At 70.8% G+C, this 56145-nt stretch carries 53 protein-coding genes, 1 tRNA gene, 1 pseudogene and 1 riboswitch (2 of these 56 running past the window's edge); of the genes and pseudogenes, 25 read left to right on the top strand and 30 right to left on the bottom strand.

The annotated features are described in order from the left end of the window. On the bottom strand, positions 1-165 hold the 5' end (the start) of the coding sequence (locus R2E43_RS23865) for a helix-turn-helix transcriptional regulator (protein WP_093456232.1). The gene continues 1983 nt to the left of window position 1, outside the view; 165 of the gene's 2148 nt are visible here — the first part of the coding sequence; it begins with the start codon at positions 163-165; the stop codon falls past the left edge of the window. A gap of 486 nt (positions 166-651) precedes the next feature. Between R2E43_RS23865 and R2E43_RS23860 the strand changes: the two genes are divergently transcribed. The 5 genes from R2E43_RS23860 to drmB all read left to right on the top strand — a co-directional run bounded on the left by R2E43_RS23860 (position 652) and on the right by drmB (position 12791). Beyond that, on the top strand, positions 652-858 hold the full coding sequence (locus tag R2E43_RS23860; protein WP_128146053.1) for a hypothetical protein: 207 nt from the start codon (positions 652-654) through the stop codon (positions 856-858). A gap of 155 nt (positions 859-1013) precedes the next feature. Further along, a complete protein-coding gene (locus R2E43_RS23850) occupies positions 1014-5780 on the top strand; it encodes a DEAD/DEAH box helicase (protein ID WP_093456234.1) in 4767 nt (1588 codons plus the stop codon). Next, a complete protein-coding gene (locus R2E43_RS23845; RefSeq protein WP_173668730.1) occupies positions 5777-7681 on the top strand; it encodes a UvrD-helicase domain-containing protein in 1905 nt (634 codons plus the stop codon). The genes R2E43_RS23850 and R2E43_RS23845 overlap by 4 nt, the downstream gene beginning before the upstream one ends. Then, positions 7678-10923 (top strand): helicase-related protein, encoded by a 3246-nt coding sequence (locus R2E43_RS23840; protein ID WP_093456236.1) that lies wholly within the window; start codon positions 7678-7680, stop codon positions 10921-10923. Before R2E43_RS23845 ends, R2E43_RS23840 begins: the two co-directional genes overlap by 4 nt. Then, positions 10920-12791, top strand: a complete 1872-nt coding sequence (drmB, locus tag R2E43_RS23835) for a DUF1998 domain-containing protein (protein ID WP_193484895.1) — start codon at positions 10920-10922, stop codon at positions 12789-12791. Before R2E43_RS23840 ends, drmB begins: the two co-directional genes overlap by 4 nt. A gap of 16 nt (positions 12792-12807) precedes the next feature. Here the strand turns inward: drmB and R2E43_RS23830 are convergent, their stop codons facing one another. The 3 genes and pseudogenes from R2E43_RS23830 to R2E43_RS23820 all read right to left on the bottom strand — a co-directional run bounded on the left by R2E43_RS23830 (position 12808) and on the right by R2E43_RS23820 (position 14485). Beyond that, complete coding sequence (locus tag R2E43_RS23830) at positions 12808-13149, bottom strand: hypothetical protein (protein ID WP_162495056.1); 342 nt, start codon at positions 13147-13149, stop codon at positions 12808-12810. 2 nt (positions 13150-13151) lie between these two features. Continuing rightward, a pseudogene (locus tag R2E43_RS23825) lies at positions 13152-13298 on the bottom strand (GNAT family N-acetyltransferase); the annotation flags it as partial. A gap of 215 nt (positions 13299-13513) precedes the next feature. Further along, positions 13514-14485 (bottom strand): SDR family NAD(P)-dependent oxidoreductase, encoded by a 972-nt coding sequence (locus tag R2E43_RS23820; RefSeq protein ID WP_106518403.1) that lies wholly within the window; start codon positions 14483-14485, stop codon positions 13514-13516. A 55-nt stretch (positions 14486-14540) separates the two neighbouring features. Here R2E43_RS23820 and R2E43_RS23815 point away from each other — a divergent pair, with 55 nt between their 5' ends. The 10 genes from R2E43_RS23815 (at position 14541) to R2E43_RS23770 (ending at position 25147) form a co-directional block, all read left to right on the top strand. Then, complete coding sequence (locus R2E43_RS23815) at positions 14541-14972, top strand: MerR family transcriptional regulator (RefSeq protein WP_016326330.1); 432 nt, start codon at positions 14541-14543, stop codon at positions 14970-14972. 88 nt (positions 14973-15060) lie between these two features. Beyond that, on the top strand, positions 15061-15651 hold the full coding sequence (locus R2E43_RS23810; protein ID WP_332056546.1) for a GNAT family N-acetyltransferase: 591 nt from the start codon (positions 15061-15063) through the stop codon (positions 15649-15651). 93 nt (positions 15652-15744) lie between these two features. Continuing rightward, positions 15745-16131 carry a DUF3592 domain-containing protein gene (locus R2E43_RS23805; RefSeq protein WP_332056545.1) on the top strand — a complete coding sequence of 129 codons (387 nt, stop codon included), beginning with the start codon at positions 15745-15747 and terminating at the stop codon, positions 16129-16131. 144 nt (positions 16132-16275) lie between these two features. After that, positions 16276-18870: a hypothetical protein gene (locus tag R2E43_RS23800; protein ID WP_332056544.1), complete on the top strand. Its 2595-nt coding sequence runs from the start codon at positions 16276-16278 to the stop codon at positions 18868-18870. A 718-nt stretch (positions 18871-19588) separates the two neighbouring features. After that, on the top strand, positions 19589-21244 hold the full coding sequence (locus R2E43_RS23795; protein WP_011028643.1) for an ATP-binding protein: 1656 nt from the start codon (positions 19589-19591) through the stop codon (positions 21242-21244). Between the two features lie 2 nt (positions 21245-21246). Continuing rightward, positions 21247-21669: a roadblock/LC7 domain-containing protein gene (locus R2E43_RS23790; protein WP_011028644.1), complete on the top strand. Its 423-nt coding sequence runs from the start codon at positions 21247-21249 to the stop codon at positions 21667-21669. Further along, complete coding sequence (locus tag R2E43_RS23785) at positions 21666-22019, top strand: DUF742 domain-containing protein (RefSeq protein ID WP_003975928.1); 354 nt, start codon at positions 21666-21668, stop codon at positions 22017-22019. The genes R2E43_RS23790 and R2E43_RS23785 overlap by 4 nt, the downstream gene beginning before the upstream one ends. A 112-nt stretch (positions 22020-22131) precedes the next feature. After that, positions 22132-22680: a GTP-binding protein gene (locus tag R2E43_RS23780; RefSeq protein ID WP_003975927.1), complete on the top strand. Its 549-nt coding sequence runs from the start codon at positions 22132-22134 to the stop codon at positions 22678-22680. After that, the gene (locus tag R2E43_RS23775) at positions 22677-23909 is read left to right on the top strand and encodes a cytochrome P450 (protein WP_003975926.1); all 1233 of its coding nucleotides are present in this window, start codon (positions 22677-22679) and stop codon (positions 23907-23909) included. The genes R2E43_RS23780 and R2E43_RS23775 overlap by 4 nt, the downstream gene beginning before the upstream one ends. 11 nt (positions 23910-23920) lie before the next feature. Further along, complete coding sequence (locus R2E43_RS23770; protein ID WP_003975925.1) at positions 23921-25147, top strand: cytochrome P450 family protein; 1227 nt, start codon at positions 23921-23923, stop codon at positions 25145-25147. Positions 25148-25213: 66 nt separating this feature from the next. Here the strand turns inward: R2E43_RS23770 and R2E43_RS23765 are convergent, their stop codons facing one another. Both R2E43_RS23765 and R2E43_RS23760 read right to left on the bottom strand, forming a co-directional pair. After that, positions 25214-25687 carry a carboxymuconolactone decarboxylase family protein gene (locus tag R2E43_RS23765; protein ID WP_003975924.1) on the bottom strand — a complete coding sequence of 158 codons (474 nt, stop codon included), beginning with the start codon at positions 25685-25687 and terminating at the stop codon, positions 25214-25216. A 102-nt stretch (positions 25688-25789) separates the two neighbouring features. Beyond that, a complete protein-coding gene (locus R2E43_RS23760; RefSeq protein ID WP_332056543.1) occupies positions 25790-26674 on the bottom strand; it encodes an alpha/beta fold hydrolase in 885 nt (294 codons plus the stop codon). A 160-nt stretch (positions 26675-26834) separates the two neighbouring features. Between R2E43_RS23760 and R2E43_RS23755 the strand changes: the two genes are divergently transcribed. Further along, positions 26835-27137 carry a hypothetical protein gene (locus R2E43_RS23755; protein ID WP_011028647.1) on the top strand — a complete coding sequence of 101 codons (303 nt, stop codon included), beginning with the start codon at positions 26835-26837 and terminating at the stop codon, positions 27135-27137. Between the two features lie 15 nt (positions 27138-27152). Here R2E43_RS23755 and R2E43_RS23750 read toward each other — a convergent pair whose 3' ends face one another. The 3 genes from R2E43_RS23750 to R2E43_RS23740 form a co-directional block, all read right to left on the bottom strand. Next, on the bottom strand, positions 27153-27512 hold the full coding sequence (locus R2E43_RS23750) for a VOC family protein (protein ID WP_003975921.1): 360 nt from the start codon (positions 27510-27512) through the stop codon (positions 27153-27155). A gap of 45 nt (positions 27513-27557) precedes the next feature. Then, a complete protein-coding gene (locus R2E43_RS23745) occupies positions 27558-29072 on the bottom strand; it encodes an MFS transporter (RefSeq protein ID WP_332056542.1) in 1515 nt (504 codons plus the stop codon). A gap of 83 nt (positions 29073-29155) precedes the next feature. Further along, positions 29156-30565, bottom strand: a complete 1410-nt coding sequence (locus R2E43_RS23740) for a DUF445 domain-containing protein (protein ID WP_003975919.1) — start codon at positions 30563-30565, stop codon at positions 29156-29158. 198 nt (positions 30566-30763) lie between these two features. Here R2E43_RS23740 and R2E43_RS23735 point away from each other — a divergent pair, with 198 nt between their 5' ends. Further along, complete coding sequence (locus tag R2E43_RS23735) at positions 30764-32128, top strand: SGNH/GDSL hydrolase family protein (RefSeq protein WP_011028649.1); 1365 nt, start codon at positions 30764-30766, stop codon at positions 32126-32128. A gap of 27 nt (positions 32129-32155) precedes the next feature. Here the strand turns inward: R2E43_RS23735 and R2E43_RS23730 are convergent, their stop codons facing one another. Genes R2E43_RS23730 through R2E43_RS23715 form a run of 4 tightly spaced genes read right to left on the bottom strand, consistent with a single transcriptional unit; the run spans position 32156 to position 35773 of the window. Further along, positions 32156-32989, bottom strand: coding sequence for a DUF1707 SHOCT-like domain-containing protein (locus R2E43_RS23730; RefSeq protein WP_332056541.1), 834 nt, complete (start codon positions 32987-32989; stop codon positions 32156-32158). A gap of 33 nt (positions 32990-33022) precedes the next feature. Then, positions 33023-34072, bottom strand: a complete 1050-nt coding sequence (locus tag R2E43_RS23725; RefSeq protein WP_332056540.1) for an ABC transporter ATP-binding protein — start codon at positions 34070-34072, stop codon at positions 33023-33025. 23 nt (positions 34073-34095) lie between these two features. Continuing rightward, positions 34096-34974 (bottom strand): ABC transporter permease, encoded by an 879-nt coding sequence (locus tag R2E43_RS23720; protein WP_381771581.1) that lies wholly within the window; start codon positions 34972-34974, stop codon positions 34096-34098. Then, entirely contained in the window at positions 34967-35773 is an 807-nt protein-coding gene (locus tag R2E43_RS23715) for an ABC transporter permease (RefSeq protein ID WP_003975914.1), read from the bottom strand. The genes R2E43_RS23720 and R2E43_RS23715 overlap by 8 nt, the downstream gene beginning before the upstream one ends. A gap of 193 nt (positions 35774-35966) precedes the next feature. On the opposite strand from R2E43_RS23715, the gene R2E43_RS23710 reads away from it, so the two are divergent. Continuing rightward, entirely contained in the window at positions 35967-38423 is a 2457-nt protein-coding gene (locus R2E43_RS23710) for a transglycosylase domain-containing protein (protein WP_173943963.1), read from the top strand. Here R2E43_RS23710 and R2E43_RS23705 read toward each other — a convergent pair. From R2E43_RS23705 to R2E43_RS23695, 3 genes are all read right to left on the bottom strand, one after another. Then, complete coding sequence (locus R2E43_RS23705; protein WP_003975912.1) at positions 38417-38737, bottom strand: DMT family transporter; 321 nt, start codon at positions 38735-38737, stop codon at positions 38417-38419. The two genes, R2E43_RS23710 and R2E43_RS23705, sit on opposite strands and share 7 nt — an antisense overlap. Before the next feature lie 31 nt (positions 38738-38768). Next, positions 38769-38836: riboswitch (guanidine-III (ykkC-III) riboswitch) on the bottom strand. 61 nt (positions 38837-38897) lie between these two features. Beyond that, positions 38898-39254, bottom strand: a complete 357-nt coding sequence (locus R2E43_RS23700) for a GroES family chaperonin (protein WP_003975911.1) — start codon at positions 39252-39254, stop codon at positions 38898-38900. A 23-nt stretch (positions 39255-39277) separates the two neighbouring features. Further along, positions 39278-39610 carry a DUF3618 domain-containing protein gene (locus tag R2E43_RS23695; protein ID WP_003975910.1) on the bottom strand — a complete coding sequence of 111 codons (333 nt, stop codon included), beginning with the start codon at positions 39608-39610 and terminating at the stop codon, positions 39278-39280. Between the two features lie 94 nt (positions 39611-39704). Between R2E43_RS23695 and bcp the strand changes: the two genes are divergently transcribed. Both bcp and R2E43_RS23685 read left to right on the top strand, forming a co-directional pair. After that, positions 39705-40172, top strand: coding sequence for a thioredoxin-dependent thiol peroxidase (bcp, locus tag R2E43_RS23690; RefSeq protein WP_003975909.1), 468 nt, complete (start codon positions 39705-39707; stop codon positions 40170-40172). A gap of 42 nt (positions 40173-40214) precedes the next feature. Beyond that, positions 40215-40301 (top strand) — tRNA-Leu (locus R2E43_RS23685). A 16-nt stretch (positions 40302-40317) separates the two neighbouring features. Here R2E43_RS23685 and rdgB read toward each other — a convergent pair. From rdgB to R2E43_RS23665, 4 genes are all read right to left on the bottom strand, one after another. Next, positions 40318-40920, bottom strand: coding sequence for an RdgB/HAM1 family non-canonical purine NTP pyrophosphatase (gene rdgB / locus R2E43_RS23680; protein WP_332056539.1), 603 nt, complete (start codon positions 40918-40920; stop codon positions 40318-40320). Positions 40921-40966: 46 nt separating this feature from the next. Continuing rightward, positions 40967-41371: a hypothetical protein gene (locus R2E43_RS23675; protein ID WP_003975907.1), complete on the bottom strand. Its 405-nt coding sequence runs from the start codon at positions 41369-41371 to the stop codon at positions 40967-40969. 157 nt (positions 41372-41528) lie between these two features. After that, positions 41529-42266, bottom strand: a complete 738-nt coding sequence (gene rph, locus R2E43_RS23670; protein ID WP_332056538.1) for a ribonuclease PH — start codon at positions 42264-42266, stop codon at positions 41529-41531. 76 nt (positions 42267-42342) lie between these two features. Next, the gene (locus R2E43_RS23665) at positions 42343-42576 is read right to left on the bottom strand and encodes a glucose PTS transporter subunit EIIB (RefSeq protein ID WP_003975905.1); all 234 of its coding nucleotides are present in this window, start codon (positions 42574-42576) and stop codon (positions 42343-42345) included. A gap of 158 nt (positions 42577-42734) precedes the next feature. Between R2E43_RS23665 and R2E43_RS23660 the strand changes: the two genes are divergently transcribed. After that, complete coding sequence (locus R2E43_RS23660) at positions 42735-44030, top strand: PTS transporter subunit EIIC (RefSeq protein ID WP_011028656.1); 1296 nt, start codon at positions 42735-42737, stop codon at positions 44028-44030. Positions 44031-44256: 226 nt separating this feature from the next. Then, on the top strand, positions 44257-45507 hold the full coding sequence (locus R2E43_RS23655) for a PTS transporter subunit EIIC (RefSeq protein WP_011028657.1): 1251 nt from the start codon (positions 44257-44259) through the stop codon (positions 45505-45507). A gap of 94 nt (positions 45508-45601) precedes the next feature. Here the strand turns inward: R2E43_RS23655 and R2E43_RS23650 are convergent, their stop codons facing one another. Beyond that, positions 45602-46354, bottom strand: a complete 753-nt coding sequence (locus R2E43_RS23650) for an MBL fold metallo-hydrolase (RefSeq protein WP_003975902.1) — start codon at positions 46352-46354, stop codon at positions 45602-45604. Between the two features lie 204 nt (positions 46355-46558). On the opposite strand from R2E43_RS23650, the gene R2E43_RS23645 reads away from it, so the two are divergent. Further along, positions 46559-46726 carry a hypothetical protein gene (locus R2E43_RS23645; protein ID WP_011028658.1) on the top strand — a complete coding sequence of 56 codons (168 nt, stop codon included), beginning with the start codon at positions 46559-46561 and terminating at the stop codon, positions 46724-46726. A 48-nt stretch (positions 46727-46774) separates the two neighbouring features. Here the strand turns inward: R2E43_RS23645 and R2E43_RS23640 are convergent, their stop codons facing one another. The 7 genes from R2E43_RS23640 to clpS all read right to left on the bottom strand — a co-directional run bounded on the left by R2E43_RS23640 (position 46775) and on the right by clpS (position 51633). Further along, entirely contained in the window at positions 46775-47725 is a 951-nt protein-coding gene (locus tag R2E43_RS23640) for a PLP-dependent cysteine synthase family protein (RefSeq protein WP_003975900.1), read from the bottom strand. 6 nt (positions 47726-47731) lie between these two features. Next, entirely contained in the window at positions 47732-48010 is a 279-nt protein-coding gene (locus R2E43_RS23635; protein WP_003975899.1) for a MoaD/ThiS family protein, read from the bottom strand. Positions 48011-48109: 99 nt separating this feature from the next. After that, complete coding sequence (locus tag R2E43_RS23630) at positions 48110-48205, bottom strand: putative leader peptide (RefSeq protein WP_309546867.1); 96 nt, start codon at positions 48203-48205, stop codon at positions 48110-48112. A gap of 79 nt (positions 48206-48284) precedes the next feature. Further along, a complete protein-coding gene (locus tag R2E43_RS23625) occupies positions 48285-48707 on the bottom strand; it encodes a Mov34/MPN/PAD-1 family protein (RefSeq protein ID WP_003975898.1) in 423 nt (140 codons plus the stop codon). Positions 48708-48874: 167 nt separating this feature from the next. Next, positions 48875-50302, bottom strand: coding sequence for an amino acid permease (locus R2E43_RS23620; RefSeq protein ID WP_011028661.1), 1428 nt, complete (start codon positions 50300-50302; stop codon positions 48875-48877). A 351-nt stretch (positions 50303-50653) separates the two neighbouring features. Continuing rightward, positions 50654-51262, bottom strand: coding sequence for a DUF2017 domain-containing protein (locus tag R2E43_RS23615; RefSeq protein WP_003975896.1), 609 nt, complete (start codon positions 51260-51262; stop codon positions 50654-50656). A gap of 53 nt (positions 51263-51315) precedes the next feature. Continuing rightward, positions 51316-51633, bottom strand: a complete 318-nt coding sequence (clpS, locus tag R2E43_RS23610) for an ATP-dependent Clp protease adapter ClpS (RefSeq protein ID WP_003975895.1) — start codon at positions 51631-51633, stop codon at positions 51316-51318. Between the two features lie 190 nt (positions 51634-51823). Here clpS and R2E43_RS23605 point away from each other — a divergent pair, with 190 nt between their 5' ends. Together R2E43_RS23605 and R2E43_RS23600 are read left to right on the top strand one after the other, a co-directional pair. Further along, a complete protein-coding gene (locus tag R2E43_RS23605) occupies positions 51824-53170 on the top strand; it encodes a nicotinate phosphoribosyltransferase (RefSeq protein WP_011028662.1) in 1347 nt (448 codons plus the stop codon). A 105-nt stretch (positions 53171-53275) separates the two neighbouring features. Further along, on the top strand, positions 53276-53863 hold the full coding sequence (locus tag R2E43_RS23600) for a nicotinamidase (RefSeq protein ID WP_003975893.1): 588 nt from the start codon (positions 53276-53278) through the stop codon (positions 53861-53863). A gap of 12 nt (positions 53864-53875) precedes the next feature. Here the strand turns inward: R2E43_RS23600 and R2E43_RS23595 are convergent, their stop codons facing one another. Further along, positions 53876-54220 carry a hypothetical protein gene (locus R2E43_RS23595; protein WP_003975892.1) on the bottom strand — a complete coding sequence of 115 codons (345 nt, stop codon included), beginning with the start codon at positions 54218-54220 and terminating at the stop codon, positions 53876-53878. A gap of 146 nt (positions 54221-54366) precedes the next feature. Continuing rightward, positions 54367-56145 carry the 3' portion of an immune inhibitor A domain-containing protein gene (locus tag R2E43_RS23590; RefSeq protein WP_030865437.1) on the bottom strand. Its footprint extends 567 nt past the window's final position, so the window shows 1779 of its 2346 coding nt (coding positions 568-2346); the start codon falls outside the window, past its right edge; the stop codon is at positions 54367-54369.

The following is a 56145-nucleotide window of genomic DNA, read 5'->3' as shown; positions in this document are numbered from 1 at the left end:
GGCGATCTCCGTCATGACGGTCGGGCGAGGGGTCGACCGCCCGGCGATCCAGGCGGAGACGGCGGCTCGGGTCAACCCGAGTTCCTTGGCCAGTTCGGCCTGTGTCTTCCCCGCCAGCTTGAGCTGCCGGGCCAGCCACGGCCCGAACTCCTCACCTGTTTCCACGCGCCACCTGCTCTTCCTCGGGTCGTAGGGAGGAGGCTAATTTGACGATCGCGATCACGTCAACCAACAGTTAACCGGTCAGGGAGGGCTCGATGACTTCGCACCCCTGTCCGATTGATCCGTTTCACCACCGATGACACCATCTGCCCCTTGCCGTGAGAGGGGAGTCTCGAACTCCGCTCGTGAACACGGAAGTTGGGTTGCCAACGCCGTAAAACCCGGCTATGTTCGCCACGTTGGAATAGCCAACTCGCTCGGGAACCAGAAGTCGGGGGGACCGTGCGGCCGGGGAGGAAGTGCGTCCGTAAAAGGCGGACACGCGCACGGAGAAACGTTCTCGGAAAAGGCTGGCCGCCCACAAGATCCAGCCGATAGCGTGACCAGCGGGAGAAAGTCCCGTAGCAGGAACCTTTCACTTCATGGGGCGTGGCTCGATGACACCCCTTTAACGGTTGCAAAGCAATGAATCGACAGGGGTGGGACTCTTTGAACGAGGACGACTGTATTCCCTTGCTGCTCTCCCTGCGGGAGTGCAGCGAGATCGACGCGCACATTCGGACTGCGGCGAGCAAGGCTGAAGTGGCCGACATTTTGAACCGGCACGACCTGTCCGAAGACGATTTCCTCGCGGGATTCCCCGACCTGGCGAAGGCCGTCCAGGAGTTGCCGGGCGAAAGCCGCCCCACAACCTGACGACCTGCCACGTCGCCCGCCTGAACCCGGTGCTCCCGAACCTCCGTCGGACGCACCGAACAGCAGCGCACGCCGAACCACGGGCAGCTCGACACAGCCGGCGAGCCGGCCCGTAGCTCAGACTCTCGCCCACTTCGACACCAGGAGTAGAAATCGTGTCGTCCTCGTCCTCAGCAGTGATCGATACCGTTCTCGAACAGTCCTCCCGCGTCTTGCAGACGTATGCCGTGGACCCCGGTCTCGTGGCCGAACACGCCAATGGCGAGCGTCGTATCACGCAGGGCGGATACGGTGACCGCCAGCTTTTCGAGCTCGTACAGAACGCGGCCGACGAAATCGCGAACGAGCCCGGCGGACGGGTCCATGTGGTCCTCACGGAGACCCACCTGTACTGCGCCAACGAGGGAAGTCCGGTGACCGCGGAAGGCGCGGAGACCATCCTTCGGATGAGTATGTCGAAGAAGCGCGGCGGGCAGATCGGACGGTTCGGGGTCGGGGTGAAGTCGGTCCTCGTGGTGACCGACGCTCCGGAATTCTTCAGCCGCACCGGGAGTTTCGGCTTCGACCGCGCCTGGTCGTACGAGGAGATCAAGTCCGTGCCCGGTGTGACGGAGCGCTACGGGCCTGGGTTCGACGCCCCCGTCCTGCGGATGGCCCGTCCGCTCGACATGCGGTCCGAACGCGCCTCCGACTCCGTACTGGACAAGCTGTTGACCTGGGCGACGACGGTCGTCCGGCTCCCTCTGCTCCCGAAGGCCGACGACCGGCTGGGCAAGGACATGCACGGCAACCGCGGCAAGGACCACGGTGAGCCCCGCGAGGAGTTCCCGGTCGGGTTCCAGCTCTTCTCGCCGCACGTCGCCAAGGTCGTACTGGAGGACCACCGCCCCCGCCCCATGGCCCGCCGGACGCTGACCGCCGAGCAGTCCGGCGACCTGCACACCGTGACCGAGGAGCGCACCGGGAAGGCGCTCTCCACGGAGCGGTGGCGCGTGTTCACCACCACGCACGAGCCGGGCCCCGTGGCCCGCGCGGACGCCGGAGAGCTGCACGACCGGGTCGCGCTCGACCTGTCGTGGGCCGTCCCCGCTCTGGAACGGGACGCCGAGAGCGGGCTGTACGTCAGCCCTCGATCGCGCGGTCGGGGCAAGTTCTGGTCCTTCTTTCCCACCAAGTACGAGACGTCGCTGAGCGGCATCCTCAACGGGGCGTGGAAGACCAACGAGGACCGACAGAATCTGCTCGACTCCTCCCCGTTCAACCAGGAGATGATCAAGGTGTCGGCGCAGTTGGTCGTCGACTCGCTCCCCGGGCTGACCCCGGCCGAGGACCCTGCCGCCTATCTCCCCCTGCTGCCCGGCCGTGTCAAGGAGTCGATCAGCTGGGCGGACGAGTTCCTGACCCGCGAGATCTGGGCCCGCACCGCCACGAGCCCTTCGCTGCCGGACCAGGACGGCGTCCTGCGTGCCCCGAAGCAACTCCGGGTACACCCCAGGCTGGACAGGGATCTGAAGCAACTGACGCGATGGCTTCGGATGTGGCACGAGTGCCCCGGGCGCCCCTCGAACTGGCTGCACCCGAGCGTCGAGGCCGATGTCCTGCGCTCCGGCAAGGTCGAGCACATCCTCACCGCCGCCTCACACGAGCGGGCCGGGGTCCGCGACTGGCTGGAGGCCCTCGTCGCGACCGGCACCGCCGAGGCGTCGGCGGTGGCCGTCCGCATCCTGGCCGACATGATCGAGAAGCGTTCCTCCTTCGCCGACGAGGCCCGCAAGGCCCGCGTCGTACTGACCGAGGAGCACGGTCTCGTCGCTCCGGTCCACGGCAAGGTGTTCCGTCGGGCCGAGCACCAGGACGGGCTGCGCGAGTCCACGGTGTACGTCGTCGACGAGCTCGCCCAAGACCCGTCGCTGGCGCACGCGCTCAACGTCCTCGGCATCCGCGAGGCCGACGTCGAGGGGCGGTTCGCCAGCGTCCTCGATCAGGGCTTCGACCACTACGGAGAGTCGGACTGGGAGCGTTTCTGGGAACTGTTCCGTCAGGCCGGCATCCGTCGGCTTGCCCACAAGGTCCTGGAGCGCGTGCCCGACCCGCGCACGACGCTTCGGGTACGGACCGCCGACAAGCACTTCCGGTCGGTCGCGGACTGCATGCTGCCGGGTGTCGTTGTCGACGCCGAGCGCGACCCGAGTGTCGCGGTCGACATGACGTTCCACTCCGACGACACGTCCTTCTTCTCCCAGATCGGCCTGCGGGAGCGTCCGGCCGGCGGTGTGCAACCGCGGCCCGACGAGCCCTGGTTCGAGGAGTACCGGGCAGCAGTCCACGCCTCCTACCTGCGCTCCCTGGACAGCCGTGCCCCTCGCCCCGCGCTGAACCGGATGAAGGTCGAGGGCGCCGCGATCGGTGGTCCCCTGCATCTCTTCCGTGCCTTGTCCGAGGAGTCCCGCGCCGCCTTCCTCAAGGCGCTCCCCGACGACGCCGTGGTGGACAACTGGACGCGTCAGTTCGGCGCCCAGGCCGGCACTCGACAAGCGGTGATGTCCCCGATCCGCTGGATGCTGCGCAAGTACGGGAGGGTCGCCACCTCCCAGGGGTTCAAGCCGCTGACTGAGGCCGTCGGCCCCCAGCTCGCCGCCTATCGCGATGTGCTGCCGGTCGCCGACATCTCTCCGGAGAAGGCCCGCAAGCTGCGGTTGCCGATCACCGTCGACGAGGTTCCCGCCGACCGCTGGGTCGCGCTCCTCGACGAGGTGTCCCGCAGTGAGGACGACTCCTTCGTCGGCGCCACCTACGTGATGCTGACCAGGTTCGGGGCGGACTTTCCCGAGGACTCCCTCACCCGCTGCCGGATCGGGGACACCTGGGGCGGCCGCCCCGACAACGAGATCACCCTCGCCGTGGGCGCCGCCGAGTACCGGGCCCTGCGTGCCGAGCAGTTGCCCGCCCTGCTCGTGCCGACCGCCGAGGACGCCGAGCTGATGGTCGAGAAGTGGGGCATGCTCCGCTACGCCGACGTGATCAGTCGGGAGACCCGCGAGGTGCCCGAGGGCGATCCCGTTCCCCTCGTCGAGCTCTTCCCCGCCCTGCGGCAGCGCCTGGGCGCCGGCAACCGGAACAGCATGGTGCAGCGGTGCGCCGAACTGGAGGAGGTCACGCGCACGCCCAACGGTACGCACGCCTCTCCCCTGGACGCCGTGCGTCAGGGCAGCACGGTCAAGATCCGTGTGCCGCGGGAGGCCGAGTCCATGCTGCGGCTGATCGACCGCGAGCTCGGGCTCGGCCTGGGCGCGGCCGGCTGCCGCGCGGTGCTGGAGCACCAGGACCGCATGGCCAAGGACAGTGCCCTGAAGGCGGCGCAGAAGGCCGTGCGCGACGCCGAGGACGTCGTGATCAAACTCGAGCTGCTGATCGGGGCCGACGCTCTCAGGGCGGGCCTGCCCGAAGGGCTGATGGACGCCGAGCTGCAGGCGACCGGCGGAGCGGAGCCGTCCGGGCGCCGTATCGCCCAGATGGCGTTCAACGCGCACGGCGACGGGGTGCTCCAGCAGCACGCCCGGGACATCCAGGCGCGCTTCCCCAACGCGCCGGTGGGATACGGAGGTTCGTCCGCCGCCATCTCATTCGTCTCCGACCTGCGTCTGCCCGTGACGTTCGCCGGTTCCAGGACTCCGTCGCCACCTTCCTCCGAAACGATCGAAGGGCCCCGGGACTTCCCCAGGCTCCACGACTACCAGGAGGATCTGGTCAGGAACATCTCCACCCTGCTCGACCGGCTCGCCCCGCAGCGCGGCATGCTGTCGCTGCCGACGGGCGCCGGCAAGACACGGGTCACCGCCGAGGCAGTGATCCGTTGGGTGAAGCGGGTCGGCGATCTCAAGGGCCCTCTGCTGTGGATCGCGCAGACCGAGGAACTGTGCGAGCAAGCGGTACAGAGCTGGAAGTTCGTCTGGGGCAAGGTCGGCGCCGAGCGACCGCTGACCATCAGTCGCTTGTGGAGCACCAACGAGGTCGGCAACGTCGTCGACCGCCCCCACCTGGTGGTCGCCACGGACGCGAAGCTGGAGCGGTGCCTGGGCACCGATCAGTACGCGTGGCTGCGTGAGCCCGCCCTGGTGATCGTGGACGAGGCACACACCGCGATCTCCAAGCGGTACACGGAAATCCTCGGCCTGATGGGCCTGACCCAGTACGAGACGCATCGGCACCTGCTCGGCCTGACGGCCACCCCGTTCCGCAACACCAACGAGGACGAGACCCGCCGGCTGATCACTCGCTTCGGCAACCGCCGCCTCGACGAAGGCGTGTTCCCCTCCGGCAACCCGTACCGCGACCTGCAGGAATGGGGCATGCTCGCCCAGGTCGAACACCGCACCCTGGAGGGTGGTCGGATCGTGCTCAACCAGGACGAGAAGACGCACGCCGAACGCATGGCGGTGCTGTCCCGTGCCGCCGAGCAGCGACTCGCCGACGACCACGAGCGGAGCATGCGCATCGTCGACTCGGTGGCCGACCTGCCGTCGGACTGGCCGACGCTGCTCTTCGCCACCTCCGTCGACCACGCCAAGTACCTGGCGGCCATGCTCAACGACCGAGATGTTCCGGCCGCCGCCGTGGACTCGACGACCAGTAGGCAGGACCGTCGGACGCGGATCGAGAACTTCAGGAACGGCCGCATCCGTGTGCTCACCAACTACGGTGTTCTGACCCAGGGATTCGACGCCCCCGCGACCCGGGTCGTGGTGGTGGCGCGGCCGGTCTACAGCACCAACGTGTACCAGCAGATGATCGGCCGCGGCCTGCGCGGTCCGAAGAACGGCGGCAAGGACACCTGCCTGATCCTCAACGTGGACGACAACATCGCCAACTTCGACACCGCGCTGGCCTTCACCCAGTTCGAGCACCTCTGGAGCCGTCCGTGACCGACGTCTACCTCGACAGTCCGCAGCTCACCACCGAGCAGCGGGCCGTCGTCAAGCAGCTCTGGGACGCGCGGGTCCTGGTCACCGCCGGGGCCGGCGCGGGGAAGACGCACACGCTGGTGCGTCGGCTCGACGCACTGTGCGGTCACGAGGACCCGGAGGAGGCGCTGGAGGCCGCCGACATCCTGGTGCTCACCTTCTCGCGGGCGGCCGCCCGTGAGCTGCGCGAGCGCATCACCCGGCACGGGGACCGGGCCCGCCGGGTGCGCGCCCAGACCTTCGACGCCTGGGCGTACGGGGTGCTCCTCCAGGCGCACCCGGACCGGGACTGGACCGTGACCACCTTCGACGAGCGAATCAGGGCCGCGGCCGAGGCCGTCGAGGAGGGCGCGCTGGAGGCCGGGGACTCGGTCCCGCCCTCCCACGTGGTGATCGACGAGGTGCAGGACCTGCTGGGCGACCGCCGGGAACTGGTGGAGGCCCTGCTCGACCGCTACCAGGAGACCTGCGGTTTCACCGTGGTCGGTGACGCCGCCCAGTCGGTGTACGGCTTCCAGATCGAGGACCCGGTCGAGCGCAACGCCGAGACCGGCCGGTTCTTCGAGTGGCTGCGCCGCTCGTTCCTCGACGACCTGGTGGAGCTGCGCCTCACCGAGAACTTCCGGGCCGTCACCCCGGAGGCACGCGTCGCGCTGCAGCACGGCCCGCGGCTCCAGCGGGTCCGGGACGAGGAGGAGGCCGCCACGCTCTACGAGGAACTGCGCGACCTCCTTCTGGATCCGATGAACTCACTGGGCGACCTCACCGACGAGTACACGCTCCAGGGGCTGCGGGACCTCGACGAAACCTGCGCGATCCTCACCCGCGACAACCGGCAGGCCCTGGTGGTTTCCCGACTGCTCCACGAGAACGGCATCGGACATCGACTGCGCCGCCCCCTCGAGGAGCGGCCGGTGCCCTACTGGGTGGCCGAGATGCTGCGCCGTACCGAGGCGACCGGCCTGTCCGAGGAACGGTTCCGCTCGCTGCTGGAACAGATTCCGCTCCCCCACACACCGAACGCGAACGCCCTGTGGGCAGTGCTGCGCCGCGCGACCCGCTCACCCGGGCGGACCGCGCTCGATCTGGACCGGCTGCGGCGCCTGGTAGCCGACGGCCGTTTCCCCGACGAAGCGGCCGACCCGGAGACCGCGCGGATCGTCGTCTCCACCGTGCACCGGGCCAAGGGGCTGGAGTTCGACCGGGTGATCGTCCTGACCCCACCGACCGTCGCGGAACTCCGCAAGCAGTACGGCACCGAGGCTGACCTCCCGGCGGAGGCCCGCGCCCTGTACGTGGCGATGACTCGCGCCCGACACGACATCTACCATGTCCGCTCCCCCGAGTTGCCGATCATCAAGAGGGCCGGGAACCGCACGACCGGTCGGCGGTTCGTCGGCGGGTGGCGGTCGTACGACAGGTTCGGGGTGGTGGCCGAGGCCGGCGACGTGTGCCGGGACAACCCGCCCGGTCACGCGACCGACGCCGTGGCGACCCAGACCTACCTCCTGCACGAGGTCGGCCCCGGCTCCGAGGTGCTGTTGCGCAAGCGTCACGATCTGCCGGTGGGCGAGGCCCAGAGCCCGCCGTACGCCCTGCTGCACCGGGGACGGGAGATAGGCGAGGCCTCGGAGCGGTTCCGGCAGGAACTGTTCCGGGTGCAGAAGGTGAACCGGACCTGGGACCCGTGGTGGCCCGACGAGATCCGCGGCCTGCGGATCGACACCTTGGAGACGGTGACGGGCAGCGTCGCTGCCGGTGCCAACGCCGGCCTGGGCGACCGAGGCGTGTGGACCGTGCCGCGGATCACCGGCATCGGCATGTTTCGACGGGCTGACAACGTAGAGGAGCAGGGCGCATGACGCACGTGGCAGGTCGGCACTCCGAGCACTATCGGGTGCGGGACGAGGAACTCCTCGTGGGACTGCGCAGGGAACTCTTCGGCCCCGCCGAGGACGCGGCACCGGAGGACCGGAACGAGGTCCTCGCCCAGGACGCGCCCATCGACCGCTACCTGACCGGCGTGCTGTATCCGCGTGCCTCGCGGGAGCGAAGGGCCGAGAACGCCGCCGAGCAGGACGGCCTGGACGCGACGCCCGTTCCGGCCCGGGAGGACACCGAGGAGTCCGGTGCCGCGCAGGAAGCCGGTGTCTCGGGCGACAGGCGCCCCTCCTCCATGGGCCTGACCTTCGCGGTCGACCCGGGCAGAGGCAGCACGATCGTGGTCTCGACGCGCGCGGCCGTCTACGAGCCCACCGACGCGGACGGCAACCCGGTCCCCGCCCGCCGCGCCGAGGCCCGGACCGTCGCAGAGCAGCGTGAGTGGTGGCGGCGCAAGGAGCTCGAACTCCCCGAGAGGAGCATCGACGTGACCGCCCCCACCCCGGGCGAGGTGATCGACCTCGTGCCGGACAAGGTCGCGCTGCACGTCATCGTCCGCCGCCGCGATCCGGTCAGCGACACGGTCACTGTCACGGTCACACTGATCAACCTGCAAAAGGTCGGTGAGCGGGACCTTCAGGACGCCTTCGCCCTGTTCCAGTGCGGCCTGGTTGTCTGGGCCGCCGACGGCTCCAGCGCCTTCGTCGAACGCCCCGCCCCGGACGCGGCCCCCGACCCGGAGATCGCCACCAGTCGGCTGCTGCACCGCCATGCCCCGACCTTCGCCATCGGCCACGGCTGCGCCGCCGGCTGGGACTGGGTTCCGTCGCCGATCGGCATGACCGACACCCGCAAGGCCGCCGTTCCCGAGGTACGCAGCGAATTCGTACCCAGCGTCGAGGTGCTGCTGACCGACTCCAATCCGGAGATCGACAGCTCGTCGTTGTCGATGCTTGGACTGGCCGAGAAGCCCGACACCGACGTTCTGGCCGCGCTGGAGGCCCTGGCCACGGGGTACGAGGATTGGATCGCCCGCAAGTCGGCGGAAGCCGTCGCTCTGGCGGGCAGTCCCCACGAACAGCCCGCCCGGGACCAGGTGGACGTCTGTCGCGAGGCGCTCGGCCGGATCCGCGAGGGCATCGAGCTGCTGCGAGCCAAGCCCGACCTGATGCGGGCGTTCCGGCTCGCCAACCGTGCCATGGCCGACCAGCGGGCCCGCAGCGCCTGGGTGAAGGGCGGACGCGTCGGCAGCCCTGACCCGTCCTCCGGCCGCTGGCGCCCCTTCCAGATCGCCTTCCTGCTGCTCTGCATGGCAGGCATCGACGACCCCGAGCACGACGATCGGAAGATCTCCGACCTGCTCTGGTTCCCCACCGGTGGTGGCAAGACCGAGGCCTACCTCGGACTGATCGCCCTGACGTCCTTCCTGCGTCGTATCCGCAAGGGCGCGAACGGCGGCGGTGTCACCGTCCTCATGCGCTACACGCTGCGGCTGCTCACTCTGCAGCAGTTCGAACGAGCGGCGATCCTGCTGTGCGCCATGGAACACATGAGGCGCCACACGCCCGAGCTGGGCGACGAGCCGTTCTCCGTCGGCATGTGGGTGGGACGCTCGGCCACCCCGAACACGCTGGCCGAAGCCGCCGGGAGGCTCGACGAGCTGCGCGCCGACCTCGACAAGCGTCTCGCCACCGAGAACCCGGTTCAGTTGCACGCCTGTCCTTGGTGCGGGACGCGGCTCGACGCCCGGGACTACGGAGTCGACGAGGACGCCAAGCGGATGTACATCCGCTGCCCCGGGGCAGACTGCGACTTCTCCGGCGGTCTTCCCGTCCACCTGATCGACGAGGCGGTGTACGACGCACGTCCGACGCTGGTGATCGCCACCGTCGACAAGTTCGCCTCGATGCCGTGGCGCCCCGCGACCTCCGCGCTGTTCAACCTGGACGACCCGACCGACGGCACTCCTCCCCCCGAGCTGATCGTCCAGGATGAGCTCCACCTGATCTCCGGGCCCTTGGGCACCCTCACCGGCCTCTACGAGACCGCGGTGGACGCGCTGGCCGAGCGGCCCAAGGTGATCGCCTCCACGGCGACCATCCGTCGCGCCGCCGACCAGGGCCGCCACCTCTTCGCGCGCGAGGTGCGGCAGTTCCCGCCCGCCGGCCTGGACTCCCGCGACTCGTGGTTCGCGGTGGAGACCCCTCGCGAGGAGAAGGCGAGCCGCCGCTACGTCGGGCTCCTGGCACCCGGCACCAGTCAGTCCACGTTGTTGATCCGCACGTACGCCACCTTGCTGCACCGGGCCATGCACGCGGACACCGACGACAAGGTGCGCGACGCCTACTGGAGCCTCATCGGCTACTTCAACAGCTTGCGGCTGCTCTCCGCGGCCGAGCTCCAGGTCCACGACGACGTGGTGGCCTATCTCGAGCTGCTCGCCGACCGCGAGGGCGTGGCCGTGCGCTCCGTGGCCAACTACTCGGAGCTGACCAGCCGGATCGACGCCAGCGAGATCCCCACGCGCCTCAAGGGCATCGAGAAGAGGCTCCCGGACGAGGACACCGTGGACGTCCTGCTCGCCACGAACATGATCGCGGTGGGTGTGGACGTGGACCGGCTCGGTTTGATGGCCGTGATGGGCCAACCGCAGACGACCGCCGAGTACATCCAGGCCACGAGCCGAGTCGGCCGCGCCCATCCCGGCCTGGTCACCATCATGCTCAACTCGGCGCGAGCCCGGGACCGCTCGCACTACGAGAACTTCCAGCACTACCACTCGGCCCTCTACCGCGAGGTCGAGTCCACCTCAGTGACCCCGTTCTCCGCCCGCGCGCGTGAACGAGGACTGCACGCGGTGATCGTCGCTCTCGCACGCATCCTGATCCCGGCTGCCCGCCCGAACGGGGGCGCCGGTCAGGTCGAGACCTACGAGCCCACCCTTCGTGGCCGCATCAGGTCCCTGCTCCTGGACCGCGTCCGCGCGGTCACTCCCTCGGAGGCCGAGGCCGTGGAGCAGGGCTTCGACGAGTTCGTCGACTGGTGGTGCAAGGAGGCCGACATTCACGGCGAGTTGCTCTTCGAACCGAAGCGGGGCAGCCGCGCCCCTTCGATCCTGAAGTCGTACGACGACGAGTCCGAGGACCGCGAGGCGTGGCCCACTCTGTGGAGCCTGCGCGATGTCGACGCCGAGTCCGCCCTGTTCATGGAGGGAAACCGATGACCCCGCCCCCCGCCCGCCGTCGTCGGAACGCTGCGAACGGCACCGCCCCGTCCCACAACCTGCCCCGCCGCGGCACGGTCCGCCGGGCCCAGGCGATCAGCACGTACGGCGTCGGGTCGCTCATCGCCGTCGACCACGAGTCCTTCGTCGTATCGGGCCTGGACGAGGCCGACCGCAGCTGGCGCGAGGACGAGTCACCCGTCGTCCATGAGCGGCGACTGGCCCGGCTGCTGGACGTCGACTTCTTCCGGTTGCCGCCGGCGTCCGACGACACCAGCAAGGACGGCCTTCGGGTCCGCCGCTTCCCCTTGATGCACTCGTGTCCGGAGTGCAACGACCTGCAGCCCCACCGCGATTTCTCACCGCCGGCCGGTCGAAGCGTCTGCGGCACGTGCGAGGTGGACCTCGTCCCCTCCCGTTTCGTCGTCGCCTGCGAGGCGGGGCACCTCGACGAGTTCCCCTACTGGCAGTGGGTGCACCGCTCGCCCGACCGTGATTCCACGAGGATCGGGAAGTGCGGCGGCAAGCTCAGGATGCGCACGACCGGGCGCACCTCTTCACTCCGCTCCATCGTCATCTCCTGCACCTGTGGTCAGGTGCCCGAGGTCTCGATGGAGGGTTCCTTCCGCCGGAACGCGTTGAAGGACCTGCGTCTCACCTGCCAAGGCGCCCGTCCGTGGCTCGGCCTTTCCGCCACGGACCCGGCCGGGTGCGGGCTTCCCGTGCGCACCCTGCAACGCGGTTCCTCGTCGGTGTGGCAGCCGGTGCTCAAGTCGGCACTCTCCATCCCCCCATGGAGCAGCGGCCGTGCGGATCCACTCGCCGCGCACTGGTCCAAGCTGAGGAAGTACGACAACCCCGCGCGCATCGAGGGCTATCTCGATGCTGTGTTCGGTGACGACAAGTGGCCTTTGCCCTTGGAAGAGATTCTGACTCTGCTCGACGCCGAACAAGAGGAGGACCTGGACGGCGAGACGGCACCCACCTTCGACCACCGCTACCGCGCCCTGCGCAACAAGGAGTACGAGCGTCTGCGCTCCGGCAATGACGAGAGCGAGCAGTCCCGTGACGAGCAGTTCGTTTGCGAGACGCCGCTCGGTGATCCCAGCGTGCTCCAGCCCCTCGGGATCACCGGCCCGATGCTCGTCAAGAAGCTGCGCGAGGTGCGGGCCCTCAAGGCGTTCACCCGTCTCCTCGACGCCGAGTCGACGACTGACCCGAAGGAGATGCCGCTCTCCCAGAAGCCGCTGCGCTGGCTGCCGGCCATGGAGGTCCGGGGTGAGGGCGTCTTCCTGCGCCTGGACGAGAGCCGCCTGGAGGCCTGGGAGAAGGCGCCGAAGGTGGCGGCCCGGGTAGAGCGCATGCGTACCGCTCATCAGCGGGTACTCGATCAGCGGGCCGACGATCCGAACCTGGCCGTGTCGTCCCCGGCGACACCTCGCATGGTGCTGGTGCACACCTTGGCCCATGTCCTCATCAACGAGTGGAGCCTGGAGGCGGGCTACCCGTCCGCCTCCCTGCGCGAGCGTCTGTACGCGGCGGACGACATGGCCGGAATGCTCATCTACACGGCGACGAGCGACTCCGCGGGCAGCCTCGGCGGTCTCGTCGTCCAGGGCGAACCGGAATTCCTGGACAGCACAGTGCGTTCGGCCCTCCGCCGCACCGAGTGGTGCTCCTCCGACCCTCTGTGCATGGAGGCCGACGCGGCGCGCTCGACCGAGACGAACCTCGCCGCCTGTCACGCCTGCGTGATGCTCCCGGAGACGAGCTGCGAGCACAACAACATCCTGCTGGACCGCGCGCTGCTCGTCGGCACGCCGGATGCGCCCTCCTTGGGATTCTTCGCGCCCCTCACCGGGGGCTGAAGCCTGACACCGCGGCTCACCAGGATCCCTCGGAGACTTCGGCCTCGAACCGCACCTGGGCACGGTCCAGTACGTCGTCCCCGTCACGACCATGCGCGCTGAGCCAATGGAGGAGGTCGGTGATCACGGAGATCGCCGCCTCCTCCCCCTCAGTGACGCCGAGTCTGCCGGTTCGTGACCCGGACCCGGCTCCATGGTCGCCGTACAAACCAATCACCGTCTCGACCTGGGTCATCCTGAGACAGCCGTCATGACCGCTCACCGGCGGCAGCCCCGTGGCGAGTTCGCACCGGGTGACCTTCCCATCGGCATCGAGCTGGACGCCCCACCGATCCGCGACCGCCCCGACGAGGGCCATTCCGCGGCGCGCGTCAGCTCTCGCTCCACGTGGCGCAGATGGGTGGCCGAGCCGGACCAGGTGCACGCCGGCAAGTCCTGGGGCAGCAGATCGCGCACGGAGACCCGCGTGGTGACGGTGGCACAGGGGGAGTGGTCCTCGGAGGCCATGCCCCGAAGCATGCGACCTCGGAGAGGGGGCGACAACGGACATTCTCCCGGCGAACGGCATTCTCCCGACGACTCCTGGCCAGGACGGGAGTACGGCCCCTTATCGCAGCGCCAGGGACCACCGCACCAAGGGACATGGGGTTTCCCTCAGAGTGACCGCGCCCCCGCCCCTTACCCCGAAGGCAGCCCGAGCCCGGCCGAGACGGTGCGCCGGGTCACCGGGTCGGCGGCGTCGCGCCCGTCGCGGCGAGGGACATCTCCCAGAGCCGGGCGGCGTTGGCGGGGTCGACGGCGTACGGGCGTACGCCGTTGTCGTCCATGGGGGTGTCGGGCGGGAAGACGCGGGCGACGTCGCAGTCCGCCAGGTAGAGGCCGCCTCGGCCGTCGAGGAGGGGGGAGGTGGCGGCCCACAGGCCGGTGGCGGCACCCTGGGAGGCGGTCTTGAAGTCGGCGGCGACGACGTTGCCGTGCTCGTCCACCCAGCCGGCGTCGATCTGTTCCTGGAGCGGCATCTCCCGCTGAAGACCGGTGATGATCTTGCCGGGGTGGAGGGCGAACGCGCGGATGCCGTCGTCCTTGCCGAGGGCGTCGAGGTGCACGGCGAACAGGGCGTTGGCGGTCTTGGCCTGACCGTAGGCCAGCCACCTGTCGTAGCCGGTGCGGAAGTGCGGGTCGTGCCGGCGGATGTCGGTCATGGCGTGTCCGGCGGAGCTGTACGCCACGACACGCGCGCCGCCCGCTGCGGCCAGCAGCGGATAGAGCTCGCAGGCGAGCGTGAAGTGCCCGAAGTGGTTGGCGGCGAGCTGGAATTCCCATCCGGGCCCGACCCGCCGCTCCGGGGTGGCCATGACTCCGGCGGCGGCCATCAGGAGGTCGATCCGGTCGATGCGGTCGCCGATGTGCGCGGCGGCGGAACGGACGCCGTCGAGGTCGGTCAGGTCCATGGGGACGACCTCGCTGCCCTTCACGTCCCGCAGGGCGGCTCGGGCGATGTCGGGGCGGCGGGCGGGAACGAGGACCCGGGCCCCGGCGGCCGTCAGGGCCCGGGTGCTTGCGAGGCCGAGCCCGGAGTAGCCCCCGGTCACCACGGCGGTCACGCCCGAGAGGTCGTGGCCGGCCATGACGTCCTCGGCGGTGGTGGCGGCGGAGAAGGGGGAGTTGAGCGGCTGCTGTTCGGTGTGGGTCATGGCTCCGACGCTACGATCTAGAGCAAGGTCTAGATCAAGTCCCGGGGTGAGCGGCGTGGCCAGCACCGAAGTATCCGAAGTGTCCGGGCAGTCCCTGAGCATCGGCGAGGTGGCGGAGCGGACCGGACTGAGCGTGCACGCGCTGCGCTTCTACGAGCGCGAGGGTCTGCTCGTCGGGCCGGTCCGGCGCACGTCGGGCGGCAGACGGCGGTACAGCTCCTTCGACGTCGACTGGCTGCTGATCTGCGTCAAGCTCCGTGAATCGGGCATGCCGCTGGCCGACCTCAAGCAGTTCGCCGCACTGGTGCGCCAGGGACCGGGCAACGAGGCGGAACGCCTGCGGTTGCTCGACACCCATCAACGGCGCGTCGACGCACAGATCGAGGCGCTGGAGGAGTGCCGGACCGTCATCGCCTGGAAGGTCGGTGTCTACGCCGAGCACCTCGCGCGCGGCGAAGCCGGTGGGCTCTGGGATCCGACGGCCTGAGGTCGTGGCGCCCGGCCGGGCGTTCCGGTGACGCCCTCGCCGGATATTCGCTGTCGCGCCCGCCCCGTGGGGGCGCAGGATGACGGCCATGACTCTGGCCACCCCCACCCTGGACACCGATCGCCTGCGGCTGCGGCCCTTCACCGAGGACGACGCGGGCTTCCTCTACGCCATGCACAGCAGCAGGCACGTGATGCGCTACTGGGACTCCCCGCCGTGGACCGAGCGGGCCCGCGCCGGGCGCTTCGTCGAGATGTGCCGGAAGATGGCGGACGAAGGCACCGGCGTGCGGGTGGCCGTCGACCGCGCCTCCGACGGCGCCTTCGTCGGCTGGTGCTGCCTGGTCGAGTGGAACCCGGTCTACCGCAGCGCGTCGCTGGGCTACTGCCTCGACGAGGCGATGTGGGGCCACGGCTATGCGACGGAGGCCGCACACGCCCTGCTGCGGTGGGCCTTCGACACGCTGGACCTGAACCGGGTCCAGGCCAAGGCCGACACGCGCAACGCGGCCTCCGCCCGGGTGCTGGAGAAGGTCGGGTTCGTGCGCGAGGGGACGTTGCGGGAGGACTGCGTCGTCGACGGCGAGGTGTCCGACTCCTGGGTGTACGGGCTGATCAGGCGGGACTGGCGGCCGTCGGCCGCGCCGGTGCCGGTGCCGGCCCCGGCGCCGGTGCGTTGAGGGGGCCTCAGGTCCGTTCCGGAGACGGCGTCGTGCCTGCCCGCCGCCTCCCGGTATCTTTCGGTTCCGCGCCGACCTCCGGAAGGGCCGACAGTGAATTCGGATCGCCTGCTCCTCATACCGGCCTCGCTCGGTCTCGTCGCCTTCGTCTGGATACTCCGCAAGCGCCTGCTGGTTCGGGCGCGGGGCGTGGAGGTGGACGCGCGCTGCTACGACCGTGAATGGCGGGGGCAGGGCGGTGGTCCCACGTTCCTCCTCAGCTTCCGGACGGCTGACGGGATCAAGATAACCTGCTCCGCCACGGAGAGTGAGGTCCCGCCGGGTACTCGGACCGGTGGCACGGTGAAGGTCCGCTACGATCCGGCGGCGCCCGGTCGCGTGGAGACCGTCATCACTTCCCGCAGGCCGCTGTGGAAGCGGGGCGATCTGATCGGGCTGGTGGTGTTCGAGGCCGCTGTCCTGGCGTACATCCTGGGGTGACGGGGTGAAGCACGGAGAGTGACGCTCGCGTGATCTCGGCACGTTCCGCGCGCGTCCGTGCGGTGTTCGCCTGCCGCACCCCTGCTGTTCGCCGTCCCTGGCTACCTTCGCGTGGCCCGGTCCGGCAGCAGGAGAGGTATGTCCATGAGCGCCCCTGTCCACCGCACCTCCGAACGGGACTCCGCAACCGCATTGGCAGCCGCCCGGCAGCGTCGGGAGGAGGGGCGGACCGGGAGTTCGTCCAGGTCCGGGACCTCGGCGGAGCAGGCCTTCCTCGGACTCCAGTCCAGCGCCGGCAACCAGGCGGCGACCGCCACCGTGCAGCGCGCCAGGGGCAGGAGCCTGGAGCGGACCGCGGGTAGCGGCGCCGCCCGCCCCAGCTCCGCGCCCGGCACCCGGCGCGACCCCGCCGGTCCCGCCCGGCGCGGCTCGGAGTCCGGCACCCAGGGCATGGAGGTCGACCCCGCGCTTCGGGACCAGGCCACCGCCGCGCGTCGCACCGCCGAAGAAGCGGCGGCCACACGACGGCACGTGCGCGCGGGGGCCGAAGCGGCAGCAGGCGTGGCGCGGAATCGCAACACGGCACGGACGGCGGCAGGCGAGGCGGCAGCCGTGGCGCAGAACCGCAACACAGCACGGACGGCCGCAGGCGAAGCAGCAGCCGTAGCGCAGAACCGCAACACAGCACGGACGGCCGCAGGCGAAGCAGCAGCCGTAGCACGGAACCGCAACACGGCACGGACGGCCGCAGGCGAAGCAGCAGCCGTAGCGGCACGCCGCCTTGAGGAGGCAGAGGCAGCCGCGGCGGAAGCGGCGGAAATAGAGCGACGGCGTCGCGCTGGTGCGGAAGCGGCGGCGGCCAAGGCACGAGAGCGCATCGCGGCCGCCGAGGCAGCAGCCGAGGAAGAAGACCGGCTACGCCGCAGAGCAGAGGCAGAAGCGGTGGCACTGGCCGAAGAGGAACGACGCCGCCGCCGCGAAGAAGAAGCACACCCGGCCGTCGTGGAGGAAACCCGCGCCGCCGTCGAAGAAGTGACGCTCACGGCCGAAGAACGCGAGGCCCGAGACGCGCGCCTCGCCAGGCTCGCGGCCGGCTTCACCCCGTCGGGGCGCACGCGGCGCGGCTCGGACCTCGATGCTCGACCCGACACCGCCGGCCTCACCCGACGCGGCTCCGACTCCGGCATCCGGTACGCCGAGTTCGGCACCGGTACCTGGGAACGCACCGACACGACCAGGGACGACACGGGCACCACCACCGCCACCGAGGAGGTGGCGCCTCCCGCCGAGGAGACGGCGCCCCCCGCGGAGGAGGCACGCCGCTCCGAGGAACGCGCCGCCGCCGACACCAGGGCGGAGGTCAGGAGCGACCGTCTGAAGACGGTCGCCGAGAACGCGGACCAGGGGAAGCGGCTCCTCGACCCCACGGACGCCCTGGCCAAGGGCGTCCAGGCCCCCACCGCCGCGGGCCTCGGCCAGGAGGCCACCGAAATGGCCGCCAACGCCCCGAAGCCGGACCCGGGCGGCGGGTCGGGCGCCGAAGTCCTGAAGCACAACGCCTCCGCCACGGGGGTCTCCGGCGCATCGCTGAGCGCCGTCACGGAACTCCTCTCCTTCGGAGCCAGCGTCGCGGATTCGTTCAGGAACCTGAGGACGGCCCTGGTCAAGGGGAGTGGGGCCGGCTACCACAACGCTCATAAAAAGGGCAAGACCAAGGCGACCGACGCGGGCATGAGTGTCGCCAGTACGGGCGCCAACGCCGGCACCATCGCCAAGGAAGCGGTCAAGCTGCAGGGTGTGGCGAGCACCGCGGCCTCCGCCGAGGCGAGCGGTGTGCTCAGCGGCGTCGCCGGTGTGGCCAAGAGCGTCCGGGCCGCTTTCAAGTCCAAGGGTGCGATCGAGAAGATCCACGGTCTGAGGCAGCTCCAGAAGGCCAACGCCGCCCAGTCCCAGCGGCTGCTCCGGCTGGAGGCCGAGGCCAACACCGCCGAGCTCAACGCCCGTTTCGCCCGCGAAGCCGTGGAGCGGGCGAGGAACGACCGCGACGGCCGTACGGAGGACGAGTGGGCGGCAGGAATCAGGACCGCCGGGGCCGCGTACGAGCAGGCGGCGCTGATCGAGGCCCGGGCCAAGGCCGACTTCCTCGGTAACGCGCGGGACCTGGAGGACCTGACCTTCGCCACGAATCTCGCGAAGAGCAGGAAGGTCAGCCAGGCGGCCAAGGAAATGGGGGGCGGCGTCATGGGTGAGGGCCTCAAGGGAGCGGGCGGCATCGCCACCGTGGCCATCGTCGCCACCGGGGCTCTGGCGTCCAACCCCGCGGGCTGGATCACCGCCGCGGTAGGGGCGGGCCTCGTCCTCACCACCGCCGCCTACAAGGGAGGCAGTGCGGCCTACGGACGCTTCCAGGAGGCCCACCACCCCGAGCTCTACACGCCGGAGGGGGAGCCGATACCGACGGCCAAGGACACCGGGGATTCGCTGCTGCACGCCATGAAGTTCTGGAAGAAGATCACGAGGTACAAGCGCCAGCTGGCGGCACACAAGATCTACAACATGGTCTCGCGCGAGAACACCGATCCCGCCCTGCGCGCCTCCGCCCTGCACTTGCTGACCTTGATCAAGGCCGGTCACACGGACCACAAGATGGAACGGGAGGAGTGGGAGGCGAGCCTCAGGCAACCTGCGAAGAAGGCCGACTGGATCAAGGAGATCACGGACCAGCTCGCCTCCAGTTGATGAGGCGGCGGGGCGGGAGCAGAGGGAAGCAGGCGACGCGACACAGACCCCCTGCTTCCGCCCCACTCGGCCGTCCTGGGCCAGGCCGGCCAGGTCGGCCCGACGGCCCGGACGGCCAGACCCGGCCCGGACGGCCAGACCCGGCCCGGTCAACCGTCGGGCGGCGTGGTCGCGGCAGGCCTGGAAGCGGGGCTGCTCGGCGAGTGGCTGAAGCGCCTCTCCGACACCGACTGAGCCACTACCAGGACCCCGCCCGGCGGGCCAACTCCCTTTTCGGCCACAGTGGTTCGGCCGTCATCGGCGCATTTTTCGCGCCAAAGCCCCGACGCTTCCAGGCCGTGATCACGAGTCCGGCACCGTGCATCAGCGCAACGTGAGCACAAGCGGTATGGTCCCCTTCCGTATGCCGAACGCCGGTCGCGGATACGGGAGTTCGAGGCGCCTCGGGACACGCGGTCCTGTTCCGTCTCGAGTCCGCGTCATCGGCACCCCCTGCTCGTACCGGCCCTCGCGTGTTCCCGGGAGATCCATGTCGTGCGCCCTCGCCGTCGACCGCGTCGCTGCCGACTCCGCGGCACGGGACGACCGTGGGAGACACCGGTCCGCTCCGGCCTGTTGAGAGCCCGGTCGTCATCGGGCCGGCCGGCGCCCCGCCCTGCGCGCCGGCCCGCCTCGGCCACCTCGACCACACCGACGGCTTCCGATCCGTGAGGACTCGATGACTGAACTGATAGTGACCGCCACCGCCGTGCTGGCGGTGGCCGGAGCCGGGGCCGCGTGGTACTTCCGGCGCAAGGCCGGGCAGGCCCGGCGCCGCGGCGAGCAGCTGCGCGAGCACGCCGACCGGCTGACCCTGCAACTCGTCGCGGCGGAGCAGTGCGTGGGACACCTCGCGGCCACGGTGATCCCGGCGGCGGCGAAGGGCGGTCCCGGCGGCTCGGGCCCCGGGGGCGGTCTGCTCGTGCCGGCGCAGCTCGACGGGACCCCGCTCGCCGAGCGGCTGCGTGCCGTGCCCGGCGCGGTGGCCTCGGCGGTGGGCGACGTACGGGCCGAGGAGCGGGCTGCCGCCGAACAGGCCGCGGCGCACGCGGCCGAGCGGCTACGGCAGGACACCGAGCGGCAGATCGCCCAGGCCCGCCGCGAGTCCGTCGGCGTGGCCCGGGCCGCCGTGCGCGGCTTCGCCAACAACGTCGTGGCCCGCTCCGCGCGGCTCGGCCGGGCCGTCAGCCAGGGCGTACGGCGGCACATCTCGGACGAGGCGTACGAGACGCTCGTGGAGATCGACCACCTCACGCAGCAGATGCTGCTCACCGCGTCGGGGTACTCCGTGCTCGCCGGGGACAAGCTGTCCCGGCGCTGGCCCGCCACCACGCTGACCGACATCGTGCGGGCGGCCATGGGCCGGATCGAGGGGTACGAGCGGATCAAGCACCCCGAGATGGGGTCCGTGGTGGTCGAGGGCCGCGCCGTGGAGGCGGTCGTGCACGCGCTCGCCGTACTGCTGGACAACGCGCTGCGCTACTCGCCGCCCGCCGCCAGTGTCCACGTCTCGCTGGAACAGGGGCACCACGCGTGCTTCCTGATCGTGGACGACGCGGGACTGCGCATGGACGACGAGCGGCTGCTGTGGGCCAGCGACGTGATGTCCGGCGAACAGCGCGACGACATCACGCGCCTGGGCGCCCACCCCCAGACCGGGCTGCGCGTCGCCTCCCTGCTGGCGGAGAACTACGGCTTCCGCGTCGAGCTGACCGCGCCCAACATCTACCAGGGGACCCGGGCCATGGTCGTCCTGCCGAAGAACCTGATCGTCGACCCCGCGGCAGCCCAGCCGGCACCCAGGCCCGCCGCCCAGGCGGCCCGACCGGTCCCTGCCGGTTCGGCGACTCCGGCGGCCCCGGCAGCTCCGGCGACTCCGGTGGCTCCGGCGGTGGCCGCGTCTTCCGTCGCGCCCCCGCTCGCGCCCGCGCCCGAGGCCGGCGTCCCGGCGTCTGCGGCGGTCGCCGGGCCCGCCGTACCGGCCGCGCCGGGCGAGCCCGTCGCCGAGCCCGCCGCTGCGCCTGCGACGTCCCCCGCCGGAGCCCCGGCCGCAGCGTCCGTACCCGACCCGGCCACCCCCACCTCCGCCGCCACGACCGCCACCACCGCCAGCGGCCTGACCGTCCGCCGGCGCTCCGCCGCGCCCGCCCCCGCACGGCGCCCGGCCGCCCCCGACGACACCGAGCCCGGCCGCCCCGCCGTCGCCGCCGCCTGGGCGGCCGGGACCCGCCGCGGCCGGGACGGGGAGCAGCCCTCGCCGGCCCCCGCCGGCACCGCGACCCACACCGCCGCCCGCACCACCCCCCACGACGCCGCTGACGACGAAGGACACTGATCGTGCAAGACACACACACCAACAGCCTGGGCTGGCTGCTGGACCAGGAACTCGGCAGCGTCGAGGGCGTCCGGTACGCCGTGCTGATGAGCAGCGACGGACTGCTGAAGGCCCGTACCCAGACGATCGGCCAGGACGACGGGGAGAAGTTCGCCGCGCTGACGGCGGCCCTGCGTGCGGCGGGCAAGGCCTGGGACGAGTTCACCGGCGGCGCGGGGATGCGGCAGCTGCTGATCGAGTCGGTCGGCTGCATCGGCCTGACGACGACCGCCGCGAAGAACACCATGCTCTCGGTGTGCACGACCGGCCCCGACGCCGACGTCGGGCTGATCTCGCACCACATGGTGCGGCTCGCCACCCGGGTGGGACACGAGCTGGCCACGGAGGAGCGCGTGCCGGTCGCGGACGGCGGCCGACCGGTATGAGCGGGCCGCGGCGCGATCCCGACATGGTCCGGCCCTACGTCCGCACCCAGGGCCGGATCCGCGCGCGCGAGGACGTGCGCCTGGAGAGCGTGGTCATCGCCGCGACCGGTCCCACGGACACCCTCGGCCCGGACGCCCGCCGGGTGATGCGGCTGTTCGCCGGCGCGGACGGCGGCCTGGCCGTCGCCGACATCGCCGCCGCGCTGGAGCTGCCGCCCTCCACGGTGCGCATCCTCGTCTCCTCGCTGATGGACTCCGGCCACCTCGCCAGCCCGGTCGCCGCGATCGACGACCAGCCCGACTTCGACCTGCTGCAGGAGGTACTCCGTGGACTTCGCTCCCTGGTCTGACGGGGCCGACCGGACCGACCGGACCGACGCGTCCGCCGGGGCCGGAGATGCCGACCGGGCCGACCCGCCCGTCACCTACGTCCCGGCCACGGTGACCCGGTCCGCCAAGATCGTGGTCGCGGGCGGCTTCGGCGTCGGCAAGACCACGCTGATCGGCAGCGTCTCGGAGGTGCGGCCGCTGCGCATGGAGGAGCCGATCACGCAGGCCAGCGCCGGTGTGGACGATCTGCGCGGCACCCCGCACAAGACGACGACCACCGTGGCGATGGACTTCGGCCGCATCCACATGGCCGGCGGCCGGCTCGCGCTGTACCTGTTCGGGCTGCCGGGGCAGTCCCGCTTCCAGCCGCTGTGGGAGGACCTGGCCGAGGGCGCCCTCGGCTGCCTCGTCCTGGCCGACACCCGCGACCTGGACGCCTCCCACGACGCCCTCGGTCTGCTGGACGGCGCGGGCATCCCGTACGCCGTCGCCATCAACACCTTCCCCGGGTCCCCGAGTTACCCCGAGGCCGAGCTGCGCGAGGCACTGGCCCTGGAACCGGCCACGCCGCTGACGTACTGCGACGCCCGTGACCGCACCTCCTCCCTGCACGCCCTGATCACGCTCACGGAGTACCTCTCCGAGCACCGTTCAGCCGCCCTCCTGGAGTCCCGCCGATGACGTTGCCCTCCACCGAGACCGCGCCGACGGGTGAACCGGGCCGGATCGCCCTGTACGCGCCGGAGTTCGCCGCCGACCCGCACGCCGCCTACCGGAGCATGCGCCGCACCCACGGTCCGCTCGTCCCCGTGGACCTGGCGCCGGGGGTCCCGGCGACCCTGGTGATCGGCTACTACCAGGCCCGCCGCATCCTGAACGACCCGCTGCGCTTCCCGGCCGACCCGCGGGCCTGGGAGAAGCTGATCCCGGCGACCTGCCCGGTGCGGCCGATGATGGAGTGGCGGCCCAACGCGCTGCGCTCGGGCGGCGCCGAGCACACCCGCTACCGGTCCGCGAACACGCACGCCATCGACCAGGTGGACCAGCACGGGCTGCGCGCCCTCGTCGAGCAGGTCGCCTCCGACGCCATCGAGGGTTTCCGCACCGCCGGCTCGGCGGACCTGCTCACCCAGTACTCCTTCCCCATCGCCTTCCGCGTGCTGAGCGCGCTGCTCGGCTGCCCGGACGAGATCGGGCAGCGCATCGCCGACGGCATGGCGAAGATCTTCGACACCACCAACGCCGACCAGGGCAACCTGATCCTCGCGCAGGCCGTGTCCGACCTGGTGACCCTGCGCCGGACCCACCCCGGCGACGACATCACGTCCCGGCTGGCCCTGCACCCCGTCCGGCTGACCGACGAGGAGATGAGCCACCAGCTCGTCACGCTCTACGGCGCCGGGATCGAACCCATGACCAACCTGATCAGCAACACGATCCTGAAGATCCTCACCGACGAGGAGTTCTCCGCGGACCTGCACGCCGGGCTCTCCACGGTGCGCGACGCGCTCGACGCCGTCCTCTACACCGACCCGCCGATGGCGAACTACTGCATCTCCTATCCCCCGTACCCCGTCGACGTGGAGGGCGTGCTGCTGCCGGCCGACCAGCCGGTGGTGATCTCGATGGCGGCCGCGAACAACGACCCGGCCCTCACCGAGGGCGTGCCCGCCGGACAGCACGGCGGCAACCGCGCCCACCTGGCCTGGAGCACCGGTCCGCACACCTGCCCCGCCCGCTCGCACGCCTACCTCATCGCCGAGACCGCGGTCACCCACCTCCTGGACGCGCTCCCCGAGACGGACCTCGCCCGGCCCGCAGCCGAACTGGTGTGGCGCCCCGGCCCGTTCCACCGCGCCCTCGAATCCCTGCCCGTCACCTTCCCCGCCGCGCAATCCGCCGCACACTAAGGAGCCAGGCCATGGCGACCCAGCAGCCCGCCCTCGTCCTCGACCCCACCGGCGCCGACCACCACACCGAGCACCGCACCCTGCGGGAGGGCGGCCCGGCCACCTGGGTGGACGTCCTCGGGGTGCAGGCCTGGTCGGTCAGCGACCCCGTCCTCCTCAAGCAGCTGCTCACCAGCTCCGACGTCTCCAAGGACGCCCGGGCGCACTGGCCCGCCTTCGGGGAGGTCGTCGGCACCTGGCCGCTGGCCCTGTGGGTGGCGGTGGAGAACATGTTCACCGCGTACGGGCCCAATCACCGCAAGCTGCGCCGGCTGGTGGCGCCCGCCTTCAGCGCCCGTCGCGTCGACGCGATGCGGCCGGCCGTCGAGGCGATGGTGACCGGTCTCGTCGACCGGCTCGCCGAGCTTCCCGCCGGTGAGCCGGTGGACCTGCGGCAGGAGCTGGCCTACCCGCTGCCCATCGCGGTGATCGGTCACCTCATGGGCGTGCCTCAGGACCGGCGCGACGGCTTCCGCGCCCTCGTGGACGGCGTCTTCGACACCACCCTGGACCAGGCCGAGGCCCAGGCCAACACCGCGCGCCTGTACGAGGTCCTCGACCAGCTCATCGCGGCCAAGCGCGCCACCCCGGGCGACGACATGACCTCGCTGCTCATAGCCGCGCGGGACGACGAGGGGGACGGCGACCGGCTCTCCCCCGAGGAGCTGCGCGACACCCTGCTGCTGATGATCAGCGCCGGGTACGAGACCACCGTCAACGTCATCGACCAGGCCGTGCACACCCTGCTGACCCGCCCCGACCAGCTCGCCCTGGTCCGCAAGGGCGAGGTCACCTGGGCGGACGTGGTGGAGGAGACGCTGCGCCACGAACCGGCGGTCAAGCACCTGCCGCTGCGGTACGCGGTCACCGACATCGCCCTGCCGGACGGGCGGACCATCGCCCGCGGGGAGCCGATCCTCGCCTCGTACGCCGCCGCCAACCGCCATCCGGACTGGCACGAGGACGCCGACACCTTCGACGCGACCCGCACCGTCAAGGAGCACCTGGCCTTCGGCCACGGCGTCCACTTCTGCCTGGGCGCGCCGCTGGCCCGCATGGAGGTCACCCTCGCGCTGGAGAGTCTCTTCGGCCGCTTCCCGGACCTCCGCCTCGCCGATCCGGCCGAGGAGCTGCCGCCCGTGCCCTCCCTGATCAGCAACGGCCACCAGCGGCTCCCGGTCCTGCTGCACGCCGGCTGAGCGGCGGGCGACGGGACCGGGCGGCCGGGGCCGGGTGGCCGGGACTGCGGCCGAGGGGTGCCGGCTTCAGCCGAACATCCCCGGCTCGTAGTCGCCGGCCGGCTGCTGGGTGATGACGTTCAGGCGGTTGTAGGTGTTGATGACGGCGATCAGCCCGACCAGGGCGGTGAGCTGCTCCTCGTCGTAGTGCTCGGCCGCGTTCGCCCATGCCTCGTCGCTGACGCCGCCGGAGGCGTCGGCGATGCGGGTGCCCTGCTCGGTCAGTTCGAGGGCGGCGCGCTCCGCGTCGGTGAACACCTTGGCCTCCCGCCAGGCGGCGATCAGGTTGAGGCGCAGCGAGGTCTCCCCCGCCTTCGCGGCGTCCTTGGTGTGCATGTCGAGGCAGAAGCCGCAGCCGTTGATCTGGCTGGCGCGGATCTTGACCAGCTCCTGGGTCGCGGCCGGCAGCGCCGAGTCGCCCACGGCCTTGCCCGCGGAGTTGATGTGCCGCAGCAGCTTGCCGGCGAGCGGGTTGGCGAACAGGTTGAGACGCGCTTCCATGGTGGATTCCTCCGTCGTTGCCGTGTGGGTCGTACACAGCTACGACGGACGCCGGCGGCGCGATGTGACAGGCCGCGCCACGGCCCACTTGTGACCTGCGTCTCACCCGTTCGGGGTGGTGCGTTCCAGCAGCCGGCCCAGCGCCCGCGTCACGTCGGCCGGACGTTCGTCCATCACCCAGTGGCCGGCGTCGTCCAGCATCGTCAGCTCGGCGCGGGGCACCGACCCGGCCAGCCCGGTCGCGATCGCCGGGCTGAGGAACGGGTCCGCGCGGCCCCAGACGACTGCCGTCGGGCAGGTGATGCCGGACAGCCGCCGGCGCAGCTCGGGGCGGGCCGGGGTGCGGTAGTCGCCGAAGTAGTGGAGCAGCCAGCGGCGGCCCTCGGGCGCGGCCATCCAGTCGAGGTAGCCGTCCACCACGCGGGCGTCGAGGTGGCCGGCGCGCACGAGCGGCGCGAAGGAACGGCGGTGCAGGGCGGCGTACGGCAGGTGCCGTGCCGGGCCGCTGAGCAGGGGGTTGCGTCCGAGGAGGCCGAGCAGGCCGAACACGGCGTACCAGCGGCGGGTGAAGGTGCCGTGCGCGCGCGTGTTGAGGAGCGCCAGCCTGCGCACCCGGCCCGGGTGGTTCTGGGTGAAGCCGAGCGAGAGGAAGCCGCCGTAGTCGTGGCCGACCAGGTTCACCGAGTCCAGGTCCAGTGCGTCGAGGAGCCGGCCGACCCGGGCGACCTCCGTGTCGTAGTCGAAGGGCAGGTGCAGGGGGCGGTCGGAGGCGCCCCAGCCGAGGAGGTCCGGCGTGATGACCCGGTGCCGGGCCGACAGCCGCGGGACCTGGTGGCGCCAGCACCGGTGGTCGGCGGGGTAGCCGTGCAGGAGGACCACGGGTTCGGCGTCGGGTGGTCCCGCCTCCCAGCAGGCGACGCGGGCGCCGTCCACCGTGACCGTCCGGGGACGGGGCGGGTCGTAGGTGCGGGGGCGCTGCGTGGTCATCGGTCTCCTCCGGGTGCTCGTCTCCCCCCAACGGGGCGGATACCCGGAAGTGTCGCGATCAGGGCTCGGTGTTCGGCCGAAAGGGGCGGGGATTAGCCTCGGTCCCGACAAGTCGGTACGGCCGGAGCAGGTCCGGCCGCGGTCGGAGCAGGAGGCAGACATGGCGAGGGTTCCCAGCGCGGTGGTCGCCGCGGGTGGCCTGGTGGGCGGGTACGGCGTGGCCCGCTGGACGAAGAAGCGGCAGCTCGGCGGGGCCGTGCTCGCCGTCGCCGGGGCCGCCGCCGCCCAGCAGTGGCGGGCCCGGGCCGGCGGGAAGGCCGCGGGTGCGCTGACGGCGGCCTACGTCGCCGGTTTCGCGGGGTCGCACCCGCTGGCCAAGAAGGTGGGCGCCTGGCCCGCCGTGCTCGGTGCCGCGGGCGCCGTGGCGCTGGCCTCGTGGGCGGTCGCCGACCGGCGCGCCTGAGGACGGTGGCGCCGGTCAGGCGTGGTGGGTGAGAACGTTGATCACCCGGCCGTTCGGGTCCCGGACGAAGAAGCGCCGTACGCCCCACTCCTCGTCCTGCGGCTCCCGGACGATCTCCGCGCCCGACGCGACCACCTGGGCGTAGACCGCGTCGACGTCCTCGACCTCCACGCTCAGGTCGGGGACGACGGGCGCCGTGCGCTCCTCGGTGAAGAGGCTGATCTGGGCGGTGGGGTTGGACGGGGAGGCCAGGGTGGTCACCCAGCCCATGTCCATGACCTCCTCGAATCCGAGCAGGCCGTAGAACTCGCGGCTCGTGTTCCACTGGCCCTCGGCCTCGACATGGATGTTGGGGACGATTCTGCGGATGCTCATCGGGTCTCCTCGACGTCGGTGCCCATCGGGCCGGCGTGCGTGACGCTACGCGGTCTTCGCGCCGGGGCCCGCCGTTCCCGGCGCGTCCGGTGCCGCCGTCGACAGCGGCTCCGCGATGTCCTCCAGCGAGCGGCGCTCCGCCTTCACCGCCAGGAACGCCGCGACCAGGCCGGCCGCGCACATCAGCCCGGCGCCGATCTGGAAGGCCAGGACCGTGTCGCCGACCACGCCGGACTCCGTCAGGTCGGCGAAGAGCAGCGGGCCGCTGATGCCGCCGGCGGCGGTGCCGAGGGCGTAGAAGAAGGCGATGGCCATGGCGCGGGTCTCCATGGGGAAGATCTCGGAGACCGTCAGGTACGCGCTGGAGGCGCCGGCCGAGGCGAAGAACAGCACCACGCACCAGCAGGCCGTCATGGTCGTCGCCGTGAGCGAGCCCCGGTCGAAGAGCCAGGCCGTGCCGAAGAGCAGGACGCCGGAGAGCAGATAGGTGCTGGAGATCATGATCCGGCGGCCGACGGTGTCGAAGAGGTGGCCGAGGAGCAGCGGGCCGCAGAAGTTGCCCGCGGCGATGACGGCGAAGTAGTAGCCGGTGCTGCCGGTCGGCACGTCGAAGAAGGTGATGAGGATGGTGCCGAAGCCGAAGGTGATCGCGTTGTACAGGAAGGCCTGGCCGATGAAGAGGGACAGGCCGAGCACCGCGCGGCGCGGGTAGCGGCGGAAGACGGTCTTGGCGATCAGGCCGAAGCCGATGGACTTGCGCTGGTGGATGGTGATCTCGCCGGCCGGCGGCGGCAGCTTCGCGCCCTTCTCCCGCTCGATCTCCCGTTCGACGGAGGAGACGAGGGTGTCCGCCTTCTCGCCCTGGCCGTGGATGAACTGCCAGCGTGGGCTCTCCGGCACGTGCCGCCGCACCAGCAGCACCACCAGGCCCAGGACCACACCGAGGGCGAAGCTGAGCCGCCAGCCGACGTCCTTGGCGAAGATGTCGGTGTCCAGCATGACGATGGACAGCAGGGCGCCGCCGATCGCGCCGAGCCAGTAGCTGCCGTTGATGATGAGGTCGACCCGGCCCCGGTAGTGGGACGGGATCAGCTCGTCGATCGCGGAGTTGATCGCCGCGTACTCGCCGCCGATGCCGAAGCCGGTGAGGAAGCGGAAGAGGAAGAACCACCAGGACTCGAAGGAGACCGCGGTCAGCGCGGTGGCCGCCAGATAGACCACCAGCGTCAGCATGAACAGCTTCTTGCGGCCGTGCCGGTCGGTCAGCCAGCCGAAGAACAGGGCCCCGGAGCAGGCCCCGGCCACGTACAGGGCGGCGGCCAGGCCGGTGATCTGGGCGGAGCTGATGTCCAGGCCGCTGCCGTCCTCGGCGATGCGTCCGGCGACGTTGCCGACGATCGTGACTTCCAGGCCGTCCAGGATCCAGACGGTGCCCAGGCCGATCACGATCATCCAGTGCCAGCGCGACCAGGGCAGCCGGTCCAGGCGGGCCGGGACGGCCGTGGTGACCGTCCCGGTGGAGGCGGGCACCGAGCCCGACGACGACGCTTCTGCTGTCATGGCACCCCTCCGGCTGCTCTCCGTCGAGCGAACGCCTCACGTGTGCCCGACGCCGGAGAGAACACGCCCGCCGCGCCGGGAGGCTACGCCCCCAGGATGCGGGAGACCGCGTAGATCAGCAGCCCGGCCAGTGAGCCGACCACCGTGCCGTTGATGCGGATGAACTGGAGGTCGCGGCCGATGTTCGCCTCGATCTTCTTCGTGGTGTGCTCGGCGTCCCAGCCCGCCACGGTGTCGGTGATCAGCGAGGTGATCTCCTTGCGGTAGGTGGTCACCACGTACACCGCGGCGCCCTCCACCCAGCCGTCGACCTTGGCCTGCACCTTGGCGTCGGAGGCCATCCGGGCCCCCAGGGAGAGCAGCGAGGCGCGCACCCGGAGCCGCAGTTCGCTGCGCTCGTCCTCCGCCGCCGAGACGATCATGGATCGTACGGCCGTCCAGGCGGACGCGATCAGATCCTGGACCTCCCCGCGGCCCAGCACCTCGGTCTTCAGCCGCTCCACCCGCGCCCGGGTCTCCGTGTCGGACTGGAGGTCGGCGGCGAAGTCGGTGAGGAAGCGGTCCAGGGCGCCGCGCGCCGGGTGGGCGGGCATGTCGCGCATCTCGGTGACGAAGCGCAGCAGCTCCTTGTAGACCCGGTCGCCGATCTTCCGGTCGACGAACCGGGGGGTCCAGCCGGGTGCCCCGCCCTGTACGGCGTCCATCACGGAGTCGCCGTGCAGGATCAGCCAGTCGTGGGCGCGGGAGACGATCAGGTCGACGGCGCGCTTGTGCCCGCCGTCGGAGACGACCCGGTCCAGCATCTTGCCGATGCCGGGGGCGATCTCCTGGGCGTCGGCACGGCGCGTGATCGCCTCGCCGACCACGGCCTGGACGTCGGAGTCGCGCAGCACGGTCAGGGCCCCGCGCAGGGCGGCGGACAGCTCGGCCGTCACCCGGTCGGCGTGTTCGGGCACGGCGAGCCAGGCGCCGAGGCGGCTGCCGATGCCGACGGCACGCAGCCGCTGGCGCACGACGGCCTCGGAGAGGAAGTTCTCCCCGACGAACTCGCCCAGCGAGACGCCCAGCTGGTCCTTCTTCTTCGGGATGATCGCGGTGTGCGGGATGGGGATGCCGAGCGGGTGGCGGAAGAGGGCGGTGACCGCGAACCAGTCGGCGAGCGCGCCGACCATGCCGGCCTCGGCGGCGGCCGACACATAGCCCGCCCAGGCGCCCGCTCCCCGGTGGGAGGCCCACTCGGCCAGGACGTAGACCAGGGCGACGAAGAGCAGCAGCCCGGTGGCGGTGAGCTTCATCCGCCGCACACCGCGGCGCTTGACCTCGTCGGCGGGGCTGAAGGACGTCATCGCGCGGTCGCGGACCGCACCCGCGCTCCCGGCCGCGCCCGCGGTGTCCGCCCCCGCGGCCTCCCCGGCACCCCCGGCACTCCTGGCACCCCCGGAACCACCCGTACCCCCCGCGCCTTCGGGAAGTTCCGCCTTCGTGCGTTCCATCCGCTCCACCGTTCGCTGATACGTCCCTCACACATTGTCCCTTCCTGACCGACTCCCGGAACGGAACACAAGTTCCCGGCGTCTGTCCGGGAGGGGGAACGCCCGCGGCTTCTGCGGCCTTTCCTCCGCCCATGACGCATCATGGGTTCATCGGACCGGAGCCTCGGGGCTCCCCTCGCCCGAGGAGAACAGCACAGCATGACCCGGGGTCGTGACGGGGGTGCGGGGGCGCCCCCCACCAAGCACCGTGCCCTGCTCGCGGCGATCGTCACCCTGATAGTGGCGATCTCCGCGGCCATATACGCCGGAGCGTCCGCGGACGACGGCAGCAGGGACCACGCGTTGCAGGCCGGAGGCCGTCTCCCACGAGGAGACGCCGCCCCCGCGTCCACCGGTGCCTGGGTGGGCGCCTGGGCCACCGCACCGGCCGCGGCCGAGCCGGGCACCGAGACGACCGGCCTGGCGGGCCGCTCCGTGCGCAACGTCGTGCACACCTCGGTCGGCGGCACCGGCGCGCGGATCACCCTCTCGAACCTGTACGGGCAATCGCCGCTGACCGTCACACACGCCTCGATCGCCCTGGCCGCCGGGCCCGACACCGCCGCCGCGATCGCCGACACCATGCGCCGGCTCACCTTCGGCGGCAGCGCCCGGGTGATCATCCCGGCGGGCGGCCAGGTGATGAGCGACACCGCCCGCCTCGCCATCCCCTACGGGGCGAACGTCCTGGTCACCACGTACTCCCCCATCCCGTCCGGGCCGGTGACCTACCATCCGCAGGCCCGGCAGACCAGCTACCTGGCCGACGGCGACCGCACGGCGGACGTCACCGCCGTCGCGTACACCACCCCCACGCCCTACTGGCGCTACCTGACCGCCCTCGACGTGCTGAGCCACGAGGCCGACGGCACGGTCGTGGCGTTCGGCGACTCCATCACCGACGGCGCCCGCTCGCAGAGCGACGCCAACCACCGCTGGACCGACGTCCTCGCCGCACGCCTGCACGAGGCGGCGGGCGACGGCCGGGACACGCCCCGCTACAGCGTCGTCAACGAGGGCATCAGCGGCAACCGGCTCCTGACCAGCAGGCCGGGGCGGCCGGCCGACAACCCGAGCGGACTGAGCCGGTTCCAGCGGGACGTGCTGGAACGCACCAACGTCAAGGCCGTCGTCGTCGTCCTCGGCGTCAACGACGTCCTGAACAGCCCGGAACTCGCCGACCGCGACGCCATCCTCACCGGCCTGCGCACCCTCGTCGACCGGGCGCACGCCCGGGGACTGCGGGTCGTCGGCGCCACGATCACGCCGTTCGGCGGCTACGGCGGCTACACCGAGGCCCGCGAGACGATGCGGCAGGAGGTCAACGAGGAGATCCGCTCCGGCCGGGTCTTCGACACGGTCGTCGACTTCGACAAGGCCCTGCGCGACCCGTACGACCCGCGCCGGATGCGCTCCGACTACGACAGCGGCGACCACCTGCACCCCGGCGACAAGGGGTACGCGCGCATGGGCGCGGTCATCGACCTGGCCGCGCTGAAAGGCGCGGCGCCGGTCAAGGCGTAGCGCACCGGCCGGAGCGGAGGGCGGCGCTCAGGTGTCCCGGCGCCGCTCGCGCTCCCGTTCCAGCTCGCGCTCGCGGCCGCCGTGCAGGTCGTGCAGCCCATCCAGGCCGTGGCGGCCGTGGCCGTCGGAGCGGGAGGCGTCCAGCTCCCGCCGGCCCGAACCGCGCTCCAGCCGCTCCCGCTCCCGTTCCTGGCGGCGCTCCAGCTTCTCCTGGCGGCGCTCCTCCTTCAGCCGCTGCCGCTCGGCCCGCGTCACCTTGCGCTCGACGCCGACGCCGCCCCAGAAGGCGAAGCCCGTCACGATCACGCGCGGGGCGCCCGGGTCCCCGAGCACGCCCTCCTCGCTGTGGTCGAAGCCGCCCATGAAGCCGATGCCGCGCACGACCACCTCGACGCCCGGCGGCACCACCACGTTCATCCCGCCCATGATCGCGACGCAGTTGATCACGACCTCGCCCGCCGCGAAGTCCGCGTCGCGCAGGTCGATCTCCCCGCCGCCCCAGAACGCGAAGCAGTTGAACCGCCTCGGCACCGTCCAGCGCCCCTTGCGCTGGAAGCCGGACATCACGGCGACCGCCCAGGTCGACGAGCCCTCGCCGCCGGTGATCCGCCCCGCCCAGCCCCCGTCCCGCTCGGGCTCCTTGGTCATCGACACCCGGGGCGCCGCACCCGCCCCGCCGACCGGCAGGTCCCGGGTGATCGGCGCCAGGTCCCCGTACGTCCGCGCGCTGTAGGTGGCGTCCAGCCGCTCCTCGAACTCGGCCATGTCCAGGCGGCCCTCGGCGAGGGCGTCGCGCAGCACCTCGGCGACTCGTTCACGGTCGGCGTCGGATGCGCGGAGTTCCGGGGCGTCGTCGGTCATGCACAGCAGCCTACGAGGTGACCGCGCCGGACACTACGCGCCCGCGCGTTCCGCGTACATCTTCGCGATCACCGACTCGATGTCCGGCTCCCGCACCGACAGGTCCACCAGCGGATACCGGGCCGCGATCCCCGCCGCCAGCCCCGCCGCCGACTCCGACGCCGGGAACGCCAGCCACTGGCGCGGCCCCTCCACCCGCACCACCCGGGCCGGCTCCGGCGCCTCGATCGGCGGCAACTCCCGCTCCAGGTCCACCACCAGGGTGCGTTCGCTCTCCCCCGCCTCGTGCAGGCCCTCCAGCCGGCCGTCGTACATCAGCCGCCCGTGGTCGATGACCATCACGCGCGAGCAGAGCTGCTCGATGTCCTGGAGATCGTGCGTGGTCAGCAGCACCGTCGTGCCGCGCTCGGCGTTCAAGTCCAGTAGGAAACCCCGCACCTTGGCCTTGGACACCACGTCCAGGCCGATCGTCGGCTCGTCCAGGTACAGCACCTCCGGGTCGTGCAGCAGTGCCGCCGCGATGTCGCCGCGCATCCGCTGCCCCAGGGAGAGTTGCCGCACCGGCACGTCGAGCAGCTCCTGGAGCTGGAGGAGTTCGACACAGCGGTCCAGGTTCTCGCGGTAACGGGCGTCCGGGATGCGGTACATGCGGTGCATCAGCCGGTAGGAGTCGATCAGCGGCAGGTCCCACCACAGCGTCGTCCGCTGCCCGAACACCACCCCGATGCGGTGCGCCAGCCGGATCCGCTCCCGGGACGGGTCGATGCCCGCCACCCGCAGCCGGCCGCCGCTCGGCGTCAGGATGCCGGTGAGCATCTTGATCGTCGTCGACTTCCCGGCGCCGTTCGGGCCGATGTAGCCGACCATCTCGCCGCGCGACACCGTGAACGACAGCCCGTCCACCGCCCGCACCTGCCGCCGCTCGCGCTTCAGGAAGCCCGTCTTCCTGCGCACGTCGAAGACCTTCTCGACGCCGTCCAGCTCGATGAAGGCGTCGGCCTCCGCCTCCGCCGCGGCCTCCGCCCCCGCCGCGGTACCCGGTCCCGGTCCCGCCGGGTCCGCCGCCTCCGCCGTCCTCGCCATGTCCGCCCTCTCCATCGGCTCCCTCAGCTCCCCGTACTCCGGTACGAACGCAGGCCCGCCCGCCAGGCCAGCCCCGCCAGGGCACAGCAGGCCGCGGCCGCGAGCGGCGGCGTGAACGCCACCCACCCGGGCAGGTCCAGCGGATACGGCCGCCCCAGCACATAGCTCGCCGGCAGCCAGTTCACGAACGCCAGCGGCAGCACGAACGTCGCCCCGCGCACCAGGTCGAGCGCGAACACGGTCGGCGGGTACTGCAGCATCGTCGTACCGCCGTAGGTGAAGGCGTTGGCCACCTCCGAGGCGTCCTGCGCCGCGAACTGGAACGCCCCCGCCGCCACGAACACCGCGCAGAAGATCCCCGCCCCGCTGATCAGCGCCACCGGCAGCAGCAGCACCTTCGCCGCCGTCCAGTCGATGTCGACGACCACCAGCGCGTACCCGAGCACCAGCAGCCCCTGCACCACCCGGCCGAGCCGGCGCAGCGCGAACCGGTCCGCCGCCACCTGCGCCAGCACCGGCGCCGGACGCACCAGCAGCGTGTCCAGCGTGCCGTCGCGCACCCGGCGGCCCAGCCGTTCCATGGAGCCGATCGCCAGGTCGGCCAGCCCGAACGACACCCCCGACAACCCGTACAGGAACGCCACCTCGGGCAGCGAGTAGCCGCCCAGCGCGTCCACCCGGGAGAACATCAGCAGGATCGCCACGAAGTCCAGCGCGGTCATCGCGAAGTTCCCGAACGCCGTCAGCGCGAACGACGTCCGGTACGCCATCGTCGACCTGATCCACATCCCGGCGATCAGCCCGTACGCGCGCACCCCCTCGACGACGCGCCCGCGCCGTACCCCCGTCCGGGCCGCCTCGGCCGCCTCCGCCGCCTCGGCCGTCTCTGCCACCTCAGCCACCCTGGACCACCACCCGTCGCGTCGCCGCCGACTGCACCAGCCGCCCCAGCGCCAGCAGCGCCACCGCCCAGGACGCCTGGAACAGATACGTCCCCAGCGGATCCGCCTCCCCCAGCAGCACGTCCGCCGGACCCTGGAGCAACGACGACCACGGCAGCGCCCGCACCACGTCGCCGAGCACGCCCGGGAACACGTTCAGCGGCAGCAGCATCCCCGAGCAGAACAGCCCCGCCAGCCACGCCATCTGCGTCACCCCGGTGCCGTCGAGCAGCCAGAACGCCGACAGCGCCACCAGATAGCGCAGCGCGAATCCCACCACCATCGCCAACACCACCGCCACCAGGAACGCCGCCCACACGGACACCTCCCGGGGCAGCGCCACCGGGAAGAACAGCGACCCGAACACGAACGGCACCACCCCGCGGCCCAGCAACTGGAACACCGCCCGCCCCACGTCCGCCGCCAGCCACCACAGCTGAAGATCCGCCGGACGGTACAGATCGACGGCGACATCACCCGTACGGATGCGCTCCATCAACTCGTCCTCGAACCCGCCGCCCCCGATCGCCAGCGCCGCCAGCAGCGCCTGCCCCAGCCACACGAACGTCACGGCCTGCGCCTGGTCGTATCCTCCGAGCTGCGGCTTCTCGTCCCACAGGGCCAGATAGGTGTAAACCAGGATCAAACCGAAGACCGTATTGGTGAACACCCCGGCGGCGGTGGCCGCCCGATACGTCGCGTACCGTCGGAATCCCCCCGCCGCGACGGCCACGTACAACCGCCCCGAGCCCGCACTCACAGCCCTCCCCCTCCGACCGGCACCAAAGCGCAGGAGCCTAGTGCGCCCCCGGGGCCCCTGCCACGGAATTTCACGGGTGTGCCGTCGGGTGGGAACGGAACCCGCGGTGCGAGAGTCTTCACCAGAAGAAACTCAGACGTTCCGAAAACCGTACGAAGCGAAGCAGAAGCCGAAACAGGAGTCCGTGCACGAGATGAGCGACGAGCCGCAGCCGCAGCCCCCGAACCAGGGCTGGGCCCCGAGAGAGCCCCAGGCGGCCGGCGAGGGGCAGACGGGGGAACAGGCGACGCCCGGAACGCCCGCGGAACCCGGGAAGGCGAAGAAGCCCAAGCGGCCCAAGCGCACCGGATGGCGCCGGCTGATCCCGACCTGGCGCATCGTGCTGAGCACCGTCGTCGTCGGCCTGCTGCTGATCGTCGGCGGCTTCTTCCTCGGCTACCACCTCGTGCAGATCCCCGCCGCCAACGCGCTCGCCACCAAGCAGTCCAACGTCTACCTGTACGCCGACGGCAGCGTCCTCGCCCGCGACGGCGAGGTCAACCGCGAGAGCGTCGGCCTCGCCCGCATCTCCAAGGACGCCCAGCACGCGGTCCTCGCCGCCGAGGACCGCGACTTCTACAGCGAGTCCGCCATCGACCCCATGGCGATGGTCCGGGCCGGCTGGAACACCGCCACCGGCAAGGGCAAGCAGTCCGGCTCCACCATCACCCAGCAGTACGTCAAGAACTACTACCTGGCCCAGGACCAGACCGTCACCCGCAAGGTGAAGGAGTTCTTCATCTCGATCAAGCTCGACCGGGAGAAGAGCAAGAGCGAGATCCTCGAGGGCTACCTCAACACCAGCTTCTTCGGCCGCGGCGCCTACGGCATCCAGGCCGCCGCCCAGGCCTACTTCGGCGTCGACGCCAAGGACCTCACCGCCGCCCAGGGCGCCTACCTCGCGTCCCTGCTCAACGCCCCCAGCCAGTACGACGTCGTCGCCCACCCCGAGAACCGGCCCGCCGCCGAGGCCCGCTGGAAGTACGTCATGAACGGCATGGCCGACAAGGGCTGGATCAGCCCCTCCGAGCGCGCCGCCGCGAAGTTCCCCAAGCCCAAGCAGTCCACCATCTCCACCAACATGTCCGGACAGCGCGGCTACGTCGTCAACATCGTCAAGAAGTACCTGATCGAGAACGACATCGTCGACGAGGAGGAACTCGGCCGCGGCGGCTACCGCATCACCACCACCCTCCAGAAGGACAAGCAGGACGCCTTCGTCAAGGCCGTCGACGACAAGCTGATGTCCCAGCTCGACAAGAAGGAACGCAAGGTCGACACCTACGTCCGCGCCGGCGGCGCCTCCGTCGACCCGAAGACCGGCAAGGTCGTCGCGATGTACAACGGCATCGACTACGTCAAGCAGTACACGCCCAACGCCGTCCGCCGTGACTTCCAGGTCGGCTCCACCTTCAAGCCCTTCGTGTTCACGTCCGCCGTGGAGAACCACTCCGAGACGCAGAGCGGACAGATGATCAACCCCAACACCCGCTACGACGGCACCAGCGAACGCCCCGTCCAGGGCTGGAGCGGCGGCCGCTACGCCCCGGAGAACGAGGACCACCGCGACTACGGCCACGTCACCGTCCGCGAGGCCACCGACAAGTCCATCAACGCCGTGTACGCCCAGATGGCCGTCGACGTCGGCTCCGACAAGGTCAAGCAGACCGCGATCGACCTCGGACTCTCCCCCGACACCCCCGAGCTGACCCCCTCCCCCTCCATCGCCCTCGGCGTCGCCACCGCCAGCCCCCTCGACATGGCCGAGGCCTACGCGACCCTCGCCAACCACGGCAGGCACAGCACCTACACGCTGGTCGAGAAGGTCATGAAGGACGGCAAGCAGGAGGTCGAGCTGCCCGAGCGGCGCGAGCACCAGGCCGTCAGCCGCGAGTCCGCCGACACCACCACGTCCGTCCTGCGCAGCGTCGTCCAGAACGGCACCGCCACCGCCGCCCAGGCCGCCGGGCGCCCCGCCGCGGCCAAGACCGGCACCGCCGAGGAGGACACCGCCGCCTGGTTCGCCGGCTACACCCCCGACCTGGCCACCGTCGTCGCCGTCATGGGCCAGGACCCGAAGACCGCCGCCCACAAGCCCCTGTACGGCGCCATGGGCCTCGCCCGTATCAACGGCGGCGGCGCCCCCGCCGAGATCTGGAGCCAGTACACCCGCAACGCCCTCAAGGGCGAACCGGCCGCCGACTTCGACCTCCAGCTCCAGGACGGCGCCGACGTCACCGCGCCCCCGAGCAGCGACGCCTCGGACGAACCGGGCGACGGCGACGAGAGCGGCAGCGGCGAGGCCTCCGACGGGCCGGGCGACGCCGACGAGGACGGCACCGGCTCCGAAACCCCCGGCGACTCCGACAGCGGCAGCACCCCGCCCGGCGACGACGGCGGCACCGAGTCCGACCCCCCGTCGACCGGCGGCGGGACCCCCTCCACCGGCGGCCCCAGCACCGAGCCGGGCCCCACGGGCGGCGGCGACTCGGGCGGCGACGACTCCTCGAACGGCGGCACGGGGCCGGGCGGCGGAGACACCGACGGCGCGGGCGGCGGGGACTCGAACACCGGATTCCCCGGCATCCCCGTCACACCCAGGCGTCAGTGACCGGAGGTCGCCTTGAGACCCACCACGGCGACCAGCAGCAGACAGATGAAGAAGATCCGGGCGGCGGTCGCCGGCTCCCCCAGCACCACCATGCCGAGCACCGCCGCCCCGGCCGCACCGATCCCCACCCACACGCCGTAGGCGGTACCGATGGGCAGCGTCCGCGCCGCGTACGACAGCAGCATCATGCTCGCGACGATCCCGGCACCGGTGAACACGCTCGGCCACAGCCGGGTGAAACCGTCGGTGTACTTCATCCCGATCGACCAGCCGACCTCGAGCAGACCGGCGACGAACAACAGAACCCACGCCATGACGGGCACCTCCGTGAACGAACTGAACGGTGGTGCGTCGTCTTTGCCTTCAGCCCGGTACGGCGCGTCTCGTCGGGGTGCTTCCCAAGGTAGCAAAGGCAGGGGAAAGGGGCTGGTGACCTTGATCACCAGCCCCTGAAGTCCGACCTGGACCCGTGATTCAGAGATACAGCCCGGTGGAGTCCTCCGACCCCTCGAACCGGTCCGCCGCCACGGCGTGCAGATCACGCTCGCGCATGAGCACGTAGCCCACACCCCGCACCTCGACCTCGGCACGGTCCTCCGGGTCGTACAGCACCCGGTCGCCCGGCTCCACGGTCCGTACGTTCTGACCGACCGCGACCACCTCGGCCCAGGCCAGCCGCTTGCCGACGGCCGCCGTCGCGGGGATCAGGATGCCGCCCCCCGAACGCCGCTCGCCCTCGCCGGTGTCCTGCCGCACGAGCACGCGGTCGTGCAGCATCCGGATGGGCAGCTTGTCGTCCTGGGGACCGTGCTCGTTTCTCTTGGCGCTCACGCCCTGAACCTACCTGCCCGCGCTCAGCGCTTCCGCCGCCGGGTGCCGCCCAGGGCGAGCAGCCCCACGACCCCGGCCACCACCAGCGCGACGGGCACGACCCGCTCCATCCGCGGGGCGCCCTGCTCGTCCACGAACTGCGCCTTCACGTCGCTCACCACCCGATTGACCTGGACGTACGCCCGGCCCAGCGTGTGATCGACACTGGAGGCGACCTTGGCCTTCGCATCGTCGACGATCGTCTTCGGGTGCACCCGCATCCCGAGCTCGTCGAGCGTCTCGGCCAGCACCTCGCGGCGGCGCTTGATGTCCGCCTCGATCTGCGCCGGGGTCCTGATGTCCGACGTGTCCGCCACCGTACGCCTCCGAAGTCCGCTCTGACGCTGTCCCGGACAGTCTGTCAGCTCCGGGCCCCGCCGCACTGTCAGGACCCCCCGTTACGCTGGATCGATGAGCGAGCGACTCCAGCCCGGGGACCCGGCCCCCGCCTTCACCCTCCCGGACGCCGACGGCAACGAGGTGTCCCTGTCCGACCACCAGGGCCGCAAGGTCATCGTCTACTTCTACCCTGCCGCGCTTACCCCCGGCTGCACGAAGCAGGCCTGCGACTTCACGGACAACCTGGAGCTGCTGACCGGCGCCGGGTACGACGTCATCGGCATCTCCCCCGACAAGCCGGAGAAGCTGGCCAAGTTCCGCGAGGCCGAGTCCCTGAAGGTCACCCTCCTCGCCGACCCGGACAAGAAGGTCCTCGACGCGTACGGCGCCTTCGGCGAGAAGAAGAACTACGGCCGCACCTACATGGGCGTCATCCGCTCCACGATCGTCGTCGACGAACAGGGCAAGGTCGAACGCGCCCTGTACAACGTCCGCGCCACCGGCCACGTGGCCAAGATCATCAAGGACTTGGGGATCTGACGGCGCTGCCCGACCAGTAGCATGGCCGGGCAGCAGCGCCGGGCGGCCGTGGTGGAATTGGCAGTCACGCTGGGTTTAGGTCCCAGTGGGGTAACTCCCGTGAGGGTTCGAGTCCCTCCGGCCGCACCAGTACGTTTTCCGATGCTCAGCCGAGCAGCTCGCGCACGACCGGCACCAGCGCCCGGAACGCCTTGCCGCGGTGGCTGATCGCGTTCTTCTCCGCCGCCGTCAGTTCCGCGCAGGTGCGCGTCTCGCCCTCCGGCTGGAGGATCGGGTCGTAGCCGAAGCCGCCCGTGCCGGCGGGGGCGTGGCGGAGGGTGCCCTTCAGTTGGCCCTCGACCACTCGCTCCGTGCCGTCGGGGAGGGCCAGGGCCGCCGCGCAGGCGAAGTGGGCGCCCCGGTGTTCGTCGGCGATGTCGGCGATCTGGGCGAGGAGGAGGTCGAGGTTGGCCTGGTCGTCGCCGTGGCGGCCGGCCCAGCGGGCGGAGAAGATGCCGGGGGCGCCGTTCAGGACGTCGACGCAGAGGCCGGAGTCGTCGGCGACGGCGGTCAGGCCGGTGGCCTCGGCGAGGGCGTGGGCCTTGAGGAGGGCGTTCTCGGCGAAGGTGACGCCGGTTTCCTTGACGTCGGGGATGTGCGGGTAGGCGTCCGCGCCGACGAGGTCGTGGGGCAGGCCCGCGTCGGCGAGGATGGCCCTCAGTTCGGTGATCTTTCCGGCGTTGCGGGTGGCGAGGATGAGGCGGGTCATGGGGGCCAGTATTCCGGACCCCCTACCCGGTCCGACCGAGCCCTCCCTACGGCGTGCAGACCTTCGTCAGTTCGCCCGCCGCGTCGGTGACGGGGCTGAGGTCCGGGGTCTCGTCGCCGTTCTCCACCGAGGTGCGGACGTTGTCGACGGCCTTGCCGAGGTCGTCGACGGCCTTGTTGACGTCGGTGTTGTCGGTCTGGTCGCCGATCCTGTCGAGGTTCTTGTCGATGGAGTTGAGGGATTCCTCCCACTGGGTGGGGTCGTCCGCGTTCTCCACGGCCTGCTGCAGTTCGGTGACGCTGTCGGCTATCGCGTCGGCCGTGCGTACGCAGTCGAGCGCCTTGTCGACGGCGTCGCAGCCGGTGGTGAGGCCGGCCGTCAGGGCGATGGTCGCCACGGTGGCGACGGCGGTGACGGTGCGGCGAAGGCGGCGGTGACGGCTCGCGGCCATGGGTCTCGGTCCTCCCCTTGGGACAGGGCCGGGCGGCCCGTGTGCGGTGCGGCGTCGGGCGTACGGCAAGGTCTGCCGTACGCCCGTGGTGCTGTACTGCTAGGGACGCGCCCGCGGGCGGCCCAGTTGCCTGCCGTTGGCGTTCCCTTTACTCGCTTTACCTTTCGAGGGTCGCGTCGAGTGCCTTGCGCTGGAGTTCGGCGAGTTCCGTGCAGCCGGCGGTGGCGAGGTCGAGCAGGGTGTTGAGCTCGTCGCGGGCGAAGGGCTCGGCCTCGGCGGTGCCCTGGACCTCGACGAAGCGGCCGTCGCCGGTGCAGACGACGTTCATGTCGGTGTCGGCGCGGACGTCTTCCTCGTAGCGCAGGTCGAGGAGCGGGGTGCCGTCGACGATGCCGACGGAGACGGCGGAGACGGTGCCGGTGAGGGGCTTGCGGTTGGCCTTGATCAGCTTCCGGGCCTGGGCCCAGGCGACGGCGTCGGCGAGGGCGACGTAGGCGCCGGTGATGGCGGCGGTGCGGGTGCCGCCGTCGGCCTGGAGGACGTCGCAGTCCAGGACGACGGTGTTCTCGCCGAGTGCCTTGTAGTCGATGACGGCGCGCAGGGACCGGCCGATGAGGCGGCTGATCTCGTGGGTGCGGCCGCCGATGCGGCCCTTGACGGATTCGCGGTCGCCGCGGGTGTTGGTGGCGCGGGGAAGCATGGCGTACTCGGCGGTGACCCAGCCTTCGCCGCTGCCCTTGCGCCAGCGGGGGACGCCTTCGGTGACGGAGGCGTTGCAGAGGACCTTGGTGTCGCCGAAGGAGACGAGGACGGAGCCTTCGGCGTGCTTGCTCCAGCCGCGTTCGATGGTGACGGGGCGGAGCTGCTGGGGGGTGCGGCCGTCGATTCGTGACATGCGGGTGAGCCTAGCGGCCCATGGGGAAGGGGCCCGTCCCGGAGTGGGAAAGGCCCCTTGCCGGTGAGCCGGTGGCTCACATCATGTCTTCGATCTCCGCCGCGATCGGGTCGGCGTCGGTGCCGATGACGACCTGGATGGCGGTGCCCATCTTGACGACGCCGTGGGCGCCGGCGGCCTTGAGGGCGGCTTCGTTGACCAGCGCGGGGTCGTTGACCTCGGTGCGGAGTCGGGTGATGCAGCCTTCGATCTCGTCGATGTTGTCGATGCCGCCGAGGCCGGCGACGATCTTCTCAGCCTTGCTGGCCATGTTCGTTCTCCCTGATCCGGACCGCTTTGTCGCAGTAACCCACAGTTGGCCCATCTTCGCGAGCCATCGTGCGGTGCGTACCGAATGATGGCGTCACGACGGCGGTGCCGTCTGTCAACTGGTCTACACCAGTGTACCGGCGACCGGATGGAGACCGGATGAGTGCCGACAGCGCGGTCAGCCCCGCTCGCGCCCGTTGGAACACGGCGTTCCAAGGGTTGCAGAAGATGGGTCGCTCTCTTCAGTTGCCCATCGCGGTCCTGCCCGCCGCCGGCATTCTCAACCGGCTGGGGCAGCCGGACGTGTTCGGGGACGACGGTCTGGGCTGGACGAACGTCTCGAAGGTGATGACGGGCGCGGGCGGCGCGCTGCTCGACGGGTCGCTGGGGCTGCCGCTGCTGTTCTGCGTGGGCGTGGCCATCGGGATGGCGAAGAAGGCGGACGGTTCGACGGCGCTCGCCGCGGTGGCGGGGTTCCTCGTCTACTACAACGTGCTGCGGCAGTTTCCGGAGGACTGTCCGGAGGGGTCGAAGGTGGTCCCGCAGATCGGTTGCCAGGTGACCGACGGTTCGGGCGAGGTGACGGCGTTCGTCTTCCAGAATCCGGGGGTGTTCGGCGGCATCGTGATGGGGTTGCTGACGGCGTACTTCTGGCAGCGTTTCCACCGGACGAGGCTGGTGGACTGGCTGGGCTTCTTCAACGGCCGCCGGCTGGTGCCGATCATCATGGCGTTCGTGGCGATCGTGTTCGCGGCGCTGTGCCTGTGGGTGTGGCCGCCGATCGGTGACGCGCTGGAGAGCTTCAGCGACTGGCTGAACGGGATCGGCGCGTGGGGCGCGGGGGTGTTCGGGCTGGCGAACCGGGCGTTGCTGGTGATCGGTCTGCACCAGTTCCTGAACGTGCCCATGTGGTTCCAGTTCGGTTCGTACACGAAGCCGGACGGCACGGTGGTGCACGGCGACATCAACATGTTCCTGGCGGGCGACCCGGACGCGGGTCAGTTCACGACCGGCTTCTTCCCGATCATGATGTTCGCGCTGCCGGCGGCGGCGCTGGCGATCACGCACTGCGCGAAGCCGCACCGGCGCAAGGAGGTCGGCGGCCTGATGCTGTCGGTGGGGCTGACGTCGTTCGTGACGGGGATCACGGAGCCGCTGGAGTACTCGTTCCTGTTCATCGCTCCCCTCCTGTACGCGGCGCACGCGGTGCTGACGGGTGTGTCGATGGCGGTGACGTGGGCGCTGGGGGTGAAGGACGGGTTCAGCTTCTCGGCGGGGCTGATCGACTACGTCATCAACTGGAACCTGGCGACGAAGCCGTGGCTGATCATTCCGATCGGGCTGTGTTTCGCGGTGGTGTACTACGTGGTCTTCCGGTTCGCGATCACGAAGTTCGATCTGAAGACCCCGGGGCGGGAACCGGAGGAGGACGTGGAGGACGTCACCAAGGTGTAGACCTCTCCCGTTCCTCACGTACCCTTTGGGAGTGGTCTCGCGAAGGCCCTCGGACCGTCGGTCCGGGGGCCTTCTCCGCGCGCTCCCGCGCCTGTGATCAGGGGACTTGGCCGGTACTGCGCGTAGCGGCCCGGTCGCGGAATCACGGGTTCCTTACGCCGCCTTCATCGTGCTACAACAGGTCTACACCACTGAGTGGTGTAGACCACCACCCGATGGAGGAAGCATGAGCACCGCCACCGACACGGCGGCCCCCGCAAAGAAGCGGGGATCCGGTCTTTTCCAGGGGCTGCAGAAGGTAGGACGCAGCCTCCAGCTCCCGATCGCCGTTCTTCCGGCGGCGGGCATCATGGTCCGGCTCGGCCAGGACGACATCTTCGGCAAGGACGGCCTCGGCTGGGACAAGGTCGCCGCGGTCTTCAACAACGCGGGCGGTGCCCTCACCGGCTCGCTGCCGATCCTGTTCTGCATAGGCGTGGCCATCGGCTTCGCCAAGAAGGCCGACGGCTCGACCGCGCTGGCCGCGGTGGTCGGCTTCCTCGTCTACAGCAAGGTGCTCGAGGCCTTCCCGGTCACCGAGGCGGTGGTCCAGGACGGCGCGGACGTCGCCGCGACCTACAACGACCCGGGGGTGCTCGGCGGCATCATCATGGGTCTGCTCGCCGCCGTGCTGTGGCAGCGGTACCACCGCAAGAAGCTGGTGGACTGGCTCGGCTTCTTCAACGGCCGCCGCCTGGTGCCGATCATCATGGCCTTCGTCGGCATCGTCGTGGGTGTCTTCTTCGGTCTGGTCTGGGAGCCCATCGGCGACGGCATCTCGAACTTCGGCGAGTGGATGACCGGCCTCGGCTCCGGCGGCGCGGCCCTCTTCGGTGGTGTGAACCGCGCGCTGATCCCGGTCGGCATGCACCAGTTCGTGAACACGGTGGCCTGGTTCCAGCTCGGTGACTTCACCAACTCCGCCGGCGACGTCGTGCACGGTGACATCACCCGCTTCCTGGCCGGTGACCCCTCCGCCGGCATCTTCCAGGCGGGCTTCTTCCCGATCATGATGTTCGGTCTGCCGGCCGCCGCCCTGGCCATGGCGCACACCGCCCGCCCGGAGCGCCGCAAGGCCGTCCTCGGCATGATGATCTCCCTGGCCGCGACCTCGTTCGTGACCGGTGTGACCGAGCCGATCGAGTTCTCGTTCATGTTCATCGCGCCGGTCCTGTACGTGCTGCACGCGGTGCTCACCGCGATCTCGATGGCGATCACGTGGGGCCTGGGTGTGCACGCCGGGTTCAACTTCTCGGCCGGTTTCATCGACTACGCCCTGAACTGGCACCTCGCGACCAAGCCATGGCTGATCATCCCGATCGGTCTGGTGTTCGCGGCGATCTACTACGTGACGTTCCGTTTCGCGATCGTCAAGTTCAACCTGAAGACCCCGGGCCGCGAGCCCGAGGAGGAGGTCGAGGACCTCACCAAGGCGTGAGCCCCGGCCGTACGGCGTGACGAAGGCCCCGGAACCGCGGAGGTTCCGGGGCCTTTTGCGCTGCCGTGCCGCGGGTGCCGCCGGTGTCGCGGGCTCAGATCTCGTACACCGCGCCCGCGGCGGCGACCTCCACCGTCCCGTCGTACACCTCGCGCGCGTCGGCCAGGTTGACCGCGGGGTCGGTCCACGGGGGGATGTGGGTGAGCACCAGGCGCCGGGCGCCGGCCCGGGCGGCGCTCTGGCCCGCCTCGCGTCCGTTGAGGTGCAGGTCGGGGATGTTCTCCTTGCCGTGCGTGAAGGCGGCCTCGCACAGGAACAGGTCGGTGTCGCGGGCGAGTTCGTCCAGCACGGGGGTGGCGCCCGTGTCGCCGGAGTACGTCAGTGAACGGCCGCCGTGCTCGACGCGGACGGCGTAGGCCTCCACGGGGTGGGCGACGCGCTCGGTGTGCACGGTGAACGGTCCGACCTCGAAGGTGGACGGCTTGACCGTGTGGAAGTCGAACACCTCGCTCATGGAGGAGGCGGACGGGGTGTCGGCGTAGGCGGTGGTCAGCCGGTGCTCGGTGCCCTCGGGTCCGTAGACCGGGAGCGGGGCACAGCGGCCGCCGTCGTGCCGGTAGTAGCGCGCCACGAAGTAGGCGCACATGTCGATGCAGTGGTCGGCGTGCAGATGGCTGAGGAAGATCGCGTCGAGGTCGTAGAGACCGCAGTGGCGCTGCAGCTCGCCGAGGGCGCCGTTGCCCATGTCGAGGAGCAGCCGGAAGCCGTCGGCCTCGACGAGGTAGCTCGAGCAGGCCGATTCCGCGGACGGGAACGACCCCGAGCAGCCGACGACGGTGAGCTTCATGAAGCAGAAACCTCCGCTGGCGCGTGTGGAGAGACGGGGGTCGTGCGGTCCGTCGAGCGTAAGGCGCAAAACCTGCGGTCGCTCCTCCGCCAGGGGCCGTTGTGGGCGAACTCACCTGTGGGATCACCGGTTCGGCTGGAAGCGGGGAGTGCGGGGCCACGGAAGGGGCGCGCGGCTGGGGCGTGCGCCGGTACCGTCGTCGGTATGGACACGTCCTGGTGGCTCGTCTTCGCGGCGGTGGTGCTGCTCGCGCTCGTGGCGACGCTCGTCGACGGCTGGGGCCGGGGCGGGCGGCCCCGCGGCCGGGGACGGCGGCCCCCGGAAGGGCGGGACGAGCGGGACGGGCCCGGCGGGCGGGGGCCCGAAAACTGAAGCGCCCCGCGACGCGTACGTCGCGGGGCGGTTCGCCGGGAGGAGCCGTCAGGCCCAGAGCTGGCCGTGCAGGGTCTCGATGGCCGCCTCGGTCGTCTCGGCGGTGTAGACGCCGGTCGACAGGTACTTCCAGCCGCCGTCGGCGACGACGAACACGATGTCCGCGCTCTCCCCCGCCTTGACCGCCTTCTTCCCGACGCCGATCGCGGCGTGCAGGGCGGCGCCGGTGGAGACGCCCGCGAAGATGCCCTCCTGCTGGAGCAGCTCGCGGGTGCGGGTGACCGCGTCGGCGGAGCCCACCGAGAAGCGGGTGGTGAGGACGGAGGCGTCGTACAGCTCGGGGACGAAGCCCTCGTCGAGGTTGCGCAGGCCGTAGACCAGGTCGTCGTAGCGCGGTTCGGCGGCGACGATCTTCACGTCCGGCTTGTGCTCGCGCAGGTAGCGGCCGACGCCCATCAGCGTCCCCGTCGTTCCCAGGCCCGCGACGAAGTGCGTGACCGACGGCAGGTCGGCGAGGATCTCGGGGCCGGTGCCGGCGTAGTGGGCGCCCGCGTTGTCCGGGTTGCCGTACTGGTAGAGCATCACCCAGTCCGGGTGTTCGGCGGAGAGTTCCTTGGCGACGCGTACGGCGGTGTTGGAGCCGCCCGCGGCCGGGGAGGAGATGATCTCCGCGCCCCACATGGTGAGCAGGTCCCGGCGTTCCTGGGAGGTGTTCTCGGGCATGACGCAGACGATGCGGTAGCCCTTGAGCCTGGCGGCCATGGCCAGGGAGATGCCGGTGTTTCCGCTGGTCGGCTCCAGGATGGTGCAGCCCTGGGTGAGACGGCCGTCCTTCTCGGCCTGCTCGATCATGTGGAGCGCGGGGCGGTCCTTGATCGAGCCGGTCGGGTTGCGGTCCTCCAGCTTGGCCCAGATGCGGACGTCGTCGGACGGCGACAGCCGCGGCAGGCGCACCAGGGGGGTGTTGCCCACCGCGGCCAGCGGGGAGTCGTAGCGCATCGGCGATCAGGCCATGCCGCCGGCGACCGCCGGCAGGATCGTGATGCTGTCGCCGTCGGTGAGCTTGGTGTCGATGCCGTCCAGGAAGCGGACGTCCTCGTCGTTGAGGTAGACGTTGACGAAGCGGCGCAGCTGCTCGCCGTCGACGATGCGGGCCTGGATGCCCGTGTGCCGGGTCTCGAGGTCGGCGAAGAGCTTGGCGAGGGTGTCCCCGGAGCCCTCCACCGCCTTCTGGCCGTCGGTGTACTGGCGGAGGATGGTCGGGATGCGGACCTCGATGGCCATGGCTGAGGGCTCCTGTCGGAAGTTTGTCGTGGGTTCTGAGGGCGCGCGGCGGCACACGTCAGCACGCCGCGGCTCACGGCCGTACGGCGGCGACGAAGATCAACAGATGGCGCTTTTCAGCCTGCACAGGTCGACGTGCAGGCGCGCCACGAGCAGCGTGCCCGGCGCCTTTTCGCTCACGTCGAGGAGAACCATGGGCTCATCGTATCGATTCCCGGTCCGGCTTCCGGAGTGTGATCTCACCTGATGGACTCATTCCGTCCGAAGCGCGAGATCAGTACGCCTCGACAACCTTGACCTCCTCCTCCGTGACCTCTCCCGCCACGATGCGGAACGAGCGGAACTGGAACTCGCCGGCACCGTCGGTGTCCGCGGTGGAGACGAGGACGTAGTGGGCGCCGGGCTCGTTGGCGTAGGTGATGTCCGTGCGGGAGGGGTGGGCCTCGGTGGCGGTGTGGGAGTGGTAGATGACCACCGGTTCCTCGTCCCGGTCGTCCATCTCGCGGTAGAGCTTGAGCAGGTCCTGCGAGTCGAACTCGTAGAACGTGGGCGAGCGGGCCGCGTTGAGCATGGGGATGAACCGCTCGGGGCGGCCCTCGCCGGCGGGACCGGCCACCACGCCGCACGCCTCGTCGGGGTGGTCCTCGCGCGCGTGGGCGACGATCTGGTCGTACAGGGCCTGTGTGATGGTCAGCATGCGGCCAGGATAAGCAAACGGGCTCCCCCGTACCGGTGGGTGGTACGGGGGAGCCCACATGCCGGACATCCTGAGCGGTGGCCGCAGGGAAGGCCACGAGCGTCCCCGGTGGCCGGATGTCCTGGTGTGCGCGCGAAGGCGCTGGTCAGCGGCGCTCGACGGGCCTGTCAGCCGATCTTCTCGAACTCCGGCTCGCCGGGCCGCTCGGTGATCTGCGGGTTGCGGCTCTTGAGCACCGCCCAGCCGATTCCGAGGGCGGCGGCCCAGCCGGCCATCACGTACAGGCAGACGCGGGCGTCGGCGTCGTAGGCGATGAGGCAGGTGACGAAGAGGAGGAAGGCGATGGCGATGTAGGAGCACACCGAGCCGCCGGGCGCCGGGAAGGAGGAGGCGGGCAGGCGGCCCGCGACGACCTTGCGGCGGTAGCGCACGTGGCTGATCAGGATCATCAGCCAGGTCCAGATGCCGGCGGCGGTGGCGACGGAGGTGACGTAGCCGAAGGCCTTCTCCGGGACGAGGTAGTTCAGGACCACGCCGATGGCCATGAAGACCACCGAGACGGCGATGCCGATGGCCGGGGTCTTCGTCGAGGACAGCTTGTTGAAGATCCTGGGCGCCTCGCCGTTGTCCGCGAGGGTGCGCAGCATCCGGCCCGTGGAGTACATGCCGGAGTTGCAGGAGGACAGGGCGGCGGTGAGCACCACGAAGTTGACGATGCCCGCGCCGGCCGGGATGCCGATGACCGCGAAGGCCTCCACGAAGGGGCTGACGCCCTCGGCGAACTCGGTCCACTTGACCACCGCCAGGATGACGGTGAGGGCGCCGACGTAGAAGAGGGCGATGCGCCAGGGCAGGGTGTTGATCGCCTTGGGGAGGGTCTTCTCCGGGTTCTCGGACTCACCGGCGGTGACGCCGACCAGCTCTACGGCGAGGTAGGCGAACATGACGCCCTGGAGGGTCATCAGGGACGAGCCGATGCCCTTGGGGAAGAAGCCGTCGAACTCCCACAGGTTGGAGACGGCGGCGGTGTCGCCGGCCTGGCTGAAGCCGAGGGTGAGCACCCCGACGCCGATCACGATCATGCCGATGATGGCGGTGACCTTGACCATCGAGAACCAGAACTCGATCTCGCCGAACAGCTTCACCGAGATCAGGTTGGCCACGAACAGCAGGACCAGGAAGACCAGGGCCGAGACCCATTGCGGGATGTCCGGGAACCAGTAGTGGATGTAGATGGCGGCGGCGGTGAGTTCCGCCATGCCGGTGACCACCCACATCAGCCAGTACGTCCAGCCGGTGAAGTAACCGAAGAAGGGGCCGAGGAACTCGCGCGAGTACTCGGCGAAGGAGCCGGAGACGGGTCGGTAGAGGAGCAGCTCGCCGAGCGCCCGCATGATGAAGAAGATGATCACACCCGCGAGGGCGTACATGAGGATGATGCTGGGGCCGGCCTTGGCGATGTTGGCCCCGGCGCCCAGGAAGAGACCGACGCCGATGGCGCCGCCGATCGCGATCATCTGGACCTGGCGGCTGTTGAGACCGCGCTCGTAGCCCTCTTCGGGGGCCTTGTCCGTGTCGACCTGCGCAGAGGTCATGTGTGGTGCGCCTTTCTCCATGCCGACCCGGGCCTTGACTCGGCCGCGGATCGGGTCTCGATCCCCCCGGATGATGGAGCTGAGCGGGCCTCACATCCCGCTCGGTGCCTGGCCGGCGGTCTGCCGGCTCGGTGGCGCACCCGGCCGAACATTCGGGTGGTGTTCGCCGGGCGGTCGTGAAGATTTACCACGACGGCGGCGCTGATCACAGGGGTGGACTGTGACGTGTCACACAGGTAGAAGCGGACGAAAGCCGCACCTCCGGGACAAAGGAGGCGCGGCTTTGACGGGATCGTTATCCGGATTTGAGGCCCCGCTGAGCGGACACGGAGAGTGGCGAAACGGTCTCGTTCAGGGCATAAGGGTCGCGACGAGCGACTCCTGGAGCCCGCCGAGCCACAGGTAGGCCATCACCATCGGCTTACGCGGGTCCTCGTCCGGGAGCCGGTAGAGCAGGTCGGTGTCGTCCTCGTCGGCGATCTCCAGGCGGGAGCCGATCGCCAGGCGCAGGTCGTTCAGGGCGCGCAGCCACTGCTGGGACTCCTGGGGCGACAGTTTCAGCACCGCGCCCTCTTCGCCCGCCGACGCCGAGGAGAGGGTGTCCAGGGTGCGGACCACCGCCAGCGCGTTGTCCCGCTTGCCGGCCCTGAGGTCGTTCTCGGTGTAGCGGCGGAACTCCGCGGAGTGCGCCCGCTGCTCCTCGGCCTCCCGGGCCTGCGGGGCGCCCTCGGGGTCGCCGTAGGCGTCCGGGAACAGGCGGCGCAGCACCGGGTCGGAGGGCGGCTCGCTCGGGCCCTCGGCGAACAGCTCGGCGAGCGGGTCGTCGGAGGCGTCCTCGGCGGGCCCGGGGCCGATCAGCTCCAGGAGCTGCACGGCCAGCGAGCGGATGATGGAGATCTCGACGTCGTCGAGGGCGACGGCCGCGCCGCCGCCGGGGAGCGGTTCGAATTGTCCGGGCATGAAGGCGATTCAGCTGCTTCCGTCCTGCGGGCGGGCATGGGTCGTTTCCGGGCTCATTTCCGGTCCTGCTGGAGGGTGGCCCACAGGCCGTAGCCGTGCATGGCCTGTACGTCCCGTTCCATCTCCTCCCGGCTGCCGCTGGAGACGACCGCCCGGCCCTTGTGGTGGACGTCCATCATGAGCTTGGTGGCCTTGTCCTTGGAGTAGCCGAAGTACGACTGGAAGACGTACGTCACGTAGCTCATGAGGTTGACGGGATCGTTGTGGACGATCGTCACCCAGGGCACGTCGGGCTCGGGTACGGCGAAGACCTCCTCCGCCGACTCGGTCTTCTCGATCTCCATGGGTGCGGCTGCCGTCACACAGCCCATGCTGCCACCACAGGGGGGCACCCGCACAAACGGGCCTGTGGCGGGCGTCACCGGAGCCGGACGGACATCGAAATCGTCAGAGTGACGAAATGGGGGTACGATCCGTCGTATGCCGCCTACACCGGGGGACGACCCCCGGACCCCCGGCCGCATCGGGGGCAACCGGCACGTGATGGCTAGGAGAAGTTTCGTGGACGTAGCGGATCTTGGGCTGCCGGTGGACGTCCCCTCGACGGCGCTCTTCACGGACCAGTACGAGCTGACCATGCTGCGGGCGGCCCTGAAGGCCGGTACGGCCGGGCGGCGGAGCGTGTTCGAGGTCTTCACCCGGCGGCTGCCGGACGGCCGCCGCTACGGCGTGGTGGCGGGCACCGGGCGGGTGCTGGACGCGGTGGAGAACTTCCGCTTCGACGCGGACGTACTGCGTTTCCTGCGCGAGCAGGACATCGTCGACGAGGAGACCCTGGACTGGCTCGCCCAGTACCGGTTCAGCGGCGACATCTGGGGCTACCCCGAGGGCGAGGTGTACTTCCCGGGCTCGCCGATCATGCGGGTGGAGGGCACCTTCGGCGAGTGCGTGCTGCTGGAGACGGTGATCCTCTCCATCCTCAACCACGACTCCGCGATCGCGGCCGCCGCCTCCCGCATGTCCTCCGCCGCCGGACCGCGCCCGCTGATCGAGATGGGCGCCCGCCGCACCCACGAGCTGGCCGCCGTGGCCGCCGCCCGCTCGGCCTACGTCGGCGGTTTCGCGACCACCTCCGACCTGGCCGCCGGCTTCCGCTACAACATCCCCACCGTCGGCACCTCCGCGCACGCCTTCACGCTGCTGCACGACAACGAGCGGGACGCCTTCCGCGCCCAGGTGGATGCGCTGGGCCGGGACACCACGCTCCTGGTGGACACCTACGACGTCGCCGAGGCGGTCCGCACGGCCGTGGAGGTGGCCGGGCCCGAGCTGGGCGCGGTGCGCATCGACTCCGGCGACCTGCTGCTCGTCGCCCACCGGGTGCGCCAGCAGCTCGACGAGCTGGGCGCTACGGAGACCAAGATCGTCGTGACCTCGGACCTGGACGAGTACGCCATCGCCTCGCTGGCGGCGGCGCCCGTGGACGCCTACGGCGTCGGCACCCAGCTGGTGACCGGCTCCGGGCACCCGACGGCCTCGATGGTCTACAAGCTGGTCGCCCGCGCCGAGTCCGGCGCGGAGGGGGCGCCGCTGGTGCCGGTGGCCAAGAAGTCCAGCGGCGGCAAGACCTCCGTCGGCGGCCGCAAGTGGGCCGCGCGGCGCCTGGACGCGGACGGGCACGCGGAGGCCGAGGTGGTCGGCACCGGACCGGTGCCCGACGCGCTGGCCGACCGGCAGCTCCTGGTCGAGCTGGTCAAGGGCGGCGAGGTCGTCGCCCGCGAGCCGCTGGACGCCGCCCGGGACCGGCACGCGGCCGCCCGCGCCAACCTCCCGCTGTCCGCCACCCAGCTCTCCCGAGGGGAACCCGTCATTCCGACGGAGTACGCGCACGGGGGGTCGGGTAGCTAAAGCTGGTGCGGTCCCACAAGGGCCGAATCAGCCCCGTCCGTCCCGCCACTCCCGCTCCCGCCGACCCTCCCGACCCACAGCCGACCCAGCCGAAGGACACCGACCATGCGCCGCGCCTTGATCGTCGTTGACGTGCAGAACGACTTCTGCGAGGGAGGCAGCCTCGCGGTGTCCGGCGGTGCCGACGTGGCCGCCGCCATCACCGAGCTGATCGGGCAGGCGCCCGCCGGCTACCGCCACGTCGTGGCCACCCGCGACCACCACGTGGCGCCGGGCGGCCACTTCGCCGACAACCCGGACTACGTCCACTCCTGGCCGGCGCACTGCGTGGCCGGCACCGAGGGGGTCGGCTTCCACCCGAACTTCGCCCCCGCCGTCGCCTCCGGCGCGATAGACGCCGTCTTCGACAAGGGCGCGTACGCGGCCGCCTACAGCGGCTTCGAGGGCGCCGACGAGAACGGCACCGGCCTCGCCGAGTGGCTGCGCTCGCGCGAGATCGACGAGGTCGACGTCGTGGGCATCGCCACCGACCACTGCGTGCGGGCCACCGCCCTGGACGCCGCCCGCGAGGGCTTCCGCACGCAGGTGCTGCTCGACCTGACCGCCGGGGTGGCCGCGGAGACCACCGAGCGGGCGCTGGAGGAGCTGCGGGAGGCGGGCGTGGAGCTGTCCGGCAAGCCGGTCGTGCAGTAGCCGGCTCTCCGCCTAGGTCTGCGCGGTCGGGCGTCTGAGCAGGGCGCGGATCGGGTGCCACAGCTCCTGGACCAGGTCCGGGCCGCCCACGGCGCCCGCCACCGGTGCCGTGCGCCATATCAGGCCGTCCGGATGGTGCAGGACCGCGGTGATCTCGTCCGGGGTGGGCGGGGCCGCGTTGCCCCGCAGGTAGACGCTGCGTAGCCCCAGGTTGCGCAGCCTGGTCAGGGCGCGCGCCCGGTTCTGGGCGTGGACGAGAAAACGCACGCTGCCGGCGCTCGCCGGGGCGGGGCTGGGCAGGTTCAGTGCCACCACCACCGTGCCGTTCGGCAGCTTGCAGAAGCCTCCTGCGGCCATGCGGTCATACCCCCGAGTCAGCCTGGGTCGGTCCGGGCGCCGGGCCCGGTGTCAATAAGAGAACCACAGGACGCACCTAAACACGGATCGGCGGCGACCCGCCAGGGGGTCACCGCCGATCATGCTCTGACCTGGGCAGATGCTATTTACCTGCCCGCGGGGCCAACCTCGAGCTCGATCGTCGAGCCGTTCTTGGCCTCCTTCAGGATCTTGATCTTCGTGTTGGTGTCAGTGATCTTGACACCGCCGGTCGGGTTCGCCGGGTCGTAGTAGTCGTTCTTGCGGTCGTTGAAGACCGAGACGCCCTTGGAGCCCGGGACGTACTTCGCGACGTCCGCCTTGTGCAGCGTCATGCCGTCCGTGCGGTAGAGGCTGAACGGCGAGTCGTACGCCTGCATGCGGTTGCGCATGACCGTGCCGTCCTTCCACTTCAGCGCGGTCGGGTGCGAGTCGATCGGCAGGACCAGGCCCTTGCCCGGGTGCTGGCTGGTGTTGTTGTCCGCCTGGGAGGTGTCCCACTTCCAGATCAGCAGGCCGTTCTGGTACGCGTAGTGCTCGACCCAGTTCGGGCGCTCCGAGAAGCCGAAGTTGTACGGGCCGGTCTTCAGCGTCTTGTCGTACGACACGTACTGCCGGTTCTCGGCGATGTAGTACTGCGCGTACTCCTTGGTGAAGGAGGCGCCCTTGCGGGTGAAGCCGACCGCCGTCCAGGCGTCGTCCGCGGTCTCCGCGTTGTCCGAGAAGAGCGTCTCGCCGTCGGCCGTCACCGCGATCTCGTCGGCGGTGAAGCCCTTCATGGCCAGGCCGCCGTCGGTCTGGTAGCGGAAGCGCAGGTCGATCTTCTTGCCGGCGTAGGCGTCCAGCGGGTAGACCAGCTTGCCGTAGGCGTCCACGGTGGCGCTCAGGGCGGGCTTGTCACTGCCGTCGCGCTGGATCGGCTTCCCGTCGAAGGTGCCGTCGATCGCGGTCCAGTTGGCGCCGCCGTCGGTGGAGACCTCGGTGTAGAGGAAGTCGTAGTCGGCCTCGATGTCGTACCAGCCGTCCAGGGTGAGGGAGGCGGCCGACTTGCCGGTGAGGTCGACGCTGCGGCTCAGGGTGTTCTTGAGGTCGTTGCCGCTGCCGCTCCACCACTGGGTCTCGCCCTCGGCGGGGGTCACGATCTCGGTGGTGACCTTCTCCTTCGGCAGCTCGACGACCAGGCCCTGCTTGTGCTTGGTGTTGTACTCGGCCAGGCCCAGCTTGTGCCAGGAGTTGACGCCCGCCTTGGCGGTGTCGTAGTTCAGCCAGCCCAGTTGGAGCTTGTCCCAGGCGTTCATGTCGCCGGGCAGGTCGCCGATCTCGTTGCGGCCGGTGCCCAGCCACGAGCCGGACGACATCAGCGTCCAGAAGCCGGTGGAGTTGTCGCCGCCGGCGGTGTCGTAGTGGTCCGGCAGGCCGAGGTCGTGGCCGTACTCGTGCGCGTAGACGCCGAGTCCGCCGTTCTCCGGCTGGATGGTGTAGTCGCCGACCCAGATGCCGGTGTCGCCGATCTGGGTGCCGCCGAGCTTGTTGTCGGCGGGACCGGTGGCGCCGGCGTCGGTGCCGAAGGCGTACCAGCGGTGGGCCCAGATGGCGTCCTCGCCCTGCGCGCCGCCGCCCGCGGACTCGTCCTCGCCGGCGTGCACGATCTGGAAGTGGTCGATGTAGCCGTCGGGCTCGTTGAAGTCGCCGTCGCCGTCGAAGTCGTAGCGGTCCCACTGGTCGTACTGGGTCAGCTGGGACTTGATCTGGGCGTCGGTGCGGCCGGCCGCCTTCTGGTCGGCGATCCAGGCGGTGACGCCGTCCTGCACCGCGTACCAGGCGCAGTTGTCGGGGTCGCACTTGTTGGACCCGTAGCGGGCCTCGTTGTAGGGGACCTTGACCCAGTCGGAGACCTCGCCGTCGAC

The sequence above is a fragment of the Streptomyces violaceoruber genome (genome assembly GCF_033406955.1).
Taxonomy (GTDB): Bacteria; Actinomycetota; Actinomycetes; order Streptomycetales; family Streptomycetaceae; genus Streptomyces; species Streptomyces violaceoruber.
The sequence above is the reverse complement of the archived record's forward strand: the minus strand, read 5'-3'. Positions and strand labels throughout refer to the sequence as shown.

What these genes read in the sequence shown, in the direction of transcription:
- clpS (WP_003975895.1), bottom strand. Translation starts at nt 51,633, where the DNA reads ATGGGCTGTGTGACGGCAGCCGCACCCATGGAGATCGAGAAGACCGAG.
- R2E43_RS23635 (WP_003975899.1), bottom strand. Translation starts at nt 48,010, where the DNA reads ATGGCCATCGAGGTCCGCATCCCGACCATCCTCCGCCAGTACACCGAC.
- rph (WP_332056538.1), bottom strand. Translation starts at nt 42,266, where the DNA reads ATGTCACGAATCGACGGCCGCACCCCCCAGCAGCTCCGCCCCGTCACC.
- R2E43_RS23640 (WP_003975900.1), bottom strand. Translation starts at nt 47,725, where the DNA reads ATGCGCTACGACTCCCCGCTGGCCGCGGTGGGCAACACCCCCCTGGTG.
- R2E43_RS23595 (WP_003975892.1), bottom strand. Translation starts at nt 54,220, where the DNA reads ATGGCCGCAGGAGGCTTCTGCAAGCTGCCGAACGGCACGGTGGTGGTG.
- R2E43_RS23770 (WP_003975925.1), top strand. Translation starts at nt 23,921, where the DNA reads ATGGCGACCCAGCAGCCCGCCCTCGTCCTCGACCCCACCGGCGCCGAC.
- R2E43_RS23710 (WP_173943963.1), top strand. Translation starts at nt 35,967, where the DNA reads ATGAGCGACGAGCCGCAGCCGCAGCCCCCGAACCAGGGCTGGGCCCCG.
- R2E43_RS23625 (WP_003975898.1), bottom strand. Translation starts at nt 48,707, where the DNA reads ATGCTGACCATCACACAGGCCCTGTACGACCAGATCGTCGCCCACGCG.
- R2E43_RS23665 (WP_003975905.1), bottom strand. Translation starts at nt 42,576, where the DNA reads ATGGCCAGCAAGGCTGAGAAGATCGTCGCCGGCCTCGGCGGCATCGAC.
- R2E43_RS23740 (WP_003975919.1), bottom strand. Translation starts at nt 30,565, where the DNA reads ATGGAACGCACGAAGGCGGAACTTCCCGAAGGCGCGGGGGGTACGGGT.
- R2E43_RS23800 (WP_332056544.1), top strand. Translation starts at nt 16,276, where the DNA reads ATGAGCGCCCCTGTCCACCGCACCTCCGAACGGGACTCCGCAACCGCA.
- R2E43_RS23810 (WP_332056546.1), top strand. Translation starts at nt 15,061, where the DNA reads ATGACTCTGGCCACCCCCACCCTGGACACCGATCGCCTGCGGCTGCGG.
- R2E43_RS23725 (WP_332056540.1), bottom strand. Translation starts at nt 34,072, where the DNA reads ATGGCGAGGACGGCGGAGGCGGCGGACCCGGCGGGACCGGGACCGGGT.
- R2E43_RS23650 (WP_003975902.1), bottom strand. Translation starts at nt 46,354, where the DNA reads ATGAAGCTCACCGTCGTCGGCTGCTCGGGGTCGTTCCCGTCCGCGGAA.
- drmB (WP_193484895.1), top strand. Translation starts at nt 10,920, where the DNA reads ATGACCCCGCCCCCCGCCCGCCGTCGTCGGAACGCTGCGAACGGCACC.
- R2E43_RS23620 (WP_011028661.1), bottom strand. Translation starts at nt 50,302, where the DNA reads ATGACCTCTGCGCAGGTCGACACGGACAAGGCCCCCGAAGAGGGCTAC.
- R2E43_RS23820 (WP_106518403.1), bottom strand. Translation starts at nt 14,485, where the DNA reads ATGACCCACACCGAACAGCAGCCGCTCAACTCCCCCTTCTCCGCCGCC.
- R2E43_RS23755 (WP_011028647.1), top strand. Translation starts at nt 26,835, where the DNA reads ATGGCGAGGGTTCCCAGCGCGGTGGTCGCCGCGGGTGGCCTGGTGGGC.
- R2E43_RS23660 (WP_011028656.1), top strand. Translation starts at nt 42,735, where the DNA reads ATGAGTGCCGACAGCGCGGTCAGCCCCGCTCGCGCCCGTTGGAACACG.
- R2E43_RS23840 (WP_093456236.1), top strand. Translation starts at nt 7,678, where the DNA reads ATGACGCACGTGGCAGGTCGGCACTCCGAGCACTATCGGGTGCGGGAC.
- R2E43_RS23675 (WP_003975907.1), bottom strand. Translation starts at nt 41,371, where the DNA reads ATGGCCGCGAGCCGTCACCGCCGCCTTCGCCGCACCGTCACCGCCGTC.
- R2E43_RS23730 (WP_332056541.1), bottom strand. Translation starts at nt 32,989, where the DNA reads ATGACCGACGACGCCCCGGAACTCCGCGCATCCGACGCCGACCGTGAA.
- R2E43_RS23615 (WP_003975896.1), bottom strand. Translation starts at nt 51,262, where the DNA reads ATGCCCGGACAATTCGAACCGCTCCCCGGCGGCGGCGCGGCCGTCGCC.
- R2E43_RS23795 (WP_011028643.1), top strand. Translation starts at nt 19,589, where the DNA reads ATGACTGAACTGATAGTGACCGCCACCGCCGTGCTGGCGGTGGCCGGA.
- R2E43_RS23830 (WP_162495056.1), bottom strand. Translation starts at nt 13,149, where the DNA reads ATGGCCCTCGTCGGGGCGGTCGCGGATCGGTGGGGCGTCCAGCTCGAT.
- R2E43_RS23655 (WP_011028657.1), top strand. Translation starts at nt 44,257, where the DNA reads ATGAGCACCGCCACCGACACGGCGGCCCCCGCAAAGAAGCGGGGATCC.
- R2E43_RS23785 (WP_003975928.1), top strand. Translation starts at nt 21,666, where the DNA reads ATGAGCGGGCCGCGGCGCGATCCCGACATGGTCCGGCCCTACGTCCGC.
- bcp (WP_003975909.1), top strand. Translation starts at nt 39,705, where the DNA reads ATGAGCGAGCGACTCCAGCCCGGGGACCCGGCCCCCGCCTTCACCCTC.
- R2E43_RS23750 (WP_003975921.1), bottom strand. Translation starts at nt 27,512, where the DNA reads ATGAGCATCCGCAGAATCGTCCCCAACATCCATGTCGAGGCCGAGGGC.
- R2E43_RS23760 (WP_332056543.1), bottom strand. Translation starts at nt 26,674, where the DNA reads ATGACCACGCAGCGCCCCCGCACCTACGACCCGCCCCGTCCCCGGACG.
- R2E43_RS23765 (WP_003975924.1), bottom strand. Translation starts at nt 25,687, where the DNA reads ATGGAAGCGCGTCTCAACCTGTTCGCCAACCCGCTCGCCGGCAAGCTG.
- R2E43_RS23630 (WP_309546867.1), bottom strand. Translation starts at nt 48,205, where the DNA reads ATGGTTCTCCTCGACGTGAGCGAAAAGGCGCCGGGCACGCTGCTCGTG.
- R2E43_RS23735 (WP_011028649.1), top strand. Translation starts at nt 30,764, where the DNA reads ATGACCCGGGGTCGTGACGGGGGTGCGGGGGCGCCCCCCACCAAGCAC.
- R2E43_RS23645 (WP_011028658.1), top strand. Translation starts at nt 46,559, where the DNA reads ATGGACACGTCCTGGTGGCTCGTCTTCGCGGCGGTGGTGCTGCTCGCG.
- R2E43_RS23705 (WP_003975912.1), bottom strand. Translation starts at nt 38,737, where the DNA reads ATGGCGTGGGTTCTGTTGTTCGTCGCCGGTCTGCTCGAGGTCGGCTGG.
- R2E43_RS23745 (WP_332056542.1), bottom strand. Translation starts at nt 29,072, where the DNA reads ATGACAGCAGAAGCGTCGTCGTCGGGCTCGGTGCCCGCCTCCACCGGG.
- rdgB (WP_332056539.1), bottom strand. Translation starts at nt 40,920, where the DNA reads ATGACCCGCCTCATCCTCGCCACCCGCAACGCCGGAAAGATCACCGAA.
- R2E43_RS23775 (WP_003975926.1), top strand. Translation starts at nt 22,677, where the DNA reads ATGACGTTGCCCTCCACCGAGACCGCGCCGACGGGTGAACCGGGCCGG.
- R2E43_RS23600 (WP_003975893.1), top strand. Translation starts at nt 53,276, where the DNA reads ATGCGCCGCGCCTTGATCGTCGTTGACGTGCAGAACGACTTCTGCGAG.